Source organism: Sanguibacter sp. 25GB23B1 (assembly GCF_040012415.1).
Lineage (GTDB): Bacteria > Actinomycetota > Actinomycetes > Actinomycetales > Cellulomonadaceae > Sanguibacter.
Window position 1 is genome coordinate 1 of sequence record NZ_JBDYKL010000036.1, and the last position, 53,191, is coordinate 53,191.

Consider the following 53,191-nt stretch of genomic DNA (forward strand, 5'->3'; position numbering starts at 1 on the left):
GCCCCGCAGGCTCCGGCGACGCAGGGACCATCGCGCGGATCCACGTCGCCTCGTGGCGGGAGGCGTACGCGGGCATCGTCCCGGAGACGTACCTCGCAGCGATCGACGAGGACTCCCGCACGAGCCGCTGGGCCGAGATTCTCTCCGGTGCCGACTCACGGACGTGGATCGCCGAGGTCGACCGGAGGACCGTCGGGTTCGCGAGCGTCGGACCGTCCCGCGACGAGGACGCCGAGCCCGGTGACCAGGAGCTGTACTCCATCTACCTGGACCCTGAGGCGTGGGGCCGTGGCGTCGCTCGCGAGCTCATGCGGACGGTGCTCGCCGAGCTCCCGGCCGGCACGCCGCTGTCCCTGTGGGTGCTGGCCGACAACGAGCGCGCCCAGCACTTCTACCGCCGTCACGGCTTCGCGGCCGACGGCGTCGAGAAGCTCGAGGACCTCGGTGGCGAACGGTTCACCGAGGTCCGCTACCGTCGCGCGTGAGACAGGCCGCTGCACGCGGCGAGCGACGTCTCAGCCTGCGAAGTGGTCCCAGCCACGACCGTCGACGGACGGTGCGTCGCCGCGCACAGTGACCCGTACCTCGGGCTTCGAGCCGTCCACCTCCGCGTCGCCCTGACGCCACGCCGGGAGCGTGCGCTCGTCGTGCACCCGCCCGACAGCACGAAAGCCCTGCGGCAGCGTCGTCCCCGCCGGGAATGTCGCCAGCATCCCGTGGTCCTCGCCTCCGGTGAGCAACCAGGTCAGGGGACCGGTCTCGAGCGCCTCGCACGCAGGCTGCAGGCCCGCGAGGTCCTCGGCGAGCACGACGGCCGGGTCGTCGAGGTCGACGAGGACCCCGCTCGCCTCGGCGATCCGACCCGCGTCGCGGAGCAGCCCGTCCGACACGTCGAGCATCGCCGTGGCACCGGCGGCCGCAGCACGGACCCCGGCGTCGAGGGGTGGCTCCGGCCGGAGGAATCCGTCGACGAGAGCCGGCGCGGCGGCGCCTCGACCGGCCTCGAGGAGGGCGAGGCCGGCGGCCGACCGTCCCAGCACCCCGGCGTGCGCGACGACGTCCCCCGGACGCGCGCCGGACCGCAGGACAGGGTCGCGGCCCTCGAGGTCGCCGTGCACGGTGACGGCGACGACGACCCGGTCTCCGCCGGACAGGTCGCCGCCGACGACCGATGCGCCGTGGAGCCCGCACGCCTCGGCCAGACCATGGGCGAGGTCGGTGACCCAGTCGACCTCGAGGGACCTCGGGACGACGAGGGCGACGACGAGCGAGGTCGTCCGTGCGCCCATGGCGGCGCAGTCCGCGAGATTCTGCATCGCCGCGCGCCATCCGACGTCGTAGCCGGTGGACCACGCCCGACGAAAGTGGTGATCCTCGACGAGGACGTCGGTCGAGACGACGAAGCGACCGTCGGGCGCCCGGACCACGGCCGCGTCGTCGCCAGGGCCGACGACTGTCGCGGGCCCCTGCGGGAGGAGCGGGAAGATGAGGGCGAGGAGCTGCGCCTCGGACAGGTCGGCGACGAGCAGTGGATCGGTCACGTCCGACACCCTACGTCCCGCGAGACGAGCGACGACGACCCGCCGCCGACCCGAGGCCGGCCCGACGATAGGCTGAGGGCGTGCTCCTCCGTCGGTCTCGTCGCTCCCCCGTCCCACCCTCAGGTCCTCTGTCCCGAGTCCGTCGTCCGTCCGCGTGGCGGGCCGCCGTGATCGGCGTGACGACCTGCCTCGTCCTCTCGGGGTGCACACCGACCATCAACGTCTCACCCGGCGCCGCCGCAGCGGACCCACTCTGCGCGCGGCTCGTGCTCGCCGTGCCGGAGACCGTGCTCGGCCAGCCGAAGGTGCGCGCGTCCGGCCAGGCGACGGCCGCGTGGGGCGAGGCCGGAGCGGCGATCACCCTGACGTGCGGTGTCGACGTCCCACCGCCGACGACGCAGGAGTGCGAGTCCATCAGCGTCGTCACCGGAGGCGTCGAGCAGACGTTCGACTGGATCACGACGAAGGACGACAACGGCTGGACCTATGTGAGCTTCGGCCGCGACCCCGCCGTGGCGGTCCAGGTCCCGACGAGCCTCGGCATGGGCCAGCCGACGGCCGCGCTCGTCGACCTCGCGCGAGCGGTCAGCGAGGTCGAGGCGACGCGAACCTGCCTCTGAGCTGCGGCTCAGCGAGCACAGCTCGGTGGGGCCGGCTCAGCGGAGCCCGGTCGGGCGTTCGAGCGCCAGCTCGAGGAGCTCGGTGATGAGGTCCGGATAGCTCAGACCCGTGGCTTCCCACATCCGGGGGTACATCGAGAACGGAGTGAAGCCCGGCATCGTGTTGATCTCGTTGACGACGACCTCCCCGGCGTCGGTGACGAAGACGTCGACCCGTGACAGTCCCTCCCCCGCGACGGCCTCGAACGTGCGCACGGCGATCTCGCGCACCTCGTCGATGGTCTCCTGCGGCAGGTCCGCCGGGCACGTGAGGACCACGCTCGCCTCACTGAGGTACTTGGCCTCGAAGTCGTAGAAGCCGTGCGCCTCGTCCGTCACCTCGATCTCCCCCGGGAGCGAGGCACGGGCACGCTGGCCTGCCCGTCCGCCGAGCACGGCGCACTCGATCTCCCTGCCGACGACCCCGGCCTCGACGATGACCTTGGGGTCGTGCCGTCGCGCTTCAGCGATCGCGGCGGGGAGGTCGGCGAGATCGGTGACCTTCGAGATCCCGAGGCTCGACCCGGCGCGGGCAGGCTTGACGAACACCGGCAGCCCGAGGTTCGCGATCGACTCCGTCCACGCCTTCTCGCGCCCTTCCCACTCCCCTGCACGGATGACCGTGAACGGCGCGACGGGCAGGCCCTGGCCGGCGAGGACGAGCTTCATGAAGTGCTTGTCCATCCCGACGGCGGAGGCGAGCACGCCTGCCCCGACGTACCGCACGTCGACCATCTCGAGCATGCCCTGGACGGTGCCGTCCTCACCGAACGGCCCGTGCAGGAGCGGGAAGACGACGTCGACCTCGCCGAGCACCCGCGGCAGCTCGCCGGGCTGGAGGACGCGCAGCGCGCGCTGGTCGACGGCGAGCGGGAGGATCACCTCGTTGTCGGCATCGGCGACCTCGGGGAGATGACCGTCCCGGATCTGCCAGGCGTCCGGGTCGTCTGCGGCGAGGACCCACTGGCCGCGGCGTGTGATCCCGACAGGGATGACGTCGAACCGGTCGCGGTCGATGGCACGCATGACGCCGGCGGCGGTGGCACAGGAGATGACGTGCTCGCCCGAGCGGCCTCCGAAGAGCAGGACGACCCGGGGTCGGGTGGAACCGGGAGGGACGCCGTGCGCACCGACCTCGGCACCCGGCGTCCGGGCTCCGTCGTGGTGGGGTGCGGCGTGCTGCTGGGGCGCGGGCTCGGTAGACATCGCGTGAGACTTTACCGGAGTCGGAGGAATAGGCTCGGCGCCATGACGAACGCACCTCACGACGACGCGCCGGCCGCGACCGGACCCGTCGCCGACCTCTCCCGAGCGACGCTCGCGGTCACCGCCGGACGGCCGCCCCGCACCCAGGGTGCACCGGTCAACCCGCCTGTCGTCCTGTCCTCGACGTACCACTCCGCCGGCACGCCCGGTCCGGGCGAGAAGCTCTACGCGCGGATCGACACCGAGACCTGGGACCCGTTCGAGGACGCCGTGGCAGCGCTCGAGTCGGCGTCGGAGAGCGGTGTCGTCTTCGGTTCTGGCATGGCAGCGATCGCGGCAGTGCTCTCGTTCGTCCCGGACGGAGGGCGGCTCGTCGTGCCGCGCCACGCCTACCAGGTGACCCTCGGCTTCGCGGACGACCTCGCAGCGCGGCACGGCATCACGGTCGTCCGGGTCGACATCGCGGACACGGAGGCGACGGTCGCCCAGCTCGAGGGTGCCGACCTCGTGTGGATCGAGTCACCGACGAACCCCATGCTCGAGGTGGCCGACCTCCCGGTGCTCATCGACGCGGCACACGCGGCCGGCGCGCTCGTCGCGGTCGACAACACCTTCGCCACTCCGCTCGTCCAGCGGCCGCTCGAGCTCGGCGCCGACGTCGTGGTGCACTCCGTGACGAAGTACCTCGCCGGGCACTCCGACGTCGTGCTCGGCGTCGCTGTCTCGAGCTCGGCGCACCTCACCGGCCTCGTCCGGGCCTACCGGACGCTTCACGGTGCGATCGCCGGCCCGTGGGAGGTGTGGCTCGCGCTGCGCGGGCTGCGCACCCTCGCGCTGCGTGTCGAGCGTGCCCAGTCGAACGCTGCAGAGATCGCGCGACGGCTCGCCGCGCACCCCGGCGTCGCCGAGGTCCGTCACCCGAGCCTCCCCCACGACCCGGGCCACGAGGTCGCCGTGCGCACGATGGACGGCTTCGGAGCCATCATCGGGCTGCGACCCCACGGTGGACGCGAGGCGGCGGACGCGATCGTCGACGCCGTGCGACTGTGGGTGCCGGCCACGAGCCTCGGCGGCGTCGAGTCCAGCCTGGAGCGCCGTCGACGGTTCGCGACCGAGTCGCTCACCGTGCCGGAGGACCTCCTGCGCATGAGCGTCGGGGTGGAGGACGTCGAGGACCTCTGGAGCGACCTGGAGCACGCCCTGGAGAGCGCCGTCCGGTCGACTCGGCCGCGCGCCGAGGTCGCATCGGACACCTGAGGCCCGGCTGCTTCGGGATCGTTCTCGGTTCGAGACTCGTCCGCGTCCCCGGACTCCAGCCGTCCCCGTACGCTCGAGAGTGCAGGTCCGCAGAGGGCGGACGAGGCGATCGGAGGCAGAATGAGGACACGGGGATCGATGGGCACGCACGGCACGCGGGAGCTCCTGCGGCGACGACCGCTCGCGGCAGCGATCGTGGCCGCACTGACCGTGACGACTCTCGCGGGGTGCGCGGGGGACGACTCGGAACCGGCAGACCCGAGCCCGACGACATCGGCCACCGACGACCCGGCCACGCCGTCGGCGACACCTGAACCGACGACGAGCGGGACCGAGACGTCCGTGCCCGACGACTCGAGCACCGCGGACGCCCCGCCGTTCTCTGCCGACACGTCGCCGGACACCGCGGAACCGTCCCAGGACGCGATGCTCACGGTGACGGACGTCCGCATCGGACGGCACGACGGCTTCGACCGGGTGGTCTACGAGATGGACGGGACCGGCACCCCCGGGTGGACGGTCCAGTACGTCGACCAGGCCGTCCAGAACGGCAGCGGAACCGTCATCGACCTCGCGGGCGACGGCACGCTCCAGGTTCTCATCAGCGGGAGCGCGTACCCGATGGACAGCGGTGCGGAGCCCTTCGAGAGCGCCGGCCCTGTCACCGGTCCAGGGACGGTCAGCGTCACCGAAGCCCGAGGATGGAGCGTCTTCGAAGGACTGACGGACGCCTTCGTCGGGCTGCAGACCGCAGGTCACCCGTTCCGGGTGTACCTGCTCGAGTCCCCGGTGCGCGTGGTCGTCGACATCGCCGACGAGACGACGTCGTGACCGCCCCGCGACGGGCTAGGGCCCCACGGCGGGCGCGACGCCTCGCGGTCTAGAGCCCTTCGGCCTTCTGGGGCCTGGCGAGGAGCCCACGTGCCATGTCGACGACCGGCAGGCCCTCGTGGAGCACGGCGACCACGGCTGCCGTGATGGGCATCTCCACTCCGACGGACCGTGCCAGCTCGAGGACCGACCGGCACGACTTCACGCCCTCGGCCGTCCCGCCGGTCGCTGCGATCGCGTCGTCCAGCGTCATGCCCTGACCCACGTGCTTGCCGAGGGTGTGGTTGCGGGACGACGGGGACGCGCAGGTGGCCATGAGGTCCCCCATGCCGGCGAGCCCGGGAAAGGTCTCGGCGTCCGCTCCGAGCGCGAGGCCCAGCCGGGCGATCTCCGCCAGCCCGCGCGTGATGACCGTCGCGGTCGTGTTGTAGCCGAAGCCCCTCCCCTGGGCCATGCCCACGGCGAGCGCGATGACGTTCTTCACCGCTCCGCAGAGCTCGACACCGACGACGTCAGAGTTTGTGTACGGCCGGAAGTAGCCCGACGAGCATGCCTGGGCGACGAGCGCCGCGGTGGCGGGGTCGGTCGAGGAGACGACCGTCGCGGTCGGCTGCCGCAGCGCGATCTCGCCGGCGAGGTTCGGGCCGGAGACGACTGCGACGCGGCTGTCGTCGATCCCGAGCGCGTGGGCGACGACCTCGCTCATGCGCTGGTCGGTGCTCAGCTCGACGCCCTTCATGAGGGAGACCGCGACCGCGTGCTCAGGGACGAGAGTGCGCAGCGGTTCGAGCGTCGCACGGGCGCTCTGGGACGGGATGGCGACGACGACGAGGTCGACGCCCTCGAGCGCGGCCCGGACGTCGGTCGTCGCAGTGATCGCGTCGGGGAGGACGATCCCCGGGAGGTACTTGTCGTTGACGTGGTCGGTCGTGATCCGGGCGGCGACGGCGGCGTCACGACCCCAGAGCCGGACGGTGCATCCCGCGTCCGCGAGGACCTGCGCGAACGTCGTGCCCCACGCGCCCGTACCGAGGACCGCGGCGATCACGAGGTCGCCCCATGGACGTCGTCACCGGAGACGTCGCCGCCGTCGTCGTCAGCCGGGGTCACGTCTCCGGCGTCGGCGACCGTCTCGACAGGCGCGTCCGGTGCAGCCTTGCGTCGCATGTCGAAGCGCACCGCAGGTGCCTTCTCGCCGCGGATCTCCTCGAGGATCTCCGTGATCGCCGTCATGATGCGCTCGGTCGCCTCACGGAGCACCGCGGTGTCCTGCGGCCGGTCGAGGAGGTCGCTCAGGTCGACGGGCCGTCCTGCGCGCACCGTCACGCGCTTGCGCGGAAAGGGCCGCAGGCGCTTGGAGTACTGGCCGAGGATGTCCTGCGGCCCCCACTGCGCCACCGGGATCACGGGGACACCGCTCGTGAGCGCGAGGCGCGCGGCACCGGTCTTGCCGGTCATCGGCCACAGGTCGGGGTCACGGGTGAGCGTGCCCTCGGGGAAGACGGCGACGCACTCCCCGCGCTGGAGCTCGCGCACCGCGTCGGCGAGCGACGACGCTGCACCGACGGTGTTGCGGTGCACGGGGATCATCTCGGTGCGGTCGAGGACCCACCGCAGGACGGGGATCTTCCACAGGGATGCCTTGGCGAGGATTCGCGGGGCGCGCGCCGAGTCGTAGACGAAGTGCGCGAACGTCAGCGGGTCGAGGTTCGTCATGTGGTTCGCCGCGACGATGAACCCGCCCGACGTCGGGAAGTTCTCCGCGCCGTGCCAGTCGCGCTTGCTCACGGCGAACAAGAACGGCTTCACGATCCCCGCGACCGTGCGGTAGGTCAGGTTCTTTCCGTCGCCGATCGGCGTCGTTCCCTCAGTCGTCACCGGCATAGGCTACCGCGCGCACGGACGCCCCAGGCCCGCACGCACGGACGCCTCCGGCCCGGTCGCGGGGAGGCGATCGGGCCGGAGGCGCAGTGCGACGGGGTCCGGCTCAGGTGCGGCTGAACTCTGCCCCGAGCGCCTCGAGCTTCTCCGTGAAGCGCTCGTAGCCACGGTCGATGAGCTGGATGCCCTTGACCGTCGACGTGCCCTTCGCGGCGAGCGCGGCGATGAGGTGGCTGAAACCGCCGCGGAGGTCCGGGACCTCGATCTCGGCGGCCGCGAGGGGCGTGGGTCCCGAGATGACGGCCGAGTGGTAGAAGTTGCGCTGGCCGAAGCGGCACGGGCGTCCCCCGAGGCACTCCTTGTAGACCTGGATCGTGGCGCCCATGCCGACGAGCGCGTCCGTGAACCCGAACCGGTTCTCGTAGACCGTCTCGTGGACGATCGAGAGCCCGGTCGCCTGCGTGAGCGCGACGACGAGGGGCTGCTGCCAGTCCGTCATGAAGCCGGGGTGGACGTCGGTCTCGAGGACGATCGACTTCAGCTCGCCGCCGGGGTGGAAGAACCGGATGCCGTCGTCGTGGACCTCGAACTCGCCGCCGACCTTGCGGAACGTGTTGAGGAACGCCGTCATCTCCGGCTGGGTCGCGCCCTTGACGTAGATGTCGCCGCCGGTGGCGAGAGCAGCGGACGCCCACGAGGACGCCTCGATGCGGTCGCCGAGCGCCGTGTGGCGGTATCCGGAGAGGCGCTCGACGCCCTCGATCCGGATGACGCGGTCGGTGTCGACAGAGATGATCGCGCCCATCTTCTGCAGCACGTTGATGAGGTCCATGATCTCGGGCTCGATGGCCGCGTTGGACAGCTCGGTGATGCCCTCGGCGCGCACGGCGGTGAGGAGGAGCTGCTCCGTCGCACCGACGCTCGGGTACGGGAGCGTGATCTTCGTGCCGCGCAGGCCGTTCGGCGCGGCGAGATAGATGCCCTGCTCGCGCTTGTCCACCTGGGCGCCGAACTGACGCAGGATGTCGAGGTGGAAGTTGATCGGCCGGTCACCGATGCGGCATCCACCGAGGTCCGGGATGAACGCTTCGCCCAGGCGGTGCAGCAGCGGTCCGCAGAAGAGGATGGGGATCCGGCTCGAGCCCGCGTGCGCGTCGATGTCGGCGACGTGCGCCGACTCGACGTTGCTCGGGTCCATGCGCAGGATGCCCGCAGGGGCGTCGTAGTCGACAGACACGCCGTGGAGCTCGAGGAGCCCGGACACGACGCTCACGTCGCGGATCTCGGGAACGTTGCGGAGCTCGCTCGGCCCGTCTCCCAGGAGGCACGCGACCATCGCCTTGGAGACGAAGTTCTTGGCGCCACGGACGGTGATGGTTCCGTCCAACGGGGTGCCACCGTTGACGTAGAGCAAATCATTCATGACGCTATGGTCGCCTATCGATGGGGTCCGGGCCTACTCCCGGCGCGGATGCGCACGGTGTCTTCACGCCTGGAACGCAACCGCGAGGCCACCTATTCCTCAGATGGCCTCGCGGCGGTGGTGCACGTGCACCGGGTGCTGCGGTGGCTCCGCAGCGGTGCGTCACACAGGCCGTGCGGCGACGATCTCCACCGGAGCGAGGTGCTTGGCCGGCAGCGTCTTCGGGCGCCAGGCGGCGCGGGTCGTCTCGAACTCGGTGATCTCGTCGGCGTGCTGGAGGGTCAGGCCGATGTCGTCGAGCCCTTCCATGAGACGCCAGCGCGTGTAGTCGTCGACGTGGATCGGGACGACGACGTCGTCGGCGCTCGCGGTGCGGTCCGCGAGGTTGACGGTGACCTCGGTGCCCGGGGTGGTCTCGAGGACCTTCCAGAGCAGCTCGATGTCTTCCTGGGCGACCTGGGCGGCGAGCAGGCCCTGCTTGCCGGAGTTGCCGCGGAAGATGTCGGCGAAGCGCGAGGAGAGCACGGCTTTGAAGCCGTAGTCCTTGAGCGCCCAGACAGCGTGCTCGCGGGACGATCCGGTCCCGAAGTCGGGCCCGGCCACGAGGACGGAGCCGCTCGAGTACGCGGGCTGGTTGAGGACGAACGCCGGGTCTCCGCGCCAGGCGGCGAAGAGCGCGTCCTCGAAGCCCGTGCGGGTGACCCGCTTGAGGTAGACGGCGGGGATGATCTGGTCGGTGTCGACGTTGCCGCGACGCAGCGGCACCCCGACTCCGGTGTGGGTGGTGAACTTCTCCATGACGAGTGACTCCAGGACGTGTGAGCGGTCGGCGATCAGGCGGGCAGGAGGGCGTCGGCGTCGGCCGCGTCCTTCGCGAGGTCGGCGGGCGACGAGAGGGTCCCGCGGATCGCGGTCGCCGCGGCGACGAGCGGCGAGACGAGGTGGGTGCGCCCACCCTTGCCCTGCCGGCCTTCGAAGTTGCGGTTCGACGTGGATGCGCTGCGCTCCCCCGGTGCGAGCTGGTCCGGGTTCATGCCGAGGCACATCGAGCACCCGGCGTTGCGCCACTCGGCACCGAAGTCGAGGAAGACCTTGTCGAGCCCTTCAGCCTCTGCCTGGAGGCGTACGCGCGCCGAGCCGGGGACGACGAGGACGCGGAGCGTGTCCGCCTTCTTCTGGCCCTCGACGATCTCGGCGACGGCACGGAGGTCCTCGATGCGACCGTTCGTGCACGACCCGATGAAGACGGTGTCGATCGCGATGTCGCGCAAGGGCGTGCCGGGGTTGAGGCCCATGTACTCGATGGCACGCTCGGCGGTGACGCGCTCGTTCTCGTCGGCGATCTCCGCCGGCACGGGGACGTTCGCAGAGAGCGGCAGGCCCTGGCCGGGGTTCGTGCCCCAGGTGACGAAGGGCTCGAGGTCGGTGGCCTCGAGGACCACCTCGGTGTCGAAGGTCGCGTCGTCGTCCGAGCGCAGCGTGCGCCAGTACTCGACGGCGGCGTCCCAGTCGGCACCCTCAGGGGCGTGCGGGCGACCCTTGAGGTACTCGAAGGTGGTCTCGTCGGGGGCGATCATGCCCGCGCGGGCACCGGCCTCGATGGACATGTTGCAGATCGTCATCCGGCCCTCCATGGAGAGCGCCCGGATGGCCTCGCCGCGGTACTCCAGGACGTAGCCCTGGCCGCCGCCGGTCCCGATCTTGGCGATGACCGCGAGGATGATGTCCTTCGCGGTGCTGCCCTCGGGCAGCGCGCCGTCGACCGTGATCGCCATCGTCTTGAACGGCTGGAGCGGGAGCGTCTGGGTGGCCAGCACGTGCTCGACCTCGCTCGTGCCGATACCGAAGGCGAGCGCACCGAACGCGCCGTGGGTCGAGGTGTGCGAGTCGCCGCACACGACCGTGAGGCCGGGCATCGTCAGGCCGAGCTGCGGCCCGACGACGTGGACGATCCCCTGGTCGGCGTCGCCGAGGGAGTGCAGGCGGACGCCGAACTCCTTGGCGTTGTTGCGCAGGGTGTCGATCTGCGTGCGGCTCGTGAGGTCCGCGATCGGCAGGTCGATGTTGAGCGTCGGGGTGTTGTGGTCCTCGGTCGCGATCGTCAGGTCGGGTCGCCGCACGGGCCGGCCCGCCAGTCGGAGGCCCTCGAAGGCCTGCGGGCTCGTGACCTCGTGGACGAGGTGGAGGTCGATGTAGAGAAGGTCCGGCGAACCGTCGCTCCCTCGGCGCACCAGGTGCGCGTCCCAAACCTTCTCTGCCAGCGTGCCGGCCATCCGTGTTCCTCTCGTGCACGTGCACCCGGTGGGGGTTCACGGGCGCTCTCGGGGGTGTTTCTCGGTGAGCCTATTTGCGTCTCAGCCTTCGAGACTGCAATATCGACCTATGGACAATTCTAGCGGAGTCGGAGTGCTGGACAAGGCAGCATCCGTTTTGGGCGCTCTCGAGGCAGGACCGGCCACCCTCGCACAGCTCGTGGCGGCCACTCGTCTGGCCCGCCCCACGGCCCATCGCCTCGCCGTGGCACTCGAGCACCACCGGCTCGTCACGCGCGACATGCAAGGTCGGTTCGTCCTCGGACCGCGCCTCAACGAGCTGGCGACAGCCGCGGGAGAGGACAGGCTGCTCGCGGCAGCCAACCCTGTGCTGACCGCTCTGCGCGACCATACAGGCGAGAGCGCACAGCTGTACCGCCGGCAGGGCGACCAGCGCATCTGCGTGGCCGCCGCCGAGCGTCCCGTGGGGCTGCGCGACTCGATCCCGGTGGGTGCGACCCTGACGATGCACGCAGGCTCGGCAGCGCAGATCCTCCTCGCCTGGGAAGAGCCCGACCGCCTGCACCGCGGGCTCCAGGGGGCGAAGTTCACGGCGACGATCCTCTCGGGGGTCCGCCGCCGCGGGTGGGCACAGTCCGTGTCCGAGCGCGAGGTCGGTGTCGCATCGGTCTCCGCCCCCGTCCGCGGTCCGTCGGGGCGCATCGTCGCCGCCGTGTCCATCTCCGGTCCGGTGGAGCGGCTGAGCCGCCAGCCCGGTCGCCTGCACGCCGGTTCCGTCGTCGCGGCGGCGAACCGTCTCACCGAGGTGCTGCGCCGCTCGGGCGAGTAGTCGGCGCGTGCGCTGCTCGGCACCGAGCAGCGCACGCCCGCATGCCGTGCGGCAGCGCCGCTGCGCCGACGACACCGACCGCTCCTGGACAGGACGACGGTTCCTGGGCAATGTGCCGGACGACGAAAAAGGCCCGGTCAGATGACCGGGCCTTTCGCTGTACCCCCAACGGGATTTGAACCCGTGTTACCGCCGTGAGAGGGCGGCGTCCTAGGCCGCTAGACGATGGGGGCCTAGGAACCTGAGCATCTGAACCTGACGTTCGTCTGCTCAACTTCCGAGTGAGAACTCTACCTGATGCTCAGCCGTGGTCGTGCCACTGCCTCGCGGGCAAGATCTGCGCTGGGGTACCAGGACTCGAACCTAGAATGTCGGTACCAGAAACCGATGTGTTGCCAATTACACCATACCCCACCAGGGTATCGCCGACGGTCAAGACCCGCTCTCGCGGGGCTCACCCGTGGGCTCCACCGGTCGGAAACGTTACCTGACGGTGGGCGATCCTCCAAACCGTGGGCAGCTCCGCCCCGCCGCCTCGCTGCGCCGCACCGCACGAGCCGCGCCCACCCGCACCGGTGGACCGGCGCGCCGCTCCGTGCAACGGTCAGAGGATGAGGAGCGATCACGAGAGCAACACTGACGGCACGGCCAGGGTGGAGCCCCGCCTCGACCCCGCCTCCGTGCGGGACCGCGCGGCGTCCTTCGGGCGCGGAGCACGCGCCTACGCGCTCTCGCGCCCCGCGTACCCCGATGCGGCAGTCTCCTGGTTGCTCCCCGACGACGCGGGCCCGCACACCCATGTGCTCGACCTCGCAGCCGGGACCGGGAAGCTCACCGCCAGCCTCGTCGCGCGCGGTCTGCACGTCACGGCGGTCGAGCCGTCCGACGCGATGCGTGACGAGCTTCACACCGCGCTCCCGAGCGTCCGGGCGCTCCCGGGCCTCGCCGACGACATCCCGCTCCCTGACGCATCGGTCGACGCCGTCGTCGTCGGACAGGCCTGGCACTGGTTCACCCCGGAGACCGCCGTCCCCGAGATCGCGCGCGTGCTGCGACCGGGCGGCCGGCTCGGGGTCGTGTGGAACGTCCGGGACCACACCGTCGACTGGGTGGACGAGTTCACCCGGATCATCCATCGCGGCGACTCGCTCGCCCCCAACCACCACACCCCGAGACTCGCCGTGGACGAGCACGAACGCTTCGGCCCGACAGAGCACACCACGGTGCCGTGGACGGACCGGACGACCCCGGCCGGTCTCCGGACGCTCGCAGGGTCCCGCAGCTACCTCCTGACGCTGCCTGCCGCCGCTCGAGAGACGCTGCTCGACGAGGTGGACCACCTCGTCGCGCACCACCCGGCCCTCGCCGGACGGACGGACCTGCGGCTCCCCTACCGGGCGGAGTGCTGGCGCGCGACGCGCAGGTCGCCGGCCGCATAGGCGACCGAGAGACCGTCGGCGTCACGCACGGGTCGGCGCTCTCGTAGCACTCAGGTGAGCGCGAGAGTGGCGGCGAGACCCACCCCGGCGCAGAGCGTCGCGGCTGCCGCTCCGAGGCCGAGCGCACGTCGCCCGGTCCGGACCAGCCGCACGAGGTCGACGCTCGTACCGAGCGCGAACATCGCGGCGGCGAGAAGGACGTCTCGCACGGACCCCGCGACCTCCAGGACCCCCTCGGGGAGCAAGCCCGTCGACCGGAGCGCAACCGCTCCGAGGAAGCCGAGCACGAAGCCGGGGACCAGCCGAGGACCTCCGCTCCCCCGGTCGTCGGTCGCGCGCCCGGACCACACGACGGAGACCATCGCGACCACCGGTGCCAACAGGACGACGCGCGTGAGCTTGGCGACGGTCGCCGCCGCGAGAGCCGCCCCGGAGACCACGCCTGCCGCGGCGACCACCTGAGCGACCTCCTGGACGCTCGCTCCGATCCACAGCCCCGCCTGGGCGTCGGTGAGGCCGAGCGCGTCCGCCGCGAGGGGCATGACCACGATCGCCAGCGAGCCGTACACCGTCACGAGCGCCAACGCGGTGCCCAGGGCGACGTCGGCGTCCGCGGCGTCGCCCCCGGGCCCCACGGCACCACCGGGCACCGACGGTCGGTCGGCGACCGCGCCACGGACGGCAGCGATGGCGACCGCCCCGCAGATGGCGAAGCCCGTCGCGACGTAGAGCCGGGTGAGCGCCGGTACGGCCAGCAGCCGGCCGAGGAGGAGCGTGCCGCTGAACGTGCAGGCGACCGTGATCGCGACGACAGCCAGGCCGCGCCAGCCGAGCGCACCGAGGTGGGCGAGCGAGAGCTCCAGACCGAGCAGGACGACTCCGGCGCGCAGGATCGTCCTCGCCGTGACGCCGAGTCCGGGCCGGAGCGTCCGCGCGCCCGTCCGCCCGCCACCACCGAGGCTCCCGAGAGCTGCCCCGACGAGCATAGCGACGACGAGCGGCGACACGACGACCCCGATGCTCCGAGCGACGAGCCCGGAACCTGCGAGGCTCGTCACGCTCACCGCGAGGGCGAGCCCCACGCCCGGGAGCAGCTGGCGGGCTCGAGCGCCGCGCGATCGGTCGTCTGTGTGCACTCCTCCACCCTGCGTGCCCGAGCGCGGCTGCACATCAGGCTCTCGCGCATGGGGGTATAGCCTCAGCCTATGGCCTCCTCCCCGTCCGCCGCGCACGACGCACCGGCATCCCCACGTCGCTCTCGGGCGCCGCTCGCCGCGCTCGAGGTCCTCGTCGCGGCCGACGCGCACGGCTCGATCAGCGGCGCAGCCCGCGCGCTCGGGCTCTCGCAGCCGAGCGCGTCCGCGAGCATGAAGCGCCTCGAGCGGCTCCTGGGCCTCGAGCTCCTCGCCCGAGGTACCCGAGGGACGCACCTCACCGACGCCGGGAGGGCCGCGGCGACATGGGCGCAGGAGGTGCTCGGCGCCTCGGACAGCTTCGAGCGCGGCGTGTCCGCCCTCCGCGACGCACCCGCGCCTCGTGTGCGCCTGGCGGCGAGCATGACCATCGCCGAGTACCTCGCACCACGCTGGCTCGCACAGATCACCCACGGCGAGGACCGAGCGGACGTCGAGCTCGTCGTGCGCAACTCCCACGACGTCATGGAGCTCGTCCTGGCGGGCGGTGCGGACCTCGGGTTCGTCGAGGGCACCTCCGTGCGTCGGGGGCTGCGCAGCCGCACGATCGTGCGCGACACGCTCGTCGTCGTCGTCGGGTCCGGTCATCCGTGGGCACAGCGCCGCGGCCGACGGGCGACGGTCGCCGAGCTCGTCGCGGCTCCGCTCGTCGTCCGCGAGGCCGGATCGGGGACGCGCGAGATCCTGGAGCGCGCCCTCCGCGAGGCGGGCACCCATCTCCCGTCGCACCTGCCACACCTCGGCTCGACGTCTGCGCTCAAGACGACCGTGCAGTACTCCGACTCGGTCGCGGTCCTCTCGTTGCTGGCCGTCGAGGACGACCTCGCCCGGGGTGCGCTCGTGCAGGTCGACGTCCCCGGTCTCGCGCTGGGGAGGTCCCTGCGGATGGTCTGGAAGGACGGTGCGGACATGCCGGCGACCGTGCGCTCGATCGCCGCTCTCGTCACGCGCCAGCGGTGAGGCACCAGGGCTCAGCGCACGCCGAGAAGCTACGGGACCTCACTGATCGACGCTACGACGTGGACGCGTCCGCCGCGGACCATGACGTATTCTCCAGAACACCTCCCGAATCTCGTGTTGCCGGACAGCGGGGCTCAGGTCAGACCGACACCCTCGAAGCGGCGACGAAGGAACTGCCGACCGTCGCAAGATGGTGAGCGATCTGCTGACGCTTGCTAGTCGCCAGCCCAGTAGGCGTGCTGTTCGCATGCTGCCGGGAGAAAGCGGCCAAACCAGTTGATGAGACGAACTTGCCTGGCGTTGCATTTATCTCAGAATCGATCTTCGCAACCACCTCGGCCATCTTCGACCCGACGTCGCCGTCGCCAACATCGACAGAGTCCGAGACGAAATGCTGAACCCAGACACTACCATCCGCAGCGATATACGAGAGGTGCACTGCAACAGCCCCAGGCGGGCCACCCGAATCGCTGAAAGTGTTCGGAAGAAGTGTGAAGTCGGAGAATCCGGACCGTTTGGCATCGAGAAATAGTCGGTGCGAACTGGTGAACCACTCAGAACCGTTGTAGTCAGCGTTGCGCGCCTGTACGTTGAACTGGTTCTCGATTGGCACCGCACCCACCAACGCCGAAACGCTCAGAAACGAGTGCGGGTTGGACGACGTATGCAAGAACACTCGAGCGCTCGCGCCAACGAGGGCTGCGGCCAGATTGGCCGGACCGACGTCCGCGGATCGAACAACCACGCCGACCTCTCGTCCGGCGAAATCCGCCAGGAAGCGAGATAATCCGTGACCATCGCTCGGAGCTGAAATCTGGAACGTCGGGATGACGACGCTCTGATCTGCGATATACCCCGCCATCTGGGTAGTCCAGGCCGCAGGAATGCCAGCCTTGAATTCACCGTGCGACGGGTTCACGACGAGATGGCAACGCGCGCCCCCTGTTCGCAACCCCGCAAGGCATCGCACTAGCGCCGCTCCATCGATCTTCGTGGGCTCAACCACTGGAACGGTATTCCAGTCGTGCAGCCTCTCGGAGACGTCGCGTAACGCAAGAAGCTCCGCACCCCGGCCGTACAAGTATGGAAAGTACACTTCTCCCCCTGTCCACAGCCCTCGCCGTGAGGGTTGCTCAGTTATAGCAGGAGGGACTCCGCCTTGTCTTCAAGTCGACGGATGATTCGTTCACGCGTCGGTCCGCTGACGGGTACGTCGTAGGCCAAAGCCCGGAGCGAGTGGGGCACGCTTCCGGCCAAGGAAGCCGCTCGCTTGCCACGAAGAGCGAGCTGGGCAACGGCGCCTTGTTGAACATCCTGGATCGGCAGGCTCGAGAAGACATCGAGTGTACGACTCCAGAGGCGGGCGGGGGGAGCGTCGATCTCGTATCCCGCCGACTGCGCAAGCACTTCAAGCACCTCTGAACGGTGGAGCAGCCCAAACAGGGATCGATGGGTGATGCGTGCGAGACCACCGCGGGCGGCGCGCACCTCTGTCATCTGGCCGCGACGATTCACGCTCGTTACCCCCACCCATTCGGGCGTCGCGGCCGCAGCGGCTTGAGCGCGATTAGACGACACGACAACACATACCCGCTCGAAGGCCTTCGCATAGTCAGAAATCTGGGCGGGTAGACGGGTGAAATCATCGAAATCGGTCTTGATCTCGTACGCCGTTGACGTCCCATTCAGGATGACAACGTCGGCGATCGATCTACCCGCTCGCAACTCGAGAAGAGCAGCCGCCGTTCGTGGAGAATGGCGGCCAAAGATCATTCGACTAACGATCAGATTCTTGAAGTAGTACTCGCGGCGTGCGGCCCGTGATTCTATCGCGTGAGCCTTATCGAAGGCGTCAGCTAACGTGTCTGTCGGGCAGCCTCTCGAGAACTCCGCCACGCGAAGGACCTGCGCCGGAGCCGATTCCCACTTTGCGCCCAAGGAACGAAAACTCGCCCGACCAAATACTGGCGCGAGATTTCCGCTGGCGGGTGGCGCCTTTGAGGCGCCAACTGACAAAGCGGACACCTTGCCCTCCCTGGACTGTAGCGTGGATGATCGAGCCCCCGACACTCAGGCGTGGCGGCCAGGCGACAGCGCCCGAACGGTGGAAGTCCGACCTCGAAGGCAGAGCATACGTCGCGGTTGAACCGCCGACACCCCTAACCTATAGAGCCAACAGCGGGACGGCGAGGACACGCGCTGCGAACTACACACATAGCCGATCCTGTACGCCATCTGCTCCCGATCCGCTGCCTGCTCGCGTGCGAGTCGGCAAGCTGACTCAGCGCACACCGACGATCTGTGGGACCTCGCTGAGCGATGCGACGACGTGGATACCGTCCGCCGCAGCCACCGCGGGGTCCTCCAGGTAGGCGCCTCCACGACGGGTGCCCGGGCGGTCGATCCACACCGCGTGCAGACCAGCGGCGAGCGCCGCACGTGCATCGATGTCGAGCTCGTCGCCGACGTACACCGTCCGCGACGGCGCGGTACCCAGGCGCCGGCACGCCTCGAGGAACACCCGCGGGTCGGGCTTGCCGACGCCGAGCGTGTCGACTCCCACGAGCATGGGGACGTGCGCGAGGCCCGTGCGTTCGAGCTTGCGAGCCTGGTAGACCGACGCGGCGTTGGACAACGCACCGACCGCGAGCCCGGCACCAGCGATCGCCTCGACGGCAGGATGGGCGTCCTCGTGGGGCGCCCATCCGTCCTCGAAGGCGGCCTCGAAGACGGCGTCCCACGCCTCGAAGTCCTCATCGGCCACGGGCGCACCGCCGAAGAGCTCCTGGAGCTCGTTGGCGCGGACCCGGCGCTGCTCCCGGAAGGGCGTCTCGCCGCGCGTGTACGCGCGGTAGTGGCCGCCCGAGTCACGACGCCACGCCGCGAGCACCTCGTCGTAGCGGTCGGCGTGCAGGTGCGGCAGGTAGACCCCCGCGACCGCGGCCATCGCCCCGGCGAACGCGGAGCGCGTGTCGACGAGCGTGTCGTCGATGTCGAAGAGGACCCCGTCGAGCGGCACGCGTGTCGTCGGCACGGCGCCCGTCACATCCGTCACAGGCGCGCGCGCAGTGCGCGCAGGCGCACCAGCGAGGCGTCCTTGCCGAGGATCTCCATCGACTCGAAGAGCGGCGGAGAGACCCGACGTCCTGTGATCGCGACGCGCAGCGGCGCGAAGGCGAACTTGGGCTTGATCCCGAGGCCCTCGACGAGCGACGCCTTGAGCGCGTCCTGCTGAGCGACGGGACCGAAGTCCGCGAGCGCGTCGAGCGTCTCGATGGCCGCGTCGAGCACAGCGGGTGCCTCGTCACGCAGCGCGGCGAGCGCCTCCGCCTCGAACGCGACCGCGTCGTCGGCGGCGAAGAGGAAGCCGAGCATGCCCGGCGCCTCGCCGAGGAGCGTCATGCGCTCCTGGACGAGCGGCGCGCCCGCGTCGAGGAGCCTGCGCGCCCGGTCGTCCAGGTCGGCATAGGAGTCGGCCGGGACGAGACCGCCTGCGTGCAGGTACGGCACGAGGCGGTTCCGGAAGTCCTCGGCCGTCAGCAGGCGCAGGTGCGTGGCGTTGATGGCCTCGGCCTTCTTGAGGTCGAAGCGCGCCGGGTTGGCCAGGACGTCGGCGACGTCGAAGGCCGCGACCATCTCGTCGAGCGTGAAGATGTCGTTGTCCGCCGCGATGCTCCACCCGAGGAGCGCGAGATAGTTGAGGAGCCCCTCAGGCGTGAAGCCACGGTCACGGTGGAGGAAGAGGTTCGACTCGGGGTCGCGCTTCGAGAGCTTCTTGTTGCCGTCGCCCATGACGTACGGCAGGTGCCCGAACGCGGGGACGACCTTGGCGATCCCGAGCTCGAGGAGCGCGCGGTAGAGCACGACCTGGCGGGGGGTCGAGGACAGCAGGTCCTCGCCGCGCAGCACGTGGGTGATCTCCATGAGCGCGTCGTCGACCGGGTTGACGAGGGTGTAGAGCGGCTGGCCGTTGGCGCGCACGATGACGTAGTCGGGAACCGTCCCGGCCTTGAACGTCACGTCGCCGCGGACGAGGTCGGTGAAGGTGACGTCCTCGTCAGGCATGCGCAGGCGCAGCACGGGCTCGCGGCCCTCGGCGCGGAACGCGGCCTTCTGCTCGTCCGTGAGGTCGCGGTCGTAGCCGTCGTAGCCCATGACCTTGGGGCGGCCGGCCGCGACGTTGCGCGCCTCGGACTCCTCCGGCGTCGAGAAGGACTCGTAGGCGTACCCGCCCGCGACGAGCTTCGCGATGACGTCCTGGTAGATGTCCCCGCGCTGCGACTGGCGGTAGGGAGCGTGCGGGCCCCCGACCTCGACACCCTCGTCCCAGTCGAGCCCGAGCCACCGCAGGGCGTCGAGGACCTGCTGGTAGCTCTCCTCGGAGTCACGCTCGGCGTCCGTGTCCTCGATGCGGAAGACGAAGGTCCCGCCGACGTGCCGCGCGTACGCCCAGTTGAACAGCGCGGTACGGATGAGGCCGACGTGCGGGGTGCCCGTCGGTGACGGGCAGAACCGGACGCGGACGTCGGTGCCGGTGACAGGGACGACGGGCACGGCGGGGAGGGACTCTGCTGACACGGAACACCTGGGTTTCGGGATCGAGGGGTTGTCGAGAAGGAGGTCGGCCCGTGCTGCCGGGCCGGTCGAGCAGCTCAGGCCGTGACGGCCCGGCGCACGACGGGGTTGCTCAGCACGCCGATGCCCTCGACCTCGCACTCGACGCGGTCGCCGTCGACGATGGGGCCGACGCCCGCGGGGGTGCCGGTGAGGATGATGTCGCCAGGCAGGAGGGTGAACGCCTCGGAGATGTACGAGACCAGGTAGGCGATGTCGAACACGAGGTCACGCGTGTTGCCGTCCTGGCGCGGCTCGCCGTTGACGCGTGAGCGGACGCCGAGCTCGTCGGTGGCGAGGTCGGTGACGATCCACGGACCGATGGGGCAGGACGTGTCGAAGCCCTTCGCCCGTGCCCACTGGCCGTCGGCGCGCTGCGCGTCGCGGGCTGTGACGTCGTTCGCCACCGTGTACCCGAGGACGTGCTTGAGGGCGCTCTCCGGGGTCACGTCCTTCGTCAGCCGGCCGATCACGACGGCAAGCTCCGCCTCGTAGCTCACCTCGCTCGTGAACTCGGGAAGGATGATCGGGTCGTCCGGGCCGATGATCGAGGTGTTCGGCTTGAAGAACAGCAGCGGGTTGGCCGGGAGCTCGTTGCCCATCTCCGCCGCGTGGTCGGCGTAGTTGCGGCCGACGCCGACGACCTTCGAGCGCGGGATGACGGGGGCGAGCAGGCGCACACCGTCGCCGATCTCGATCCGCTCGCCGGTCGGGTTCACGGGCATGAACAACGGGTCGCCGTTGAGGACGGCGAGGTAGTCCTTGCCGTGCTCGGTCTGCACGAGGCCGAATCGGGGGTCGTCTCCAGTGGTGAATCTCGCGATGCGCACGGGACCAGCCTACGTGTCCCGCGTGGCTGCAGCCGTCCTCAGGCCACCCTCGGCGTCCCGTCAGACGCGGGCGAGGACCTCGCCGTTGAGGACGCTGAACCACCCGTCGGGCTGCTCGGACCAGCGCTGCCACTCGTGCGCGAGCTCCTCGAGCAGGACGTCGTCAGCGAGGTTGGACTCCTTGGCCTGGTGGGCGAAGTTCGACGCGATGCACCGTTCCGCCCAGAGTCCGCCCCACCAGCTGCGCGCCTCCGGGTTGGCGTAGCACCAGACACCGGCCGAGGCGGTGAGCGCGTCGGGCTCGAAGCCTGCCTCCTGGAACCAGCTGAAGAGCCGGCGTCCGGCGTCGGCCTGGTAGCCGTAGGCCGCAGTCACCTCGTGATAGAGCGCGTTCCACTCCGTGAGACCTGCGGACTCCGGGTACCACGTCATCGCGGCGTAGTCCGCGTCGCGCGCAGCGACGATGCCGCCCGGCTTCGTCACACGACGCATCTCCGTGATCGCGGCGATCGGGTCGGAGAGGTGCTGGAGGAGCTGGTGCGCGTGCACCACGTCGAAGGAGTCGTCGGCGAACGGCAGCTGGTAGGCGTTCGCGTGCTCGAAGGAGACGTTGTCGAGGCCGGACGCCGCGGCGAGCTCGCGGGCGCTGTCGAGGATCGAGGTGGCGGCGTCGACGCCGGTCACGTGCCCCGGACCGACGATCCGGGCGAGGTCGACCGTGACCGTCCCCGGACCGCAGCCGACGTCGAGGATGCTCATGCCCTCGCGCAGCAGCGGCACGAGGTGGGCGGCGGAGTTCGCGGCCGTACGCGACCTGTGCGATCGCAGGACGGAGTCGTGGTGTCCGTGGGTGTAGGACTCGGACTCGCGAGACTGTTCGCTCCCCAGCGCACCGGTGGGTGCCTGGCGGAGCGACTCGGACTGCGCGGCTGTACGCACCGGGGTCGGCTGGTTCATAGTGCTGACGGTATGCGGGGGGCGGCGCGGATGAGACCAGGTTCTCAGATCGTGGTCATCGAGTCTCTCCGCGACGGGTCAGGAGTGGCTGCGCACCTCGAGCAGCACGTAGGTTCGTACGCATGACGACCTCCCCCGACCAGCGCCATCTCGGCCGTTCCGGCCTCACCGTCTCCGTCGTCGGGCTCGGGTGCAACAACCTCGGCCGACCACGCACCGCGACGGAGTCTCTCGACGGCAGCCGCGAGGTGGTGCAGACCGCCCTCGACGCCGGGATCACGTTCTTCGACGTGGCCGACACCTACGGCGCGCACCCGGGGCTCTCCGAGGAGCTCCTCGGGAAGGCCCTCGGTGCCCGCCGTTCCGAGGCCGTCGTGGCGACGAAGTTCGGCATGGACGCGGGCGGCGCCAACGGGCCCGACCTCGGCGCACGCGGCTCACGGAGGTACGTCATCGCATCGGTCGAGGCGTCGCTCCGGCGACTCGGGACGGACTGGATCGACCTCTACCAGCACCACACCCCCGACCCGTCGACCCCGGTCGAGGAGACGCTCAGCGCCCTCGACGCCCTCGTCACCTCGGGGAAGGTCCGCTACGTCGGACACTCGAACCGCGCGGGGTGGCAGGTGGCCGAGGCGGAGCACGTCGCCCGCGCGCTCGGCACGGAACGGTTCGTCTCGAGCCAGAACCACTACAACCTGCTCGACCGCCGGGCCGAGCTCGAGGTGATCCCGGCCGCGAGCGCCTACGGCATCGGCGTGCTCCCCTACTTCCCCCTCGCCAACGGCCTGCTCACGGGCAAGTACCGGCGCGACGCGGCTCCCGCGGACGGCCGGATCACCGTGTCCAAGCAGCACCTCCTCGAGTCGGCGCCGTGGGACGCGCTCGAGGCGCTGACGGACTTCGCGTCCGTCCGTGGGCTGACCGTGGTCCAGGTGGCGTTCTCCTGGCTGGCCGCACAGCCGACGGTCTCGAGCGTCATCGCCGGTGCGACGCGCGCCGCGCAGGTCCGCGAGAACGCCGAGGCGGTGCACCCGTTGTCCGCCGAGGACCTCGACGAGCTCGACGCGATCTTCCCGCCTCCCGGCAAGGTCGCGCTGTTCTGACGCCCGCGAACCTTCCTCGGTCGCCGTGACCGTCCTAGGCTCGGACGATGGCGACCTGGGACGACGTCCGACGGCTGGCACTCGCGATGCCAGAGACGACGGAGCGCCCGGCCTGGGGATCTTCCGCCTGGCGCGTGACGGACCGGCTGTTCGTCTGGGAGCGCCCGCTGCGCTCCCGCGACCGGGACGAGCTGGGCGACTCGGCACCGGACGGGCCGATCGTGGCGGTCTACGTCTCGGACCTCGGCGAGAAGGAGGCCCTCCTCGCTGGGGCCCCGTCCGTCTACTTCACCGTCGGGCACCTCGACGGGTACGCGATCGTGCTCGGTCGCCTCGACCGGGTCCCGGTGGACGAGCTCGAGGAGCTCGTCGTGGACTCGTGGTGCCTCAAGGCACCGAAGCACCTGCTCGCCGCGTACCGCGCGGGGCGTTCCTAGGGCACGCGTAGGCTCGGACGATGCAGTCCTCGGTCCCTCTCGCCTCGCCCGACGTCTCGGCCTCGACCCGTGTCGGGGTCCCGGAGTGGCTCGCGGCAGCGGGCGCCCACGCTGCCCGGGCGGACGACCTCACCGCCGGCTGGCGCGTGCGCCGCCAGAGCGGGGAGGTCCACGAGATCGACGACTTCCTCTTCACGTACTACTCCACCCGACCGGCGCAGCTGCGGCGCTGGCACCCGGGCGCCGGGCTCGCGCTCGCGGACGACATGACGCCGCGGCCGGACCTCGCGGAGCGTGCGGGGTGGCGCTGGCACCACCGGTTGCCCGACGGGGCGGTGACGCTCGACGTGGGTGCCTTCCTCAGCGACCGCGGGGAGACCGTGCGCCACGTCCACACGCTGCTCTCTGCGACGCGAGCTCGACCGGCGAACCTCGCGTGCTTCGGCCTGCACGAGTGGGCGATGGTCTACCGCCAGGGTGCGAGCACGAGACACTCGCTCCCCCTGCGTCTGGGCCCCGAGGGCACCGACGCCGTCGTCGAGGCGCACCAGATCCGCTGCACCCACTTCGACGCCTTCCGGTTCTTCACGCCGGAGGCGCGCCCGCTCAACCGGCTGCAGCCCACGCGAGAGTCCCAGGTCGCTCTCGAGCAACCGGGGTGCCTGCACGCGACGATGGACCTCTACAAGTGGGTGTCGAAGCTCGGACCGGCCGCGCCGGGCGACCTCGTGCTCGACTGCTTCGAGCTGACGCGCGACGTGCGCGTCCTCGACATGCAGGCCTCCCCCTACGACGTGTCCGGGCTCGGAGAGAGCGCTGTCCGGATCGAGACGCCCGAGGGCCGCGCCGAGTATGCGCGCCGCCAGCGGGGCTTCGCCGAGAGGGCGAGCAGCCTCCGCGACCGGATCCTCACCGTGTGCGAGCAGCTCGGTGCCGGAGACTGAGCCTCCGGCGCCGGCGGTGCTGCACGTCAGGCGGACGGATCGATGCTCACGCGGTTGCGACCGGCGTGCTTCGCCGCGTACATGAGCGAGTCGGCGCGCGCGAGGATCGTCGCCTGGGTGTCGTCGACCCGGCACGTGGCCACGCCGATGCTCACGGTCACGGGCACCTCCCCCGTGAGCGCGCTCCAGTCGCGGTCCGCGACCGCGCGACGAAGACCCTCGATGCAGGCGACCGCGACGTCGCGGCCCGGCGCCTGGACGGCGAGCAGGAACTCCTCTCCGCCGAGCCGGGCCGCGAACGCACTGCCCGGGAGCGCGATGCTGTCGGCGAGCTCGTCGATGAGCGCGGCGACCTGGACGAGGACCTCGTCACCGACCGCGTGGGAGAACGTGTCGTTGACCCGCTTGAAGTGGTCGAGGTCGATGAGCGCGGCGGCGACGTACATCCCGCGCGCCCGCCCGTCGTCGAGCAGGCGGGGCAGCGCCTGGTCGACATGACGCCTGTTGAGGAGCTGCGTGAGCGGGTCGCGCAGCGACTCGTGCCTGAACTGTGCGGCCGCCTGCCGGGCCTCGGAGGTCTCGAACATGGCCTGCTGCAGCCGGGCCTGTGCGTCACGCTCTTCGGAGACGAGCTCGTTCTCGAGCGCGTGGAAGCGCTTGTAGGCGACGAACGCGCTCTCGAAGTCCCCGCGCGCGGCGTGGATCTCTGCCTGCTCCTCCACCACCTGAGCCGCGCGGTACCGCAGGCCGTGGGCGTCGCTCACCTCGCGGCAGCGGTCGAGCGTCTCCTGCGCGCCGTCGTGGTCCCCGAGCCCACGCAGCGCGGTCGCGAGGGTCAGCAGGAACTCGGCGACCGCCGTGGTCTCCGGTGTCGCACGGTCGCTGGTCTCGTCGAGCGCCCGGCGGGCGCTCCGCACAGCAGCGGCATGGTCGCCGCGGCCGATCTGCACGCGGGCGAGGGTGTCCCACACGTGCGGGTGGAACGGCATCCCGTGACGTGAGCTCACGTCGAGCAACCGGTCGATCGTCTCCTGGGCCTCCGCGAAGTCTCCAGCGGAGTACTCGCCGTAGGCGCGGTTGTTCAAGCAGCGCAACCACAGCACGACGTCGTCCGAGTCGGCGGCGAACCTCTCGGCCTGCTCGTAGCGGACGCGGGACTCGAGGACCGAGCCGGACTCGTCGAGCGCGTCGGCGAGCCGCATGAGGTAGCGCGCTCGCATCCGTAGCGGCGCCTCGTCGTCGAGCGCCTCGAGGGCCTTGACGGAGTGCTCCAGGTAGGAGGCGCGGTCGCCGATGTCGCGGAACGCCCACGAGAGGCCGAGGTGGCTTCGTGCAAGCAGTCGCTGCCGTCCGTGGTCCGTCGCGTAGTCGTGGACCTGCCACATGATCCGCGTCGCCTCGGCGAGCTGACCTTGGCGCTCGGCGGCGTCGGCCCGGACGAGACGCGCGCGCAGCGTGAGCTCGACGTTCCCGATCGCGCGCCCTGCCTCCTCGAGCACGAGCGCCTGCTCGAGCATCGTGGCGAGGTCGCTGTCCCGCTGATCCTCGAGGACATCGAGGGACCGTGCGATCGCGTCCGCGTCGAGCGTCGGCGTGTCGAGAGCGCGGGGCCGGCCGGACGCGACGACACGCGCGGTCACGCCGTCAGCACTCTCCACCCAGGGCATGCCTCATGATCGGCGCGGAAGGCCTGCCGATGAGGCCACGACAGGCGTGCGAAGGTGTCGGGTTGGTCACGTTCGTCGACCGTGCGCCCTCGAGGCAGGAGCTCGAGCCCTGGCCGTACGCTCCGGCACGGTGCGCGGCGGCTCTCACCTCTCCGTGACCACGGCACGACCTGCCCAGATGTCACCTGGGAGCTCGCCCGGCATGTGTGGGTTGTCCGTGGCGACGAACCGGCCGGTGCGGCCCGTGCCGTCGGCCGCTCCCGCCTGGACCTGGCTCTCGTAGTCCCGCAAGGCGCCGAGCGCCCAGCGTCCGAGGAGCGTGATGGCCACGAGGTTGACGATCGCCATGAACGCCATCGCGACGTCCGCGAGCGCCCAGACGACCTCGAGGCTGAGGAGCGCTCCTGCGCCGACCGCGCCGAGGACGAGCACACGCAGGAGCGTCAGGCCGCCTCCGTGGACACCCAGGAAGGACAGGTTCACCTCGGCGTAGGAGTAGTTGCCGAGGACGGAGGAGAAGGCGAACACGAAGATGAGGACCGTCATGACGGGGGTGGTCCATGTGCCGAGCGAGGCGGCGACCGCCGACGTCGTCAGTGCGGAGCCCACGGCGTCGGTCGTCGTCCCCGGGTCGTACACGGCAGGTCCGGCGACGAGGATCATGAACGCGGTCGCAGAGCAGACGATCATGGTGTCGACGAAGACGCCGAGGGACTGGACGAGCCCCTGCTTCACCGGGTGGTCGACGGTGGCGGTCGCGGCCGTGTTCGGTGCGCTCCCCATCCCGGCCTCGTTCGAGAAGAGTCCGCGCTTGACCCCGTTGAGCATCGCGGCGAGGATCCCGCCGGCAGTACCCGCCACGGCCTCGTTGAGGCCGAACGCGCTCTCGATGATCTGCCGGAGGACTGCGGGGATCTCGCCGACGTTCAGCACGACGACCACGAGGGCGAGGAGCACGTACGCGCCGGCCATGATCGGGAGCAGAACACCGGCCACCGACGCCACCCGGCGGACGCCGCCGAAGAGGACGGGCGCAGCGAGCGCCATGAGACCGACAGCCGTCCATGCCGTGCTGACCCCGTGTCCGGTCAGGAGGGCGTCGCCGATGGTGTTGGCCTGAACCATGTTGAACGCGAAGCCGAACGCGAAGATCAGGAGCACCGCGAAGAGAACGGCGAAGCGTCGCGAACCGAGACCGGTCTGGATGTAGTACGCCGGCCCGCCCCGGAAGCTCCCGTCCTCGTTGCGCACCTTGAAGAGCTGGCCGAGCGTCGCCTCGACGAACGCGGTCGCCATGCCGAGCAGCGCGACGACCCACATCCAGAAGATGGCACCGGGCCCGCCGAGCGTCAGCGCGATCGCGACGCCGACGATGTTGCCCGTCCCCACCCGGGAGGCGAGACCGACGCAGAACGCCTGGAAGGACGAGATGCCGCCCTCCGAGTCGCCCCGTGAGCCGAGCACCACCTTGACGATCTGGCGCGCGAGCCGCACCTGGACGGCACGCGTGCGGACAGTGAACCAGATCCCTGCTCCGACGAGCAGGTAGATGAGGACGTACGAGTACAGAGCGTTGCTCAGCGGGTCGATGACCCCGGTCTTGACATCGTCCACAGTGTGCCCCTCACGCAAGAATCGTCCTCGGATCCTAGGGCACGAGCGCGGGTGCCGCGCCCGTGGGCGGTCGTCGGTCCAGCGCCTGGGTGGACGTCGAGGTCCTGGGTCCATCCATGTCGAGAGGACGTCTGGTGGTCCAGAGCTGGAGCCGACGCCGGAGAGAATGGACACAGCCCCCTTCCGTCCAGTCCTTGGAGAGCCCGTGCCGCAGAGCCTGACCCCGCAGCGTTTCTTCCGCGTCGTCGCCGTCGCCGAAGCGGTGACGTGGACACTCCTCATCGCCGCGATGATCGTCAAGTACGGCCTCGACGGCGGGGACCTCCCCGTGCGGGTCGCCGGCTCCGTCCACGGCTTCGTCTTCCTCGCCTACGCCGCGACGGTGGTCGTGGTCGCGCTCAACCAGCGGTGGAGCCTGCGCCTGACTGCGCTCGGCGTCGTCACCGCGGTGGTCCCGTACCTGACGATCCCCTTCGACCTGGGCGTGGACCGGCGCGGGCTCCTCGACGGGCCGTGGCGCACGTCGGCGACCGACGACCCCCGCGACCGCACCCGCGTCGACCGCACGCTGCGGTGGATGCTCCTCCACCCGGTCCTCTTCCTCCTCGTCCTCCTCGTCGCCGTGGCCGCGGTCATGACCGTGCTGCTCCTCCTCGGCCCTCCCGGCGAGTGGGGCTCCCGGGCGTAGGCGCCCCGCCGCGAACCTGGGAGAATCGACCGGGTGACCTCCTCCACGCCCGTCCAGATCAGCCTGCTCGACCACATCCCGCCTGCCCTGGACGGTGGCGCGCCGGACCCGGACGAGCTCTACGAGGGATTCACGTCCTGGGCGCAGGACCGCGGCCTGACGCTCTACCCCGCACAGTCCGAGGCGCTCATCGAGCTCGTCTCCGGGTCGCACGTCATCCTCAGCACCCCGACCGGCTCGGGGAAGTCCCTCGTCGCGATCGGCGCGCACTTCACCGCGCTCGCGGAGGGCAAGCGCTCCTTCTACACCGCCCCGCTCAAAGCGCTCGTGAGCGAGAAGTTCTTCGCGCTCGTCGACGCGTTCGGCTCGGCGAACGTCGGGATGATGACCGGGGACTCCTCCGTCAACCCGACCGCCCCGATCATCTGCTGCACCGCCGAGATCCTCGCGAACATCGCCCTGCGTGACGGTAACGACGCCGACGTCGACCAGGTCGTCATGGACGAGTTCCACTTCTACGCTGACCCCCAGCGCGGGTGGGCGTGGCAGGTGCCGCTGCTCGAGCTGCCCAAGGCCCAGTACCTCCTCATGTCCGCGACGCTCGGGGACACGACACCCTTCGTCGAGGACCTCGAGGAGCGGACCGAGCGACCCGTCGCGACGGTGACGAGCGTCGACCGGCCCGTCCCCCTGAACTTCACCTACGTCGTCGAGCCGCTCACCGACGTCATCGAGGAGCTCGTGCACACGCACCGAGCCCCCGTGTACGTCGTCCACTTCACTCAGAAGGACGCGGTCGACCGGGCGCAGTCGCTCTTGAGCATGAACGTCGCCACGAAGCCCGAGAAGGAGGCGATCGTCGCCGAGCTCGCCGACTTCCGCTTCAGCTCCGGCTTCGGGAAGTCGCTCAGCAAGTTCCTTCGGCACGGCATCGGCGTCCACCACGCAGGGATGCTGCCCAAGTACCGACGCGTCGTCGAACGCCTCACGCAGAAGGGCCTGCTCAAGGTCGTCTGCGGTACCGACACGCTGGGGGTCGGGATCAACGTGCCGATCCGCACCGTGCTCCTCACGAGCCTCGTGAAGTACGACGGCGAGCGCATGCGTCATCTCTCGGCGCGCGAGTTCCACCAGATCGCCGGCCGCGCCGGTCGCGCCGGCTACGACACCGTCGGGGAGGTGCTCGTCATGGCCCCCGAGCACGTCATCGAGAACCGCAAGCTCCTGGAGCGGGCCGGGGACGACCCGAAGAAGCTCAAGAAGATCGTCCGCAAGAAGGCGCCCGCGGGTGCCGTCAACTGGACGGACAAGACCTTCGAGCGCCTGCGCGACGCCGAGCCCGAGCAGCTCACGAGCCATTTCACGGTCAACCACGCGATGGTCCTCAACGTGCTCGCACGCAGCACCGGCTCCGGCGGCGACCCTGTGGCGGCCATGCGCCACCTGCTCACCGCGAACCACGACACCGAGGGCCAGAAGGCCGCTCACGTGCGGCAGGTCTTCCGCATCTACCGGTCGCTCCGACAGGCCGGCATCGTCGAGAAGGTCTCGGACGGCTCCGGCGGGTACCAGGTCCGCCTCACCGTCGACCTCCCCCGCGACTTCGCCCTCAACCAGCCGCTCTCCCCGTTCGCGCTCGCGGCGCAGGAGCTCCTCGAGCCCGAGTCGCCCACGCACGCTCTCGACGTCGTCTCCGTCATCGAGGCCACGCTCGACGACCCTCGCCAGGTCCTCTACGGCCAGCAGCGCGCCGCACGGGGCGAAGCGATCGGCGCGCTCAAGGCGGAGGGCTACGACTACGAAGAACGGATGGCCGCGCTCGAGGACGTGAGCTGGCCCAAGCCGCTCGAGGAGCTGCTGAGCGCCGCGTTCGCCACGTACAAGAAGTCGAACCCGTGGATCGCCGACCAGGAGCTGTCGCCGAAGTCGGTGGTCCGGGACATGGTCGAGAACGCCCAGACCTTCACCGAGTTCGTCTCGCGCTACCAGCTCGACCGCACCGAGGGCGTCGTGCTCAGATACCTCGCCGACGCCTACCGGACCCTGCGCCAGACTGTCGCGGCCGAGCACCGCACGGAGGAGGTCGAGGAGATCACGGAGTGGCTCGGCGAGCTCGTCCGCGGCGTCGACTCGAGCCTCCTCGACGAGTGGGAGCGCCTGTCGAACCCCGTGGACGACGACGCCGACACCCTCACCGGTGACGGTCCGCTGAGCGGGACGTCTGCGGAGGCCCCGGCCCGGCCGGTCACCGGCAACGCCCGGTCGTTCCGCGTGCTGCTGCGCAACGCGCTCTTCCGCCGGGTCGAGCTCGCGGCGCGCGAGGCGTACGCGGCGCTGGCCGCGCTGGACGGCAGCGCGTCCGGCTGGGACGCCGACACGTGGGCGGACGCCCTCGACCCGATGTTCGAGCACTACGGCGACGACGCGATCGGCGTCGGCCCGCAGGCACGGTCGCCGAAGATGCTCTCGATCACCGAGGGCGTCGACGGCAACCCCCGCCTGTGGGCGGTGCGTCAGGTCCTCGACGACCCGGACGGCGACCACGACTGGGGCATCACCGCGGTCGTCGACCTCGACGCGAGCGACGAGGCCGGGGCCGTCGTGCTGCAGGTCACCGAGGTCAGCGCGCTGTAGCCGAGGCCCCCGCGACCGTCTCCTCCACGACCGGGGCTGTCACGCGTCCGCGGGCACGTCCCACGGCGCACGTGGCTCGCGGGTGTCGAGGCGGTGCAGCGTGCCGACCCACGCGTCCGTGGTCTCGCCGCGGTGGTCGAGCCACGCACGCATCGTGCCGGCGAAGGTGAAGCCGGTCTTCCAGGCGACCCGGCGCGATCCCGCGTTGCCGGCGTTGGCGTACCAGACGACCGTCTCGAGGCCGAGGCCCTCGAAGCCGTAGTCGAGCAAGAGGTTGGCAGCCGCAGTCATGACACCCTGACCGCGGATCGCGGGGTGCGCGCCGAACGCGATCTCCGCACGGCGGTCGTTGCGGTCGCGCAGCGAGAGGCTTCCGCTGAAGCGGCGAACACCGTCCGGGTGGGTCGACTCGATGGCGAAGGTGTGCTCGGCTCCGGTGCGCCAGCCCTCCGGGACCATCTCGCCGATCCAGCCCTCCCCCATCGCCGCGTCGTACGGGATCGGCACGGTCGTCCACTGCACGGAGAGCGGGTCGGTGCACTGCTCGACGATGCCGGGGACGTCGGCGGGGCGGTGCGCCCGGATCGTCACGTCTCCGGCGGTGAAGGTCGGGACGGCGTCGGGGAAGTGGATCGGGGAGCAGAGAGGCATGCGGGTATCCAACCAGAACATGTGGTCGATGTCTCACTCGTCGCTCGACGCGCTACGGTGGCTGACATGTCCAAGAAGGCAGGGAAGCACCCGCACGGCGGAACACCCGCGCTCGTGGCACTCGACACGGCGGGCGTCGAGCACACCGTCCATCCCTACGATCACGACCCGAGCAGCGACCTCGGCTACGGCCTCGAGGCAGCGCAGGCGATCGGTGTGGACCCTTCGCACGTGTTCAAGACGCTCATGGCCGCTGCCGACGGGGAGCTCGTCGTGGCGGTCGTCCCGGTGGACCGGTCGCTCGACCTCAAGGCGCTCGCGCACGAGACCGGGCACAAGAAGATGACGATGGCCGAGCAGCAGGTCGCCGAACGAGCCACCGGGTACGTGGTCGGCGGGATCTCGCCGCTCGGGCAGCGGCACACGCACCGGACCGTCGTGGACGCCTCCGCCCTCGACCTCGAGACCGTCTACGTCTCGGGCGGCCGCCGAGGGCTGGACGTCGGGCTCGCGCCGGCAGACCTCGTGCGTCTCACCGGTGCGACGACGGCATCCGTCGCTCGGGACTAGCGGTCCGTGCCGGTCCGGCACCCACGACGGTCCGGCAGGCTCTCACCAGGTGCGTGGCCCCTGCCCGCTCGGGACGATCTGCCGTCCGAGCGGCAGGAGGGCGAGGGGCACCATCTTGAAGCAGGCGATCCCCATCGGGATCCCGATGATCGTCACGCAGAGGGCGATGCCTGCCACGACGTGCTCGATCGCGAGCCACCATCCGGCGACGACCAGCCAGACGATGTTCCCGAGCAGGGACATGATCCCGGCGTCCGGCGCCTGGACGACCTCACGACCGAAGGGCCACAGGGCGTAGCCAGCGAGGCGGAACGAGGCGATACCGAACGGGATCGTGATGATGAGCAGGCAGCAGATCACCCCGGCGATGGTGTAGCCGACCGCGAGCCAGAACCCTGACAGGACCAGCCAGATGATGTTGAGCAGCGGCTTCATGTGAGCACCGTACTGCTCGTGCGGGTCAGGGGACGCGCACGGCGACGACGTAGCCCCGCTCCTCGAAGACCACCTCGTAGCTCGCACCCGGGTACACGCTCTCGGCGTAGGCCTCGACGTCCTCGGGCGGGTCGCCGCCCCATCCGGTGAGGTCGAGCGCGACGTACTCCGGCGGGACCTCGGGGACTGCCGCGATCCAGTACACCTCGCGGTGCGTCGTGAGCTGGAGGATGAGCCCGAGGTCGCTCGCGACCGTCGCCCCTTCGGGGATGCTCGCGACGGCGCGCTCGGCGACGGCCACACGGTCGCTGCGCGCGTAGGTGCGGGGCTCCCACAGGTCCCCGAGCGGGAAGCGTGGGAGCAGGACGGCGGCGACGAGAACCATGAGGGCTGGCGCCCAGCGGGCGTACCGGCGCAGGAACCCCCATCTCGACTCGCGCAGGGACCGCAGCCCGTCGATCGCGGCCGCGAAGAGGATCGGCATGAGGATGAGCGAGTAGTGCCACGTCGTCCCCCAGTAGAACTCCACGGACCCGGCGAAGCGCCAGAGGATCGTCGGGACGACGAGGAGCGTCAGCGGCGAGCGCAACGCGACGAGCGCGGTGACGACCACGAGCAGCCCGAGCATCTCGATCTTCACCGCCGGGACGAGGAGGTCGCCGAGCAGGCGTCCGAGCGACGGGAGCAGGCCGACCGGCTCCGCGGCGCCGGCCTCTTCCAGCCGACCCCAGTAGTCATAGCGCCCGTGCGGGTTGAGCGCGGGGACGATGACGCCGACGACGAGCGCCATCCCCACGGCTCCGGTCGCGGCGACGATCGCGCCGAGGTGCCGCTGACCGCGCAACCAGAGCACGAGACCGAACGCTGCGACCGTCAGCCCGAGGTCCTCCTTGACCCCGAGCAGGAGGACGATCCACACCGCGCTCGCCCGCCACCGTCCGTCGATGAAGGCCGCGAGGCCGAACGCGAGGAGCGGCGCCGCGAGCGCGTACTCGTGGAACTGGACGTCGACGGCGGACTGGATGCCCCAGGAGAAGGCGTACGCGGTGCCGACGGCGAGCCCTGGCCATGTGCCGAGGACCCTGCGCGCGACGCACGTGATGGGCACGACGGAGATCGCCACGAGGACGCACTGGGCGACGAGCAGCGTCACCGGCGTCGGGAAGAGGCGGTAGAAGGGTGCGAGGACGACGAGCAACGGGGAGAAGTGGTCGCCGAGCTGGTTGAAGTCAGCGCCCTTGATGGTGACGACGGGAGCGCCGAGCTCTGCATAGCCGCGCACGGCCTGCTGGAAGATCGCGAGATCCCACGACGGGTTGGCCCACCGGTGCCAGCGCGCGAGGGACAGCGTGAGGTAGGCCGCGAAGGTCACGACCGCGAGGACGGCGGTGGCCAGTGCGGGCCAGGCGTGCCTTGCGCGGGACGCGCGAGACGCGCGGACCTCATGGTCGACGGTGATCACCGGGACATTCTGGCGCATGGGGCCGCGAACTACGATGCTGTCCATGCCTCTCGATCTCGCTCGGACGATCACGCACGTCCAGGACAGGGTGGCTGCGGCGTGCGCGGCAGCCTCGCGCGAGCCGGACGAGGTCCGTCTGCTCCTCGCCGCGAAGACCCAGCCTGCGGCGCTCGTGCGGCGCGCGGTCGAGGTCGCCGAGGGTCTCGGGCTGGCGACGGCCGGCCCGAGCCCGCGACTGCTCGTCGGGGAGAACCGCGTCCAGGAGCTCACGGCGAAGGCGACCGAGCTCGCCGACCTCGGCCTCGAGATGCACCTCATCGGGCCTCTCCAGTCGAACAAGGTCAACCATGCGCTCCGCGCGCTCGCGCTGCACGGGCGCGCGTGTGTCGAGAGCGTGGACTCGTGGGCTCTGGCCGAGCGGCTCTCGGGGCGCGTCGTGGCCGGTGCGCTGCCTGCGCCGCTGGATGTCCTCGTGCAGGTGAACGTCTCGGGTGAGAGCACGAAGTCCGGCGTCGCCCCCGAGGGAGCGAACGACCTCGCTGCGGCGGTCGGTGGCCTGGACGGCCTGCGGCTGCGCGGCTTCATGACGATCGGCACGAACACGACGGACCGGCGTCTGGTGCGTGCCGGGTTCGAGACCCTCCGGGACATCCGGGACACGGTCTGCGCCTCGGGCGCTGCCGGGACGTCCGAGGCGACGGACCTGTCGATGGGCATGAGCCGCGACCTCGAGGAGGCGGTGCTCGCGGGTGCGACGATCGTCCGGGTCGGGACGGCCGTCTTCGGGGCGAGGCCGCCCCAGGGCTGAGCCGTCGAGCGGATTTGCTCACGCCGGGTGCATGCGCCATCGTCAGACCATGAAGATGCCGTTCTCCCGTCGCCCTGCGTCCGTGCCGATCCCCGAGGGTGTGACGGAGAGATGGTCGGAAGAGGACAACGCTGTCGTCGTGACGCTCCCGTTCGACGCGAGCGGGCGTGATGCCAGCGCCACCGCTGACCTGCTGTCCGAGTCGGTCGTCGCTACGGTGAACGCTGTTCAGGCGGGCGAGTTCGGCCACTCGATCCCCGCCGGCGCGACGAACGCCGGGGTCCGGATCGAGGTCCACACGGGAATCGTGGCGCTGGGCCCCCTCGCCCTGCGCCGCGTCGAGATCCTCCAGGAGCGTCTCGGGGTATCGATCCCGCTCTCCGTGCGGACCGACGAGGCTCCTGCGGTACCCGAGGTCGTCGAGCCCGAGGTCGAGGAGCCCGCCGTCACGCTCGCGAAGTCTCCGACACCGCCTCCCGCCCCTGCCGCACCCGAGCCCTCTGCCGGCCTCGTCGCCGCGCCGTACGTCTGGGACGACGAGAACGAGCGCTTGCGCGCCGAGATCGTCTACCTCGGCGAGACGGGCGCTGACGCCCAGACCCAGGTCGACCTCCAGCGGCTCGTCGAGCTCACCGTGGCGGCCCTCGCGTCGCCCGAGACGCGTGCACTCGTCCCGGCCGATGCGCCTGCGGAGCACGCGATCTGGTTGACGGTCGCGGTGAACGAGGACGCCGTCGGCCCGTTGACGGAGCAGCTCTTCGAGGTGGGCGAGGACCAGTTCGACGGCACCCGCGTCGACTTCGCCGCCGTGCCCGAGCCCCGCGAGACCATCGTCGAGATGCTCGCGCAGGGCTGATCCCCCGCCGAGCCGATCGGAACCCGCCAGGCATGTCAAGGACGCTTGACACACCCTGACGGGCTCCGGCATGCTGAGTCCTGTCAAGGACCCTTGACACTGACGCGCCGGGAGAACCATGCGCAACGACGTCCGAGACCTGCGCCTGCAGGAAGGCCTGTCGCAGGCCGCCCTCGCCACGAGCCTGCAGGTCTCCCGCCAGACGGTCAACGCGATCGAGACTGGTCGGTACGACCCCTCGCTGCCGCTGGCCATCTCCATCGCGCGCCACTTCCGCACGACCGTCGAGGAGATCTTCCATGTGGACGACTAAGTCACCAGCCCACCTCCGGCTCGCCGCCGCCCTGGTCGTCGCCGTCGGGATCGTCATCATCGTCCCCGGGTGGCTCTACCTGCGCGAGCACGCGCCGGGGAACATGGGGAACGGGTTCCTCGTCGGCGGTCTCGGAGCGCTGACAGCGTTCGGTCTGACACTGTGGCGCACCGCACGCCACCCGGACCGCACCACGACCGCCGAACGGGCCTGGACCTCCCAGGGCGACGAGCGCGACGACGCAGTCCTCACGTCCACGCTCGCGGTCGTGGGAATCACCGCGCTCCCCCTCACGGGCGCAGCGGCGATCGCCCTCGCGCTCGGTCGTGACACGGCGATGGTCATGGCGCTGCTCCTGCTCGCAGAGCTTCTCGTCGGCGTCGTCGCGTTCGCCGTTCAGGTCCGGCGGACCTGAACCAGGGGCTCGCCCGAGGGCGAGCCTCGACCGTCAGGGGACGCGGGCAGTCCACTCCGGCGTCGAGAACTTCGTCTCGACGAGCTCCCGTGCACGCTGCTGCTCGGCCTCCGTCACGTCGCCCTCGGTCGTCGCGTAGCGCGACCGGAAGTGCGCCTTGAACGCCTCGATGACCTCGGCCCGGGCCATGCCCGTCTGCGAGCGGACCGGGTCGACGCGCTTGTTCGCGCTCTTCGTGCCCTTGTCGCTCATCTTCTCGCGGCCGATCCGCAGCACCTCGAGCATCTTGTCAGCATCGATGTCGTACGCCATCGTCACGTGGTGCAGGACCGCCCCGCCGACGAACCGCTTCTGCGCGGCGCCCGCGATCTTCCCGGCGGGCGACGCGATGTCGTTGAGCGGCTGGTAGGTCGCCGCGACGCCGACGTCGGCGAGCGCGCCGAGCACCCAGTCGTCGAGGAAGGCGTAGGACCTCTCGAAGCTCAGGCCCTCGACGAGGGAGGCGGGCACGGTGAGCGAGTACGTGATCGTGTTGCCGGGCTCGATGAACATCGCCCCACCGCCCGAGATCCGGCGGACCACGGTGATGCCGTGCTTCTCGGCGCCCTCGGGGTCGACCTCGTTCTTCAGGGACTGGAACGAGCCGATGACGACAGCGGGTGCGCCCCACTCCCAGATGCGCAGCGTGGGTCCGCGCGTCCCGGCGTCGACGGACTCGCTGATGGCCTGGTCGAGCGCCATGTGCATGGCGGGCGACTGGGCACCGTCGTGGACGATCTCGAAGGTGTGGTCGTGCCAGCCGGTCGCGTGACCGAGCGCGCGGCGCACGGCGATCGCCACCGCCTCGGCGTTGAAGCCGACGAGCGTCGCGTCGGGACGCAGCGCGCGGGTGATCGCGGCGCTGAGCACGGCGACGGACGACGACACGGGCATGCCCGCGAGCGCACCGTTGATGTCCAGGAGTGCGTCGTCGGGCTCGAGGAAGAAGTCTCCGCTCACCGCGACGTCGCTCAACGCCTCGTCGACGACCTCGAGATCGATCGCGACGAGCTTGCCACCAGGAACCTTGTATTCACCTTTCACACCTTCAGCGTAGGCGCGACGGAGGGTCCGGTCAGCGGACGACGGCTATGCCGTTGCTCACCCCCGCGCGACGCTCAGCGCGGGTTGACCCCGGCGTGGATGAGCCCGTAGATCGCCGAGTCGGTCAGCGCCTCCCAGGAGGCTTCGAGGATGTTCGGCCCCACCCCGACGGTGGACCAGCTCGTCTGCCCGTCCGTCGTCTCGATGAGCACGCGGGTGACGGCGTCCGTCCCGTGCATCTGGTCGAGGATGCGGACCTTGAAGTCGATGAGCTCGAACTCCTCGATCTCGGGATAGATGCGCGTGAGTGCGAGCCGGAGGGCCTGGTCGAGCGCGTTGACCGGCCCGTTGCCCTCGCCGGTCGTCACGACGCGCTCGCCGCCGGCGTTGAGCTTGACCGTCGCCTCGGCGATGGCGTCCGTCCCGCGGTGGCCGTGCCGCTCGACGATGGCCCGCCAGCTCTCGACGTCGAAGTACTGGGGGCGCTCCCCCATCATCTCCTCGATGAGGAGCAGCTCGAACGAGGCGTCGGCGGCGTCGTACGTGTACCCGTTGGCCTCGGCGTCCTTGACACGTGCGGTGATGCGCGTGAGGACCTCGCCCTGTCCGGAGAGGTCGAATCCGAGCTCGCGGCCCTTGAGCTCGATGGTCGCGCGACCGGCCATGTCGGAGATGAGCATGCGCATGTCGTTGCCGACGAGCCGGGGGTCGATGTGCTGGTAGAGGTCGGGGTCCACCTTGATCGCGGAGGCGTGGAGACCGGCCTTGTGGGCGAACGCGCTCGCGCCGACGTAGGGCTGGCGTGCGTAGGGCGAGATGTTGGTGATCTCGCTGATGGCGTGCGCGATGCGGCTCGCCTCGGTGAGCCCCGCCCCGGCCAGCAGGGTGCGCCCGTGCTTGATCTCGAGGTTGGCGACGACGGTGATGAGATCGGCGTTGCCGGTGCGCTCGCCGTAGCCGTTGATCGTCCCCTGGACGTGGGAGCAGCCCGCGTCGACGGCCGCGAGCGTGTTCGCGACCGCGCACCCGCTGTCGTTGTGGGCGTGCATGCCGAGGATCGCGTCGCCGCCGACTGTCTCGCGCACGTCCCCGACGATGTCGGTGACCCAGTGCGGGAGCATGCCGCCGTTCGTGTCGCAGAGGGTGACGACCTCGGCACCGGCCTCGAACGCTGCGACCACGGCACTCCGTGAGTAGGCGGCGTCGAAGCGGTAGCCGTCGAAGAAGTGCTCGGCGTCGAGGACCACGCGCCGCCCCTCGGCCACGAGGAACGCCACGGTGTCGGTGATCATCGCGAGGTTCTCCTCGGCGGTGGTCCGCAGGGCCCGCTCGGCGTGCCGGACGTCGGACTTCGCGACGAGGGTGACGACCGGCGCGCCGGAGTGGAGCAGCGCGAGGACCTGTGGGTCCTCGGAGGCACGGAGCCCCACCTTGCGGGTGGCGCCGAACGCCGCGAGGACGGCGTTCTTCAGCGTGAGCTCGCCGGCTGCCCGCGCGAAGAAGTCCGTGTCCTTCGGGACGGCACCAGGCCAGCCTCCCTCGATGAAACCGACCCCGAGCTCGTCGAGCAGCGGCGCGATGGCGAGCTTGTCCGCGACGGACAGGTTCATGCCTTCCTGCTGCGCGCCGTCGCGCAGGGTGGTGTCGTAGACGTGGAAGCTCACGGGGAACTCTCTTCCGTGCGGTGGTGCAGGTGCGGACAGACGGTCTCAGAGCATTGTGCGGGATCGACGGCAGGGGTGGCGTCGTCGTCCAGCAACAAAAAAACCCCCCGGGGGTGCGGGAGGTTTGCGCGTCCGGAGGTGACCGGACGCGCTAGGTGATGAGGAGCTGCGAAGCGCTCATGTGTGTCATGCCTCACATCATGCCACACGCTCCCGGGTGCACTCGGCGCTCGTTCGCCGACAGAGACGCCTTGACACCTTGTAGTTACTCGGTAACCATGACTTCACCAGCGTACTTACCGAGTAACCACAGGGGTGTCATGTCCGTCCGACAAGGAATGCTCGCGATCCTCTCCCAGGGCCCGATGCACGGCTACCAGCTCAAGCAAGAGTTCGAGGCACGCACCGGAGGGACATGGCCCCTGAACATCGGACAGGCCTACACCACGCTCTCCCGCCTCCAGAGGGACGGCCTCGTCGACGCGCTCCCCGTCGAGGAAGGCGCTCCAGAACGCTTCGCCCTCACCGACGCAGGCCGCGACGAGGTCACCGCCTGGTGGACCGAGCCGGTCCGGCGCGACACCCCCGCTCGCGACGAGCTCGCGATCAAGCTCGCCCTGGCCGTCACGGTGCCCGGGGTCGACGTCCGCGCGATCGTCCAGATGCAGCGCACCGAGAGCCTGCGTGCGCTCCGCGACTTCACACGCCTCAAGTCGCGCCCGCGCCGCACCGGTGACACGGCGCCGGCCCCTCGGACGGGCAAGGCCCGAGCACAGCAGCAGGACGAGGCCGCCGCGCTCCAGGCGCTGACCGCCGCCCGCGAGGCAGGCTCCCCCCAGGCCGAGCTCGCCTGGTCGCTCGTGCTCGACTCCCTCATCTTCGGCATGGAGGCCGAGACACGTTGGCTCGACCACGTCGAGGCGCGGGTGGCACGCGCGGCCGAAGGTCGACCAACCACGACCTCGACCACCAGCACGACGCCGCCCCTCCCCGCCCACGTGACCCGAGGCACCACCGCTCCCGGAGCCGCCCGATGAGCGCCGACCTCGGACCCGTCGTCCTCACCATCACCGACGCGCACCGCACCCACGGGAGCGGCGCCCACGAGGTGCACGCCCTGCGCGGCCTCAACCTCCAGGTCCGCGCCGGTGAGCTCGTCGCCGTCATGGGACCCTCCGGCTCCGGCAAGTCCACCCTCCTCAACATCGCCGGAGGCCTCGACACCCTCACCACAGGCAACATCACCGTCGCTGGCCACGACCTCGGCGGTGTGACCAACGCCCGGCGCGCTCAGCTGCGTCGTGCGCACATCGGCTACGTCTTCCAGGACTACAACCTCGTGCCGGCGCTCACCGCAGTGGAGAACGTGTCCCTGCCGCTGGAGTTCGACGGTGTGCGCCCCCACGTCGCACGCGTCGAGTCGCTCGCGGCGCTCGCCGAGACCGGCGCCCTCGACATCGCCGACCTCTTCCCCGACCAGCTCTCCGGCGGTCAGCAGCAGCGGGTGGCGATCGCCCGCGCACTCGTCGGTCCACGCCGTCTGCTCCTCGCCGACGAGCCCACCGGCGCACTCGACTCCGTCGCCGGCGAGGAGATCATGCAGGTCCTCCGCGCCCGGATCGACGACGGTGCCGCCGGCCTCATGGTCACCCACGACGCGCGCTACGCCGCCTGGGCGGACCGCACCGTCTTCCTCCGCGACGGCCGGGTCACCGACTCGACCGGGGTGCTCGCGTCCGTCGAGTCCCTCCTCGCCGGGGCGGCAGGTCACGGCGGATGACCGGGCGCACCCTGCCCACCGCGCTGCGGTGGGCAGCACGGTGGCGCGCCGCCGTGCGGATCGCACGCCGCGACGCCACCCGCCACCGTGGACGGACTGCACTCGTCGCCGCGCTCGTCGCCCTGCCCCTCGTCGCCGGGTCCGCCGGGCTCGTCCTCCTCCGCTCGACCGAGCCGAGCGACGCGAGCATCGTCCGCGACTCGCTCGGCCCGCACATCCAGGCGCGTCTGACCATGGAGTGCGACGGCTTCCCGTACAAGCCGTCGAGCGTCGGCGAATCCTGGTGCGAATGGGTCGACGAACCCGTCTCGTGGACCGCAGACGAGATGGACACCGCCTTCACGGCAGCGCTCCCGCCCGGGAGCACGGTCCTCCCCGTCCGCACCGCGCTCGTCGACTACATCGACGGTCGCCGGTCTCAGGTCTCGAAGAGCTACACCGAGGTCGACCTCACCGACGACACCTTCAGCTCGCTGGCTGCCCTCGAGAGCGGCCGCGCTCCACGCGACGCGTCCGAGATCCTCGTCAGCGGCCACATGGCACGGTCAGCAGTCCTCGACGTCGGCGACACGGTCGATCTCCGACCAGCGCTGCACGGAGCGGTGCCGACCACACCGCCCGTGACGTTCACCGTGGTCGGGATCGGCCGCGTCGGGGCGGGAGTCCCCGTGGACTTCGTCGCCCTGCCCGGATCACCTCTGGTTCTGCCCTTCGACGACGCGAACCCGAGCACCTGGTACGTCACCGGCGACGCTCCCGTCCTGCGCGAGCACGCCGAGCTGCTCTACCCCCTCGGCGTCGAGGTGCTCAGCCGCGACGTCATCGTCACCCCCGAAGCGAGCCTCGCGCACTCCGGGTCCATGGTGTCGGTCGCGTACATGCTCCCCTACCGGGTCGGCTCGACCACCCTCGTCGCCGATGTTGCTGTCCTTGTCATCATCGGGGCGCTGGTCCTCCTCGAGGCCGTCCTCCTCATCGGTCCGGCCTTCGTCGTCGGGGCACGTCGCGAGACGCGCAACCTCGCCCTGATCGCTGCGACAGGTGGCGAGCCGGCAGACCTCCGACGGATCGTCCTCGCGACGGGCCTCGTCGTGGGCGGCGGCGGCGCTCTTGCCGGAACTGTGCTCGGCGCGGCCCTCGGCGTGGCTCTCGTCCCGGCGCTCCGGACCCAGGACATCTACGTGCCCGACGTCGCGATACCCGTCGCCGAGCTGTGTGCACTGGCGCTCGCCGGGACGGCGATCGCTCTTGCAGCGGCATGGTGGCCGGCACGGCAGGCGGCGCGGACGGACGTCGTCGCGGCCCTCAGCGGCCGTCGCCCAGTCATACCCGGCCGTCGCCGGATGCCCGTCACCGGGCTCGCCTGCCTCGCGATCGGTGTCGTCGCCGTGTTCGTCGGCGCCCTCGCCGGGTGGACCGTGGTGCTCCTCCTGGGGATCCTCGCGCTCCAGGTCGGTGTCATCGGGACCGCAGGTTCCCTCGTGGGTCGCCTCGCACGAGCAGCCCACCGCACCTCCCCGTCGCTCCGGTACGCCCTGCGCGACGCGGACCGGCACCGTGCACGGACGGCTCCGGCGCTCGCGGCGATCATCGCCGTGACCACGGTCGCCGCAGCCGGACTGACCTTCCAGGCGTCGCAGGACGCGAGCGAGCAGCGTTTCCAGCTGCCCGACGCCGCGGTCGGGACGCTCATCGTGGACATCGCGCCACCAGTGCCGGGCACAGGTGCCGCGACCTCCACCCGCCCCTGGCTCGAGAGCGTCGAGGCGTACCGCCAAGCGCTCGTGGGCCCGCTCGGCGGCGTTCCGATCATCGAGGTGAGAGCGCCCGTCCCGCCTCCCGGCAGCCCCGCCGAGCGCATCGAGGTCCTCCGACCACCCGAGAACGCGTGCCGGGCGGAGCAGCAAGGCTCGGACCCACGGTGCGGCGGCCAGCTCTGGACCGACAATCCCTTCAGCTCCGACGCCGAGATGGGTCCGGTCCTCGTGGACGACGGCGGCATGGCCCGCGCGCTGGCGCTGCCAGGCGCCGATGAGACCGCCGAGGCGCTCGCGAGCGAGCACGTCGTGGTGGCCTCGGAACGCGACCTGCGGACCGACGCCGACGGGTCGACCGTCGCCCATCTCGCGGTGCCGGGCGAGGACGAGCCCGTGGTCGTCCCGGCTGTCGCCCACCAGTGGGGCGAGTGGAGATACAGGCTGATCCTGCCACCCGGTGTCGTCGAGCAGATCGGGTGGACGAGTACACCGGTCGGGTTCGTGGTGCCTGCGACGGCTCGCCTGACCGGGACGCCAGGAGACCCGTCGTGGGCGCTTCCTGAAGTCCCCGGGATCCAAGCGTGGTCGACTGAGACGACCCCGTCGTACTCCGCGTCGAGCGGACCGCTGGTCGCCGCGATCGCCGGTGCCGCGCTCCTGAGCGTCCTGGCGACGTGGATCGTCGTCGGGCTCGCGGCAGCCGAGTCCCGCCCCGACCTCGCGACGATCTCCGCCGTCGGCGCATCTCCGCGCACGCGACGCGCGCTGGCCGGCGCCCAAGCGGGAGTGCTCGCCGTGGTCGGGACCGGCCTCGGGATCGGTGCAGGAGTCTTCTTCGGCGGTGTGCTCGTGCTCGCAGAACGCGTGAAGTCGGACGGGATGGGCTGGACGTGGCAGCTCGAGCTCCCGTGGCTCTTCCTTGCGCTCCTCGCGTCCACCGGGCCGCTCCTGGCGATCGGAGGCGCGGCCCTCGCCACGCGCTCGCACCTCCCGCTCACCCGTCGTCTGGCGTCATGAGGCGGCGCTCGTCCTGACAGGTCGGCGGAGACGGCGACGGTCGGCCCTCGCCATGGCGTGGGCCGACCGTCGTCGTCCAGGAGAGGAGCGGCCCCCGGGTCAGACGAGCCGTGTCATCCACCCGTGCCGATCGGCGGCGCGGCCGTTCTGGATGTCGGTGAGCTCGCCGCGGATCGTCATCGTCACGCTGCCTGCGGCACCGTCGGCGATGGTGAGATCGAACTCCTCGCCGGCCAGGCGGCCGATCGGGGTGATGACGGCGGCGGTCCCGCACGCGAACACCTCGGAGTACGAGCCGTCCGCCAGACCTTCACGGACCTCCGAGAGAAGGATCCGGCGCTCGACGACCTCGTGGCCACGGTCGGTGAGGAGCTGGATGATCGAGGACCGCGTGACGCCCTCGAGGATCGACCCCGTGAGCTCCGGGGTCTCGACCGAGCCGTCGGCGCGGACGAAGAAGACGTTCATGCCGCCGAGCTCTTCGATGGCAGTGTTCGTCGAGGCGTCGAGGAAGCAGACCTGCTCGCAGCCCTTCTCGTGCGCCTGCGTCTGCGGCAGGAGGCTGGCGGCATAGTTGCCGCCGCACTTCGCCGCGCCCGTGCCGCCCGCGCCCGCACGGTGGAAGTCCTGCGCCACCCAGATGGCCACCGGCTTCACGCCGCCGGCGAAGTACGGCCCCACGGGTGACGCGATGACGAGGAACTCTGCCTCGAGAGACGGACGGACGCCGAGGAACGCTTCCGACGCGTACATGAACGGCCGCAGGTACAGGCTCGTCTCCTCCCCCGTCGGGACCCACTCGACGTCGGTACGGACGAGCGCTGCGGCCGCACCGATGAAGTCGTCGGACGGCAGGACGGGGAGGGCGAGCCGCTCCGCCGAACGTGCGAAACGGGCGGCGTTCGCCTCCGGACGGAAGGCCCAGATGCTCCCGTCGTCGTGACGGTAGGCCTTGAGGCCCTCGAAGATCTCCTGGCCGTAGTGCAGCACGGCGCTGGCGGGGTCGAGGAGGAGCGGGCCGTACTTCTCGACGCGACGGTCGGTCCACCCGTCGGCCGACGACCACGTGACGCGAGCCATGTGGTCGGTGAACACGGTCCCGAACTTCGGCGCGGCGATGGCCGACGCCCGCGCCTCCGGAGAGAGGGGGGAGTCCGTGCGGTGGATCTCGAACCGTGCGGCGACGTCGTCGACGGTCGTGGACGATTCTGGGAGAGCGATGCTCATTTCAAAGGCCTTTCACCTGGCGACCCCTGCATTTTCCCACGCCCGACCCCGTTGTGGGTCCTGCGCTGCAAGGTGTCTCTCGATCGGGAGACCGGTGAAGACGACCGAGGAAGGCTCTAGCCGCGCACGCGGTCAGCGAGCTCGGTGCCGACCTCGGTCGTCGACCGTACTCGGCTCCCCCGCTCGGCGAGGTCGGCGGCGACGGCTGTCTCGACGCGCTGCGCCTCGTCAGCGAGTCCCAGGTGGTCGAGGAGCATCTTCACGGACAGGACGGTCGCCGTCGGGTCGGCCTTGCCCTGGCCCGCGATGTCGGGCGCCGAGCCGTGGACGGGCTCGAACATCGACGGCGCGGTCCGGTCAGGGTTGATGTTGGCCGACGCGGCCAGCCCGATACCGCCCGTGATCGCCGCAGCCTGGTCGGTGAGGATGTCACCGAAAAGGTTGTCCGTGACGATGACGTCGAAGCGCGACGGGTTCGTCGTGAGGAAGATCGTCGCGGCGTCGACGTGCAGGTAGTCGGTCGTCACGTCCGGGAAGTCCGCGTTGACGGCCTCGACCGTGCGACGCCACAGGTGGCCGGCGTGGACGAGGACGTTGTGCTTGTGGACGAGGGTGAGGTGCTTGCGAGGCCGCGCCTGCGCACGGGAGAAGGCGTCGCGGACGACGCGCTCGACACCGAACGCCGTGTTGACGCTCACCTCGTTGGCGACCTCGTGCGGCGTGCCGACGCGGATGGCACCGCCGTTGCCGACGTACGGACCCTCGGTGCCTTCGCGCACGACGACGAAGTCGATCTCGCCAGGCTCGGCCAGCGGCGACTTCACTCCCTGGTAGAGCTTGCCGGGGCGGAGGTTGACGTAGTGGTCGAGCGCGAACCGGAGCTTGAGGAGCAGCCCGCGCTCGAGGACGCCGGACGGGACCGACGGGTCACCGATCGCCCCGAGGAGGATGGCGTCGTGAGCGCGGATCGCGGAGAGGTCCTCGTCGGTGAGGGTCTCGCCCGTCGTGTGCCAGCGCTGGGCGCCGAGGTTGAACTCGGTCGTGGTGACCGAGACATCGGACCCCGCGAGGACTGCGTCGAGGACTGCGAGCCCTTGCTCGACGACCTCGATCCCGATTCCGTCGCCGGCCACAACTGCAAGATCGATGTTCCGCGTCATGCCGGAGATCCTACGCGCGGTCCCAGGTGCCGGGACGCACATCTCATCATCCGATCACGCCGTTCAGCGCTGACCTCGGGCCGGCGCCCGGGTGCGATGCTGGTGTCCATGACTGTTGTGAAGATCAACGCGATCGACCTCCCCGCCGGTTCAGGTTCCGAGCTGGAGAAGCGCTTCGCGGCGCGGAAGGGTGCCGTCGAGGGCTCCCCCGGATTCCTGGGCTTCGAGCTCCTGCGCCCGGTCGCGGGCGAGACGCGCTACTTCGTCTACACGAGGTGGGAGACCGAGGAGGACTACCAGGCGTGGGCCGCCGGTCCTGCTCGCGCGGCCCACGCCGGATCCGGAGACCGGCCGGCCCCGGTCTCCACCGGTGCGAGCCTCCTCGAGTTCGAGGTCGTGCTCAGCGTCGAGCCCTGACGCACGCGTCGCGTTCCCACGCAGGACCAGCCCGCGCGTCCGTGGGACCGGTTGACGCCCCTGCGGCTCAGCGCGTGGGCGTCGGGTAGAGCAGCTCGAAGCGCTCGGTGACGACCTGGAACCCCGCCGGCAGCGTCGGCAGGCCGAGGACCCGGGTGAAGTACGTCGTGTGCTCGGCCCGCCACGACTCGAGGGAACGGTCGTCCTCGCCCTCGGCGGACGCGAAGTCTGCGGTCACCTCGTCGAACGGCACGATCTCGACCTCGGTGGTCCGGATGAGTGCGGCCGGGTGCCCCTCGCCGTCGAGGATGATCGACAGCTCGCCGGCCTCCGGGATCGGGGTGTCGTCGGCGTCGTAGTCGGAGAGCGCCGAGGACGTCGCCGTCTTGGTCCCAGCCAGCACGAGCGCGAGCAGCTCGTCGGCGATCCGAGGGTTGTCACCGAAGGCCCAGGCTGCTGGAGCGACGCCTGCGGCAGCGCTCACCCCTCCGACGACGGCGATGTCGCCGAGCCCGGCGTGGCCGCGCGCCGCCTCCCAGAACTCGGCGGTCTCGCTGTCCGCCACGGTGCCACCACCCTGCTGCGCGGCCTCGACCGCGGCGTACGGCGAGTCGTCGGGGGCACCGGTGGTGGCGTCGGTCTCGGGCGTGGCGTCGTTGTCCGTCATGGAGGAATCATGCCTCAGGCGTACGGGGCGCGCGCAACCGTTCGGTCGTGACTCAGGCTCCGGCGTCGGTGAGAGGTTCGAGAACCAGGACGGGGATGGTGCGCTCGGTCTTCAGGGCGTAGTCGGCGTAGTCCGGGTAGGCGTCCACAGCCCGGGCCCACCACTCGTCGCGCTCTGCTCCCGTCACCTCGCGCGCCGTCATGTCCCGCTTCTCCGGTCCGTCCTGGAGCGCGACCCGCGGGTGGGCCAGCAGGTTGTAGTACCAGACCGGGTGCTTGGGCGCGCCGCCGAGCGACGCGACGACCGCGTACCGGCCGTCGTGCTCCACCCGCATGAGCGGCGTCTTGCGGACCATTCCGGTCTTCGCGCCGGTGGTCGTGAGGATGACGACCGGCATGCCCCTCATCGTGGTCCCTCGGGTGCCTCCCGAGGACTCGTACTCCTCGACCTGGTCGCGGGCGCGCTTCTCGGGGCTCGGTGCATAGGTGCCGTCACGTTCCATGGTGTCAGTCAAGCACCATCTCGCACCCGTGCACGGCGAGCCGTACGCACCAGACAGCAGCGACGACACAGGGGCGGGCCAGTCTGCGTGAGCAGACAGGCCCGCCCCTGTGAGGACGTGCGCGGAGCGTCGGATCAGCGTCCGGCGCTTCCCTCGACGTAGTCCGAGTCGGACGGCTTGACCCAGGCGAACAGCTTGCGCAGCTCGCGGCCGGTGGCCTCGATCGGGTGCTGCTCGCCCTTGGCGCGCAGCTCCTTGAACTCCGGCGCCCCGTAGTCCTGGTCGTTGATGAAGCGCTCGGCGAAGGCACCGTTCTGGATGTCCGCGAGGACAGCCTTCATGTTCTCCTTCACCTCGGGGGTGATGACGCGCGGGCCGGAGACGTAGTCGCCGTACTCGGCCGTGTCGGAGACGGACCAGCGCTGCTTCGCGATGCCACCCTCCCACATGAGGTCGACGATGAGCTTGAGCTCGTGGAGCACCTCGAAGTACGCGACCTCGGGCTGGTAGCCGGCCTCGGTGAGGACCTCGAAGCCGTACTGCACGAGCTGCGAGGCGCCACCGCAGAGGACGGCCTGCTCGCCGAAGAGGTCCGTCTCGGTCTCTTCGGTGAAGGTCGTCTTGATGCCGGCGGCGCGCAGGCCACCGATCGCCTTGCCGTAGGAGAGCGCGAGGTCCCACGCCGAGCCGGACGCGTCCTGCTCGACCGCGACGATGACAGGCACGCCGCGACCGTCGAGGAACTCGCGGCGCACGAGGTGGCCCGGTCCCTTCGGGGCGACCATGACGACGTCGAGGCCGGCAGCGGGCTTGATGTAGCCGAAGCGGATGTTGAAGCCGTGGCCGAAGACGAGAGCAGCACCCTCGTTGAGGTTGGGCGCGATCTCCTCGGCGTACACGTGACGCTGCACCTGGTCCGGAGCGAGGATGACGACGACGTCGGCCTCCTTGACGGCCTCGACGACCGAGACGACGCGCAGCCCCTCGTTCTCCGCCTTCGCGCGCGAGGCAGAGCCGTCGCGGAGGCCGACGCGGACGTCGACACCCGAGTCGCGCAGGTTCAGCGCGTGCGCGTGACCCTGGCTCCCGTAGCCGATGACGGCGACCTTGCGGCCGGCGATGATGGACAGATCGGCGTCGTCGTCGTAGAAAAGCTCAGCCACCGTGGATCTCCTTGGTTTGGTGTGGGTGTGTGGTGCAGAGGAAGGAAAGACGTGGGTCAGGCGGTGCGTGCGACGCGTTCGAGCGCCCGGTCCGTGATCGAGCGGGCACCGCGACCGATGCCGACGGTGCCGGACTTGACGATCTCACGGATGCCGAAGGGCTCCAGCGCCCCCAGGAGCGCCGCGAGCTTCTCGGGGTTGCCGGTCGCCTCGATCGTCACGGCATCGGGGACGACGTCGACGACGTGCGCGCGGAAGAGCTGGACGACCTCGAGGACGTGCGTGCGGTTCGCGAGGTCGGCACGGACCTTGACGAGCATGAGCTCGCGCTGGACCGCCGCGGCCGGGTCGAGCTCGACGATCTTGATGACGTTGACGAGCTTGTTCAGCTGCTTCGTCACCTGCTCGAGCGGGAGCTCGTCCACGTCGACGACGACGGTCACGCGCGAGAGGTCCTCGTGCTCCGTCGGTCCGACGGCGAGTGAGTGGATGTTGAAGGACCTGCGGGCGAAGAGGCCGGCGATGCGCGTGAGCACACCGGGCTTGTTCTCCACGAGCACCGAGAGGGTGTGACGAGTCATGTCTTCTTCTGCCTTCCCTGTCAGTCTTCGCGGTCCCACGCGGGCGAGATGCCGCGTGCGTACTGGATGTCGTCGTTGCTCACACCGGTCGCGACCATCGGCCAGACCATCGCGTCTCGGGAGACGTTGAAGTCGATCACGACGGGCTGGTCGTTGATCTGCTCGGCGCGCTTGATCGCGGCGTCGACCTCGTTGGCGTGCTCGACCCGGATACCCACGCAGCCGTACGCGTCGGCGAGCTTGACGAAGTCGGGGACGCGGATGGTGCCGTGACCCGTGTTGAGGTCCGTGTTGGAGTAGCGCGACTCGTAGAAGAGCGTCTGCCACTGCCGCACCATCCCGAGGGACGAGTTGTTGATGAGCGCGACCTTGATGGGGATGTCGTTGATCGTGCAGGTGGCGAGCTCCTGGTTGGTCATCTGGAAGCAGCCGTCACCGTCGATCGCCCAGACCGTGCGCTCGGGCTGTCCCACCTTGGCACCCATCGCGGCAGGGATGGAATAGCCCATGGTGCCGAGACCACCCGAGTTGAGCCACGTGTTGGGCCGCTCGTACTTGATGAACTGCGCAGCCCACATCTGGTGCTGGCCGACGCCCGCGACGTAGATGCTGTCCGGTCCGGAGATCTCCCCGAGGCGCGTGATGACGTGCTGTGGCGAGAGGTGACCGTCCTCGGGTTCGGTGAATCCCAGGGGGTACGTCTCGCGCCAGCTGTCGATCTGACGCCACCAGGCCTCGACATCGGGCTTGCCGTGCACCTCCTGCTCCCGCTGGAGCTCGGGCAGCAGGTCGGTGATGACCTCCTTGAGGTCACCGACGATCGGCACGTCCGCAGTCCGGTTCTTGCTGATCTCGGCGGGGTCGATGTCCGCGTGGATGATCGTCGCGTGCGGCGCGAAGCTCGAGAGCTTGCCCGTGACGCGGTCGTCGAACCGTGCTCCCAGGGCGAAGACGAGGTCGGCCTTCTGCAGCGCCGAGACCGCGGGGACCGTCCCGTGCATGCCGGGCATGCCCAGGTTCTGCGGGTGGGTGTCGGGCAGAGCCCCGCGGGCCATGAGCGTCGTGACGGCTGCCGCACCGGACAGGTCGACGAGCTTGCGCAGCTCTGCAGCCGCTCCGGAACGGATCGCCCCGCCGCCGATGTAGAGCACGGGGCGTCGCGCCGCCGCGAGGAGGCGAGCCGCCTCGCGGATCTGCTTGCTGTGCGGCTTCGTCACCGGGTGGTACCCAGGAAGATTCATCTCCTGCGGCCAGGAGAAGGTCGTGCGCGACTGCATCGCCGACTTCGCGATGTCGACGAGGACGGGGCCGGGGCGGCCGGTCGAGGCGATGTGGAAGGCCTCGGCGATGACCCTGGGGATGTCGTCGGGGTTCGTGACGAGGAAGTTGTGCTTGGTGATCGGGAGCGTGATCCCGACGATGTCTGCTTCCTGGAACGCGTCGGTCCCGATGAGCGAGGCGCCCACCTGTCCCGTGATCGCGACCATGGGGATGGAGTCCATGTTGGCGTCGGCGATGGGTGTCACGAGGTTGGTCGCGCCGGGCCCTGACGTCGCCATGGTGACGCCGACCCGACCTGTCGCGTGCGCGTAGCCCGAGGCTGCGTGGCCGCCACCCTGCTCGTGGCGCACAAGGATGTGCCGGAGCTTCGTCGAGTCCATGAGCGGGTCGTAGGTCGGCAGGATCGCGCCTCCGGGGATGCCGAAGACCACCTCGACGCCGGCCGACTCGAGTGAGCGGACGATGGACTCGGCGCCGGTCATCTCCTGCGGCGCGACGACCTCGGCGGCGGCGCGGCGCGCGCCCTGCGGCGACTGGCTCGGTGCCGGCTTGGGCGCGCTGGGCGTCGGTGCCTGCGTCGCGGCGGTGTCGCCTGTCTTCACGCCGCTTCGCAGCGGTGTCGGGGTGGGGCCCTGGACCATCAGGTTCTCCTGTGTGTGGTACTGGGTGGAAGCTGCTACCGGATCGACGGTCACTGTGGTGACGTGCGTCGCGGCGACATGTTGTGGTGACATGAAAAAACCCCTCGCACCCGGTAGGGCTCTTCGAGGGGTAAGCGCGCTGACGAGACCTAAGTGGTGGGCCTCAGCCGGCGCGCTTAGGAAGTACTACGAGGATGGACGTCTGCACAAGAAGCACACTACGCCCCCCACGCAGCGATGTCACCTGACGGCCATAGGGTCTCAGCCCGTGGGACCCGCACCGGACATCCCGGGAGGCTCCGGGCTCAGGAACGCCCCTCGGGCGTGCAGAGGCACACCTCGTTCCCCTCGGCGTCCGCGACGACCCAGAACCGCGGCGCGGCGGCGTCGGAGACGAGCACTCCGCCGGCATCGAGGATCGCTGCCAGCCGCTCCGCCGACTGCTCGTGGGCGACCGTCACGTCGAGATGGATGCGGTTGCGCTGCGGTCTCGGCGCATCCATCTGTTGGAACCAGATCGACGGCCCGATCCCCCGCGGGTCGGCGAGGTCCGTCACGCCGTCGACGGTGGTGGCGCCGTCGACATAGGCGAACGCGGCCTTCCAGAACGGACGCACGCGAGGGATGTCCAGCGCGTCGACGGCGATCTCTGTGACCTGCGGCGATCCACCGCTCGGGACGAGCCCGTCGTCGCGGGCGATCTCGGCGATCGTCAGGGCGAGCCCGACGTCACGCGAGGTGACGGCTCGGACGTCGTGGCTCACGAGGACCAGGTGGACCTCGCCGTAGCGCAGGTCGATGTCCGGGTGATGGCCGGCGGCGTCGGCAGCCTCGCAGACGCGTCCGGCGAACCGTACGCCGGCAGACAGGCCGTCCACGGCGAAGGCGGCGTGCAGACGCCCGACGAAGAGGTGCCACGGCGTACCGCGCAGCCCGGCGATAATCTCGGCATCCGTGAGGTCGGCCATAAGATCCACTCTGACACCTAGAGTGTGAGGGCACAACGGCCGAACAGAACAGCACCAGGAGGACACGCCATGACGCGCGAGACACGACGCGGACGTGCAGCAGTGCGTCCCCACGCGGTGTCCTCGGCGCTCACGGTCGCTCTGACACTGACACTGACGGCGTGCGGTGACGGCCGGATCACCCCGGCACGTTCCTCCGCCCCTGACGACCTCGACTACACGGAGGTCGCCGGCTCGATCACCGACAAGCAGATGCAGTCGACCGTCACGATCAACGGACTCGTCCCGAACTTCCCTGTGCCCGAGGGCGTCGATGCTCCGGACGGCGTCGAGGCGTACGTCCTCGTCGACGTGACCCTCTCGACCGGCTCGGAGATCGCAGCCACGACCGGCCCCACGGACTTCCAGCTGCAGTCGGCCTCGGGCGACCCTCTCCTCGCGGACCCGAGCCTCGAGGTGGCACTCACGAGTGCCACGTTCTGGCCGCTCGAGGAGCTCACCAAGGGCCAGAGCCAACGAGGCTGGGTGGCGTTCCCGCTCACGTGGGACACCCTCGACGGTGCGGTGTTCGTCATGACGCGACCGTCCGAGGCCGCTCTCGACAACGGACTCGCGCTCGAGGCCGCCGAGTTCCAGGTCCCGCTCAGCGCCGACGCAGGATGACGAGCGCCGCCGAAGACCAGCGCCACCTCGTGATCAGCACCGCCCGGTGACTAGCCCCGCCCGGTGACGAACGCCACCCAGCCTCGTTGGCTCTGGCCCTTGGTGAGCTCCTCGAGCGGCCAGAACG

At 70.4% G+C, this 53,191-nt stretch carries 51 protein-coding genes and 2 tRNA genes; 22 read left to right on the plus strand and 31 right to left on the minus strand.

The window, feature by feature from the left end; translation table 11 throughout:
• The coding region (locus ABKW26_RS16665; protein ID WP_348595103.1) for a GNAT family N-acetyltransferase at positions 1–485 on the plus strand (485 nt) is incomplete at its 5' end.
• Between the two features lie 30 nt (positions 486–515).
• Here ABKW26_RS16665 and ABKW26_RS16670 read toward each other — a convergent pair.
• Positions 516–1,541, minus strand: coding sequence for a thiamine-phosphate kinase (locus tag ABKW26_RS16670; protein ID WP_348595104.1), 1,026 nt, complete (start codon positions 1,539–1,541; stop codon positions 516–518).
• A 167-nt stretch (positions 1,542–1,708) separates the two neighbouring features.
• On the opposite strand from ABKW26_RS16670, the gene ABKW26_RS16675 reads away from it, so the two are divergent.
• Positions 1,709–2,161: a DUF3515 family protein gene (locus ABKW26_RS16675; protein WP_348595105.1), complete on the plus strand. Its 453-nt coding sequence runs from the start codon at positions 1,709–1,711 to the stop codon at positions 2,159–2,161.
• A gap of 36 nt (positions 2,162–2,197) precedes the next feature.
• Here the strand turns inward: ABKW26_RS16675 and ABKW26_RS16680 are convergent, their stop codons facing one another.
• Positions 2,198–3,406 (minus strand): D-alanine--D-alanine ligase family protein, encoded by a 1,209-nt coding sequence (locus ABKW26_RS16680; RefSeq protein WP_348595106.1) that lies wholly within the window; start codon positions 3,404–3,406, stop codon positions 2,198–2,200.
• A 42-nt stretch (positions 3,407–3,448) separates the two neighbouring features.
• On the opposite strand from ABKW26_RS16680, the gene ABKW26_RS16685 reads away from it, so the two are divergent.
• Together ABKW26_RS16685 and ABKW26_RS16690 are read left to right on the plus strand one after the other, a co-directional pair.
• A complete protein-coding gene (locus ABKW26_RS16685) occupies positions 3,449–4,663 on the plus strand; it encodes an aminotransferase class I/II-fold pyridoxal phosphate-dependent enzyme (protein WP_348595107.1) in 1,215 nt (404 codons plus the stop codon).
• A 120-nt stretch (positions 4,664–4,783) separates the two neighbouring features.
• A complete protein-coding gene (locus tag ABKW26_RS16690) occupies positions 4,784–5,494 on the plus strand; it encodes a hypothetical protein (RefSeq protein WP_348595108.1) in 711 nt (236 codons plus the stop codon).
• Positions 5,495–5,543: 49 nt separating this feature from the next.
• Here ABKW26_RS16690 and ABKW26_RS16695 read toward each other — a convergent pair whose 3' ends face one another.
• From ABKW26_RS16695 to leuC, 5 genes are all read right to left on the minus strand, one after another.
• Complete coding sequence (locus tag ABKW26_RS16695) at positions 5,544–6,542, minus strand: NAD(P)H-dependent glycerol-3-phosphate dehydrogenase (protein ID WP_348595109.1); 999 nt, start codon at positions 6,540–6,542, stop codon at positions 5,544–5,546.
• Positions 6,539–7,372, minus strand: coding sequence for a lysophospholipid acyltransferase family protein (locus tag ABKW26_RS16700; protein WP_348595111.1), 834 nt, complete (start codon positions 7,370–7,372; stop codon positions 6,539–6,541). Before ABKW26_RS16700 ends, ABKW26_RS16695 begins: the two co-directional genes overlap by 4 nt.
• Before the next feature lie 109 nt (positions 7,373–7,481).
• Complete coding sequence (gene murA, locus ABKW26_RS16705) at positions 7,482–8,798, minus strand: UDP-N-acetylglucosamine 1-carboxyvinyltransferase (RefSeq protein ID WP_348595112.1); 1,317 nt, start codon at positions 8,796–8,798, stop codon at positions 7,482–7,484.
• 162 nt (positions 8,799–8,960) lie between these two features.
• Positions 8,961–9,596, minus strand: coding sequence for a 3-isopropylmalate dehydratase small subunit (leuD, locus tag ABKW26_RS16710; protein WP_348595113.1), 636 nt, complete (start codon positions 9,594–9,596; stop codon positions 8,961–8,963).
• A 35-nt stretch (positions 9,597–9,631) separates the two neighbouring features.
• A complete protein-coding gene (gene leuC, locus ABKW26_RS16715) occupies positions 9,632–11,071 on the minus strand; it encodes a 3-isopropylmalate dehydratase large subunit (protein WP_348595115.1) in 1,440 nt (479 codons plus the stop codon).
• A gap of 109 nt (positions 11,072–11,180) precedes the next feature.
• On the opposite strand from leuC, the gene ABKW26_RS16720 reads away from it, so the two are divergent.
• On the plus strand, positions 11,181–11,900 hold the full coding sequence (locus tag ABKW26_RS16720; RefSeq protein ID WP_012866122.1) for an IclR family transcriptional regulator: 720 nt from the start codon (positions 11,181–11,183) through the stop codon (positions 11,898–11,900).
• Between the two features lie 160 nt (positions 11,901–12,060).
• On the opposite strand, the gene ABKW26_RS16725 is transcribed toward ABKW26_RS16720, so the two are convergent.
• Positions 12,061–12,133 (minus strand) — tRNA-Glu (locus ABKW26_RS16725).
• Between the two features lie 109 nt (positions 12,134–12,242).
• Positions 12,243–12,314, minus strand: a tRNA-Gln gene (locus tag ABKW26_RS16730).
• A gap of 197 nt (positions 12,315–12,511) precedes the next feature.
• On the opposite strand from ABKW26_RS16730, the gene ABKW26_RS16735 reads away from it, so the two are divergent.
• Positions 12,512–13,339 carry a methyltransferase domain-containing protein gene (locus ABKW26_RS16735; protein WP_348595117.1) on the plus strand — a complete coding sequence of 276 codons (828 nt, stop codon included), beginning with the start codon at positions 12,512–12,514 and terminating at the stop codon, positions 13,337–13,339.
• A 50-nt stretch (positions 13,340–13,389) separates the two neighbouring features.
• Here ABKW26_RS16735 and ABKW26_RS16740 read toward each other — a convergent pair whose 3' ends face one another.
• Positions 13,390–14,475, minus strand: coding sequence for a putative sulfate exporter family transporter (locus tag ABKW26_RS16740; RefSeq protein WP_348595118.1), 1,086 nt, complete (start codon positions 14,473–14,475; stop codon positions 13,390–13,392).
• A 69-nt stretch (positions 14,476–14,544) separates the two neighbouring features.
• Here ABKW26_RS16740 and ABKW26_RS16745 point away from each other — a divergent pair, with 69 nt between their 5' ends.
• On the plus strand, positions 14,545–15,492 hold the full coding sequence (locus ABKW26_RS16745; protein WP_348595119.1) for a LysR family transcriptional regulator: 948 nt from the start codon (positions 14,545–14,547) through the stop codon (positions 15,490–15,492).
• Positions 15,493–15,631: 139 nt separating this feature from the next.
• Here ABKW26_RS16745 and ABKW26_RS16750 read toward each other — a convergent pair whose 3' ends face one another.
• The 6 genes from ABKW26_RS16750 to ABKW26_RS16775 form a co-directional block, all read right to left on the minus strand.
• A complete protein-coding gene (locus ABKW26_RS16750; RefSeq protein ID WP_348595120.1) occupies positions 15,632–16,588 on the minus strand; it encodes a sce7725 family protein in 957 nt (318 codons plus the stop codon).
• Between the two features lie 41 nt (positions 16,589–16,629).
• Entirely contained in the window at positions 16,630–17,388 is a 759-nt protein-coding gene (locus tag ABKW26_RS16755) for a sce7726 family protein (protein ID WP_348595121.1), read from the minus strand.
• A 385-nt stretch (positions 17,389–17,773) separates the two neighbouring features.
• Positions 17,774–18,526, minus strand: a complete 753-nt coding sequence (locus ABKW26_RS16760) for an HAD family hydrolase (RefSeq protein WP_348595122.1) — start codon at positions 18,524–18,526, stop codon at positions 17,774–17,776.
• 17 nt (positions 18,527–18,543) lie between these two features.
• Positions 18,544–20,070, minus strand: a complete 1,527-nt coding sequence (gltX, locus tag ABKW26_RS16765; protein WP_348595123.1) for a glutamate--tRNA ligase — start codon at positions 20,068–20,070, stop codon at positions 18,544–18,546.
• Positions 20,071–20,144: 74 nt separating this feature from the next.
• A complete protein-coding gene (locus ABKW26_RS16770) occupies positions 20,145–20,936 on the minus strand; it encodes a fumarylacetoacetate hydrolase family protein (RefSeq protein ID WP_348595124.1) in 792 nt (263 codons plus the stop codon).
• A 60-nt stretch (positions 20,937–20,996) separates the two neighbouring features.
• Entirely contained in the window at positions 20,997–21,893 is an 897-nt protein-coding gene (locus ABKW26_RS16775; RefSeq protein ID WP_348595125.1) for a methyltransferase domain-containing protein, read from the minus strand.
• A gap of 122 nt (positions 21,894–22,015) precedes the next feature.
• Here ABKW26_RS16775 and ABKW26_RS16780 point away from each other — a divergent pair, with 122 nt between their 5' ends.
• Genes ABKW26_RS16780 through ABKW26_RS16790 form a run of 3 tightly spaced genes read left to right on the plus strand, consistent with a single transcriptional unit; the run spans position 22,016 to position 24,380 of the window.
• Complete coding sequence (locus ABKW26_RS16780) at positions 22,016–22,999, plus strand: aldo/keto reductase (protein ID WP_348595126.1); 984 nt, start codon at positions 22,016–22,018, stop codon at positions 22,997–22,999.
• A 47-nt stretch (positions 23,000–23,046) separates the two neighbouring features.
• On the plus strand, positions 23,047–23,436 hold the full coding sequence (locus tag ABKW26_RS16785; RefSeq protein ID WP_348595127.1) for an MmcQ/YjbR family DNA-binding protein: 390 nt from the start codon (positions 23,047–23,049) through the stop codon (positions 23,434–23,436).
• A gap of 20 nt (positions 23,437–23,456) precedes the next feature.
• On the plus strand, positions 23,457–24,380 hold the full coding sequence (locus ABKW26_RS16790; protein WP_348595128.1) for a 3-methyladenine DNA glycosylase: 924 nt from the start codon (positions 23,457–23,459) through the stop codon (positions 24,378–24,380).
• 26 nt (positions 24,381–24,406) lie between these two features.
• On the opposite strand, the gene ABKW26_RS16795 is transcribed toward ABKW26_RS16790, so the two are convergent.
• Together ABKW26_RS16795 and ABKW26_RS16800 are read right to left on the minus strand one after the other, a co-directional pair.
• Complete coding sequence (locus ABKW26_RS16795; RefSeq protein ID WP_348595129.1) at positions 24,407–26,020, minus strand: GGDEF domain-containing protein; 1,614 nt, start codon at positions 26,018–26,020, stop codon at positions 24,407–24,409.
• A 171-nt stretch (positions 26,021–26,191) separates the two neighbouring features.
• A complete protein-coding gene (locus ABKW26_RS16800) occupies positions 26,192–27,661 on the minus strand; it encodes an alanine/glycine:cation symporter family protein (protein ID WP_348595130.1) in 1,470 nt (489 codons plus the stop codon).
• Between the two features lie 205 nt (positions 27,662–27,866).
• Between ABKW26_RS16800 and ABKW26_RS16805 the strand changes: the two genes are divergently transcribed.
• Together ABKW26_RS16805 and ABKW26_RS16810 are read left to right on the plus strand one after the other, a co-directional pair.
• Positions 27,867–28,349, plus strand: coding sequence for a DUF3817 domain-containing protein (locus tag ABKW26_RS16805; protein ID WP_348595131.1), 483 nt, complete (start codon positions 27,867–27,869; stop codon positions 28,347–28,349).
• 57 nt (positions 28,350–28,406) lie between these two features.
• Positions 28,407–30,983: a DUF3516 domain-containing protein gene (locus ABKW26_RS16810; RefSeq protein ID WP_348595160.1), complete on the plus strand. Its 2,577-nt coding sequence runs from the start codon at positions 28,407–28,409 to the stop codon at positions 30,981–30,983.
• A gap of 39 nt (positions 30,984–31,022) precedes the next feature.
• Here the strand turns inward: ABKW26_RS16810 and ABKW26_RS16815 are convergent, their stop codons facing one another.
• Positions 31,023–31,634, minus strand: a complete 612-nt coding sequence (locus ABKW26_RS16815; RefSeq protein WP_348595132.1) for a GNAT family N-acetyltransferase — start codon at positions 31,632–31,634, stop codon at positions 31,023–31,025.
• A 66-nt stretch (positions 31,635–31,700) separates the two neighbouring features.
• Here ABKW26_RS16815 and ybaK point away from each other — a divergent pair, with 66 nt between their 5' ends.
• On the plus strand, positions 31,701–32,204 hold the full coding sequence (gene ybaK / locus ABKW26_RS16820) for a Cys-tRNA(Pro) deacylase (protein WP_348595133.1): 504 nt from the start codon (positions 31,701–31,703) through the stop codon (positions 32,202–32,204).
• Positions 32,205–32,246: 42 nt separating this feature from the next.
• On the opposite strand, the gene ABKW26_RS16825 is transcribed toward ybaK, so the two are convergent.
• Positions 32,247–32,639 carry a YccF domain-containing protein gene (locus ABKW26_RS16825; RefSeq protein ID WP_348595134.1) on the minus strand — a complete coding sequence of 131 codons (393 nt, stop codon included), beginning with the start codon at positions 32,637–32,639 and terminating at the stop codon, positions 32,247–32,249.
• A gap of 25 nt (positions 32,640–32,664) precedes the next feature.
• Entirely contained in the window at positions 32,665–34,101 is a 1,437-nt protein-coding gene (locus ABKW26_RS16830; RefSeq protein ID WP_348595135.1) for a DUF2079 domain-containing protein, read from the minus strand.
• A gap of 43 nt (positions 34,102–34,144) precedes the next feature.
• Between ABKW26_RS16830 and ABKW26_RS16835 the strand changes: the two genes are divergently transcribed.
• The 4 genes from ABKW26_RS16835 to ABKW26_RS16850 all read left to right on the plus strand — a co-directional run bounded on the left by ABKW26_RS16835 (position 34,145) and on the right by ABKW26_RS16850 (position 36,493).
• On the plus strand, positions 34,145–34,909 hold the full coding sequence (locus ABKW26_RS16835) for a YggS family pyridoxal phosphate-dependent enzyme (RefSeq protein ID WP_348595136.1): 765 nt from the start codon (positions 34,145–34,147) through the stop codon (positions 34,907–34,909).
• A 49-nt stretch (positions 34,910–34,958) separates the two neighbouring features.
• The gene (locus ABKW26_RS16840; protein ID WP_348595137.1) at positions 34,959–35,765 is read left to right on the plus strand and encodes a hypothetical protein; all 807 of its coding nucleotides are present in this window, start codon (positions 34,959–34,961) and stop codon (positions 35,763–35,765) included.
• Positions 35,766–35,883: 118 nt separating this feature from the next.
• Positions 35,884–36,078, plus strand: a complete 195-nt coding sequence (locus ABKW26_RS16845) for a helix-turn-helix transcriptional regulator (protein ID WP_348595138.1) — start codon at positions 35,884–35,886, stop codon at positions 36,076–36,078.
• Positions 36,065–36,493: a hypothetical protein gene (locus ABKW26_RS16850; protein WP_348595139.1), complete on the plus strand. Its 429-nt coding sequence runs from the start codon at positions 36,065–36,067 to the stop codon at positions 36,491–36,493. The genes ABKW26_RS16845 and ABKW26_RS16850 overlap by 14 nt, the downstream gene beginning before the upstream one ends.
• Positions 36,494–36,526: 33 nt before the next feature.
• On the opposite strand, the gene ABKW26_RS16855 is transcribed toward ABKW26_RS16850, so the two are convergent.
• Both ABKW26_RS16855 and cimA read right to left on the minus strand, forming a co-directional pair.
• On the minus strand, positions 36,527–37,576 hold the full coding sequence (locus ABKW26_RS16855; RefSeq protein ID WP_348595141.1) for a biotin/lipoate A/B protein ligase family protein: 1,050 nt from the start codon (positions 37,574–37,576) through the stop codon (positions 36,527–36,529).
• Between the two features lie 74 nt (positions 37,577–37,650).
• Positions 37,651–39,240, minus strand: coding sequence for a citramalate synthase (gene cimA / locus ABKW26_RS16860; protein ID WP_348595142.1), 1,590 nt, complete (start codon positions 39,238–39,240; stop codon positions 37,651–37,653).
• A 320-nt stretch (positions 39,241–39,560) separates the two neighbouring features.
• Here cimA and ABKW26_RS16865 point away from each other — a divergent pair, with 320 nt between their 5' ends.
• Genes ABKW26_RS16865 through ABKW26_RS16875 form a run of 3 tightly spaced genes read left to right on the plus strand, consistent with a single transcriptional unit; the run spans position 39,561 to position 43,794 of the window.
• A complete protein-coding gene (locus ABKW26_RS16865) occupies positions 39,561–40,277 on the plus strand; it encodes a PadR family transcriptional regulator (RefSeq protein WP_348595144.1) in 717 nt (238 codons plus the stop codon).
• Positions 40,274–41,020: an ABC transporter ATP-binding protein gene (locus tag ABKW26_RS16870; RefSeq protein ID WP_348595146.1), complete on the plus strand. Its 747-nt coding sequence runs from the start codon at positions 40,274–40,276 to the stop codon at positions 41,018–41,020. Before ABKW26_RS16865 ends, ABKW26_RS16870 begins: the two co-directional genes overlap by 4 nt.
• Positions 41,017–43,794: an ABC transporter permease gene (locus tag ABKW26_RS16875; protein ID WP_348595147.1), complete on the plus strand. Its 2,778-nt coding sequence runs from the start codon at positions 41,017–41,019 to the stop codon at positions 43,792–43,794. The genes ABKW26_RS16870 and ABKW26_RS16875 overlap by 4 nt, the downstream gene beginning before the upstream one ends.
• Before the next feature lie 99 nt (positions 43,795–43,893).
• On the opposite strand, the gene ABKW26_RS16880 is transcribed toward ABKW26_RS16875, so the two are convergent.
• Entirely contained in the window at positions 43,894–45,021 is a 1,128-nt protein-coding gene (locus tag ABKW26_RS16880) for a branched-chain amino acid aminotransferase (protein WP_348595148.1), read from the minus strand.
• Positions 45,022–45,137: 116 nt separating this feature from the next.
• Complete coding sequence (locus tag ABKW26_RS16885; protein ID WP_348595149.1) at positions 45,138–46,181, minus strand: 3-isopropylmalate dehydrogenase; 1,044 nt, start codon at positions 46,179–46,181, stop codon at positions 45,138–45,140.
• A gap of 108 nt (positions 46,182–46,289) precedes the next feature.
• Between ABKW26_RS16885 and ABKW26_RS16890 the strand changes: the two genes are divergently transcribed.
• Positions 46,290–46,598, plus strand: coding sequence for an antibiotic biosynthesis monooxygenase (locus ABKW26_RS16890; protein WP_348595150.1), 309 nt, complete (start codon positions 46,290–46,292; stop codon positions 46,596–46,598).
• A gap of 67 nt (positions 46,599–46,665) precedes the next feature.
• Here the strand turns inward: ABKW26_RS16890 and ABKW26_RS16895 are convergent, their stop codons facing one another.
• From ABKW26_RS16895 to ABKW26_RS16920, 6 genes are all read right to left on the minus strand, one after another.
• Positions 46,666–47,265 carry an ASCH domain-containing protein gene (locus ABKW26_RS16895; RefSeq protein WP_348595151.1) on the minus strand — a complete coding sequence of 200 codons (600 nt, stop codon included), beginning with the start codon at positions 47,263–47,265 and terminating at the stop codon, positions 46,666–46,668.
• 52 nt (positions 47,266–47,317) lie between these two features.
• Positions 47,318–47,767 (minus strand): nitroreductase family deazaflavin-dependent oxidoreductase, encoded by a 450-nt coding sequence (locus ABKW26_RS16900; protein WP_348595152.1) that lies wholly within the window; start codon positions 47,765–47,767, stop codon positions 47,318–47,320.
• Positions 47,768–47,901: 134 nt separating this feature from the next.
• Positions 47,902–48,930, minus strand: coding sequence for a ketol-acid reductoisomerase (gene ilvC / locus ABKW26_RS16905; protein WP_348595154.1), 1,029 nt, complete (start codon positions 48,928–48,930; stop codon positions 47,902–47,904).
• Between the two features lie 56 nt (positions 48,931–48,986).
• Positions 48,987–49,511 carry an acetolactate synthase small subunit gene (gene ilvN / locus ABKW26_RS16910; RefSeq protein ID WP_348595155.1) on the minus strand — a complete coding sequence of 175 codons (525 nt, stop codon included), beginning with the start codon at positions 49,509–49,511 and terminating at the stop codon, positions 48,987–48,989.
• Between the two features lie 20 nt (positions 49,512–49,531).
• Positions 49,532–51,433: an acetolactate synthase large subunit gene (locus ABKW26_RS16915; RefSeq protein WP_348595157.1), complete on the minus strand. Its 1,902-nt coding sequence runs from the start codon at positions 51,431–51,433 to the stop codon at positions 49,532–49,534.
• Positions 51,434–51,738: 305 nt separating this feature from the next.
• Complete coding sequence (locus ABKW26_RS16920) at positions 51,739–52,401, minus strand: VOC family protein (RefSeq protein ID WP_348595158.1); 663 nt, start codon at positions 52,399–52,401, stop codon at positions 51,739–51,741.
• 69 nt (positions 52,402–52,470) lie between these two features.
• On the opposite strand from ABKW26_RS16920, the gene ABKW26_RS16925 reads away from it, so the two are divergent.
• Positions 52,471–53,064: a hypothetical protein gene (locus ABKW26_RS16925; RefSeq protein WP_348595159.1), complete on the plus strand. Its 594-nt coding sequence runs from the start codon at positions 52,471–52,473 to the stop codon at positions 53,062–53,064.
• Positions 53,065–53,191: the final 127 nt, after the last annotated feature.

Coding starts and splice junctions, on each gene's coding strand:
- ABKW26_RS16900 (WP_348595152.1), bottom strand. CDS start 47,767: ATGGAACGTGACGGCACCTATGCACCGAGCCCCGAGAAGCGCGCCCGC.
- ABKW26_RS16875 (WP_348595147.1), top strand. CDS start 41,017: ATGACCGGGCGCACCCTGCCCACCGCGCTGCGGTGGGCAGCACGGTGG.
- ABKW26_RS16735 (WP_348595117.1), top strand. CDS start 12,512: ATGAGGAGCGATCACGAGAGCAACACTGACGGCACGGCCAGGGTGGAG.
- murA (WP_348595112.1), bottom strand. CDS start 8,798: ATGAATGATTTGCTCTACGTCAACGGTGGCACCCCGTTGGACGGAACC.
- ABKW26_RS16920 (WP_348595158.1), bottom strand. CDS start 52,401: ATGGCCGACCTCACGGATGCCGAGATTATCGCCGGGCTGCGCGGTACG.
- ybaK (WP_348595133.1), top strand. CDS start 31,701: ATGTCCAAGAAGGCAGGGAAGCACCCGCACGGCGGAACACCCGCGCTC.
- ABKW26_RS16720 (WP_012866122.1), top strand. CDS start 11,181: ATGGACAATTCTAGCGGAGTCGGAGTGCTGGACAAGGCAGCATCCGTT.
- ABKW26_RS16680 (WP_348595106.1), bottom strand. CDS start 3,406: ATGTCTACCGAGCCCGCGCCCCAGCAGCACGCCGCACCCCACCACGAC.
- ABKW26_RS16815 (WP_348595132.1), bottom strand. CDS start 31,634: ATGCCTCTCTGCTCCCCGATCCACTTCCCCGACGCCGTCCCGACCTTC.
- ilvN (WP_348595155.1), bottom strand. CDS start 49,511: ATGACTCGTCACACCCTCTCGGTGCTCGTGGAGAACAAGCCCGGTGTG.
- leuC (WP_348595115.1), bottom strand. CDS start 11,071: ATGGCCGGCACGCTGGCAGAGAAGGTTTGGGACGCGCACCTGGTGCGC.
- ABKW26_RS16870 (WP_348595146.1), top strand. CDS start 40,274: ATGAGCGCCGACCTCGGACCCGTCGTCCTCACCATCACCGACGCGCAC.
- leuD (WP_348595113.1), bottom strand. CDS start 9,596: ATGGAGAAGTTCACCACCCACACCGGAGTCGGGGTGCCGCTGCGTCGC.
- ABKW26_RS16685 (WP_348595107.1), top strand. CDS start 3,449: ATGACGAACGCACCTCACGACGACGCGCCGGCCGCGACCGGACCCGTC.
- ABKW26_RS16880 (WP_348595148.1), bottom strand. CDS start 45,021: ATGAGCATCGCTCTCCCAGAATCGTCCACGACCGTCGACGACGTCGCC.
- ABKW26_RS16915 (WP_348595157.1), bottom strand. CDS start 51,433: ATGGTCCAGGGCCCCACCCCGACACCGCTGCGAAGCGGCGTGAAGACA.
- ABKW26_RS16890 (WP_348595150.1), top strand. CDS start 46,290: ATGACTGTTGTGAAGATCAACGCGATCGACCTCCCCGCCGGTTCAGGT.
- ABKW26_RS16745 (WP_348595119.1), top strand. CDS start 14,545: ATGGCCTCCTCCCCGTCCGCCGCGCACGACGCACCGGCATCCCCACGT.
- ABKW26_RS16775 (WP_348595125.1), bottom strand. CDS start 21,893: ATGAACCAGCCGACCCCGGTGCGTACAGCCGCGCAGTCCGAGTCGCTC.
- ABKW26_RS16690 (WP_348595108.1), top strand. CDS start 4,784: ATGAGGACACGGGGATCGATGGGCACGCACGGCACGCGGGAGCTCCTG.
- ABKW26_RS16885 (WP_348595149.1), bottom strand. CDS start 46,181: ATGACGCGGAACATCGATCTTGCAGTTGTGGCCGGCGACGGAATCGGG.
- ABKW26_RS16840 (WP_348595137.1), top strand. CDS start 34,959: ATGAAGATGCCGTTCTCCCGTCGCCCTGCGTCCGTGCCGATCCCCGAG.
- ABKW26_RS16835 (WP_348595136.1), top strand. CDS start 34,145: ATGCCTCTCGATCTCGCTCGGACGATCACGCACGTCCAGGACAGGGTG.
- ABKW26_RS16790 (WP_348595128.1), top strand. CDS start 23,457: ATGCAGTCCTCGGTCCCTCTCGCCTCGCCCGACGTCTCGGCCTCGACC.
- ABKW26_RS16895 (WP_348595151.1), bottom strand. CDS start 47,265: ATGACGGACAACGACGCCACGCCCGAGACCGACGCCACCACCGGTGCC.
- ABKW26_RS16785 (WP_348595127.1), top strand. CDS start 23,047: ATGGCGACCTGGGACGACGTCCGACGGCTGGCACTCGCGATGCCAGAG.
- ABKW26_RS16850 (WP_348595139.1), top strand. CDS start 36,065: ATGTGGACGACTAAGTCACCAGCCCACCTCCGGCTCGCCGCCGCCCTG.
- ABKW26_RS16780 (WP_348595126.1), top strand. CDS start 22,016: ATGACGACCTCCCCCGACCAGCGCCATCTCGGCCGTTCCGGCCTCACC.
- ABKW26_RS16845 (WP_348595138.1), top strand. CDS start 35,884: ATGCGCAACGACGTCCGAGACCTGCGCCTGCAGGAAGGCCTGTCGCAG.
- ABKW26_RS16925 (WP_348595159.1), top strand. CDS start 52,471: ATGACGCGCGAGACACGACGCGGACGTGCAGCAGTGCGTCCCCACGCG.
- ABKW26_RS16865 (WP_348595144.1), top strand. CDS start 39,561: ATGTCCGTCCGACAAGGAATGCTCGCGATCCTCTCCCAGGGCCCGATG.
- ABKW26_RS16825 (WP_348595134.1), bottom strand. CDS start 32,639: ATGAAGCCGCTGCTCAACATCATCTGGCTGGTCCTGTCAGGGTTCTGG.